The organism is Olivibacter sp. EAT-5, assembly GCF_044784325.1.
GTDB lineage: Bacteria > Bacteroidota > Bacteroidia > Sphingobacteriales > Sphingobacteriaceae > Olivibacter > Olivibacter oleidegradans.
This window is the reverse complement of record NZ_CP173028.1, coordinates 4,957,543-5,015,213: the sequence shown is the minus strand read 5'-3', so window position 1 is coordinate 5,015,213 and position 57,671 is coordinate 4,957,543. Positions and strand designations below refer to the sequence as shown.

General features: G+C 40.5%; 40 protein-coding genes (2 of these 40 only partly in view). 14 read left to right on the top strand and 26 right to left on the bottom strand.

The features are described 5' to 3' along the window. The 3 genes from ACH11B_RS20910 to ACH11B_RS20900 form a co-directional block, all read right to left on the bottom strand. A protein-coding gene (locus ACH11B_RS20910; protein WP_242627174.1) for a BamA/TamA family outer membrane protein crosses the window boundary here: on the bottom strand, nucleotides 1-571 show its 5' portion. It extends 1,730 nt beyond the left edge of the window; the window shows 571 of its 2,301 coding nt (coding positions 1-571); its start codon is at nucleotides 569-571; its stop codon lies off the left edge, out of view. Beyond that, nucleotides 561-5,840, bottom strand: coding sequence for a translocation/assembly module TamB domain-containing protein (locus tag ACH11B_RS20905; protein ID WP_377608747.1), 5,280 nt, complete (start codon nucleotides 5,838-5,840; stop codon nucleotides 561-563). The genes ACH11B_RS20910 and ACH11B_RS20905 overlap by 11 nt, the downstream gene beginning before the upstream one ends. Before the next feature lie 246 nt (nucleotides 5,841-6,086). Further along, the gene (locus ACH11B_RS20900) at nucleotides 6,087-6,287 is read right to left on the bottom strand and encodes a hypothetical protein (protein WP_013667181.1); all 201 of its coding nucleotides are present in this window, start codon (nucleotides 6,285-6,287) and stop codon (nucleotides 6,087-6,089) included. Nucleotides 6,288-6,438: 151 nt separating this feature from the next. Between ACH11B_RS20900 and ACH11B_RS20895 the strand changes: the two genes are divergently transcribed. Both ACH11B_RS20895 and ACH11B_RS20890 read left to right on the top strand, forming a co-directional pair. After that, nucleotides 6,439-6,660, top strand: coding sequence for a hypothetical protein (locus ACH11B_RS20895; RefSeq protein ID WP_130855813.1), 222 nt, complete (start codon nucleotides 6,439-6,441; stop codon nucleotides 6,658-6,660). A gap of 67 nt (nucleotides 6,661-6,727) precedes the next feature. Then, nucleotides 6,728-7,807: a Gfo/Idh/MocA family protein gene (locus tag ACH11B_RS20890; RefSeq protein WP_377608749.1), complete on the top strand. Its 1,080-nt coding sequence runs from the start codon at nucleotides 6,728-6,730 to the stop codon at nucleotides 7,805-7,807. Nucleotides 7,808-7,846: 39 nt separating this feature from the next. Here the strand turns inward: ACH11B_RS20890 and ACH11B_RS20885 are convergent, their stop codons facing one another. The 5 genes from ACH11B_RS20885 to ACH11B_RS20865 form a co-directional block, all read right to left on the bottom strand. After that, nucleotides 7,847-8,713: a hypothetical protein gene (locus ACH11B_RS20885; RefSeq protein ID WP_377608751.1), complete on the bottom strand. Its 867-nt coding sequence runs from the start codon at nucleotides 8,711-8,713 to the stop codon at nucleotides 7,847-7,849. Nucleotides 8,714-8,732: 19 nt separating this feature from the next. Next, nucleotides 8,733-10,322: a RagB/SusD family nutrient uptake outer membrane protein gene (locus ACH11B_RS20880; RefSeq protein WP_377608753.1), complete on the bottom strand. Its 1,590-nt coding sequence runs from the start codon at nucleotides 10,320-10,322 to the stop codon at nucleotides 8,733-8,735. 19 nt (nucleotides 10,323-10,341) lie between these two features. Beyond that, nucleotides 10,342-13,437: a SusC/RagA family TonB-linked outer membrane protein gene (locus ACH11B_RS20875; RefSeq protein WP_377608755.1), complete on the bottom strand. Its 3,096-nt coding sequence runs from the start codon at nucleotides 13,435-13,437 to the stop codon at nucleotides 10,342-10,344. Nucleotides 13,438-13,476: 39 nt separating this feature from the next. After that, complete coding sequence (locus tag ACH11B_RS20870; protein WP_377608757.1) at nucleotides 13,477-16,335, bottom strand: TIM-barrel domain-containing protein; 2,859 nt, start codon at nucleotides 16,333-16,335, stop codon at nucleotides 13,477-13,479. 202 nt (nucleotides 16,336-16,537) lie between these two features. After that, nucleotides 16,538-20,551, bottom strand: coding sequence for a two-component regulator propeller domain-containing protein (locus tag ACH11B_RS20865; protein WP_377608758.1), 4,014 nt, complete (start codon nucleotides 20,549-20,551; stop codon nucleotides 16,538-16,540). Between the two features lie 385 nt (nucleotides 20,552-20,936). On the opposite strand from ACH11B_RS20865, the gene dnaE reads away from it, so the two are divergent. Continuing rightward, nucleotides 20,937-25,418, top strand: a complete 4,482-nt coding sequence (dnaE, locus tag ACH11B_RS20860; protein WP_377608760.1) for a DNA polymerase III subunit alpha — start codon at nucleotides 20,937-20,939, stop codon at nucleotides 25,416-25,418. 118 nt (nucleotides 25,419-25,536) lie between these two features. Continuing rightward, entirely contained in the window at nucleotides 25,537-25,857 is a 321-nt protein-coding gene (gene trxA, locus ACH11B_RS20855; protein ID WP_013667172.1) for a thioredoxin, read from the top strand. Between the two features lie 57 nt (nucleotides 25,858-25,914). Here trxA and ACH11B_RS20850 read toward each other — a convergent pair whose 3' ends face one another. The 10 genes from ACH11B_RS20850 to ACH11B_RS20805 form a co-directional block, all read right to left on the bottom strand. Next, nucleotides 25,915-27,105, bottom strand: a complete 1,191-nt coding sequence (locus tag ACH11B_RS20850; protein ID WP_013667171.1) for an aspartate aminotransferase family protein — start codon at nucleotides 27,103-27,105, stop codon at nucleotides 25,915-25,917. 77 nt (nucleotides 27,106-27,182) lie between these two features. Further along, on the bottom strand, nucleotides 27,183-27,584 hold the full coding sequence (locus ACH11B_RS20845; protein WP_013667170.1) for a hypothetical protein: 402 nt from the start codon (nucleotides 27,582-27,584) through the stop codon (nucleotides 27,183-27,185). Between the two features lie 6 nt (nucleotides 27,585-27,590). Continuing rightward, nucleotides 27,591-28,286 carry a hypothetical protein gene (locus ACH11B_RS20840; protein ID WP_377608763.1) on the bottom strand — a complete coding sequence of 232 codons (696 nt, stop codon included), beginning with the start codon at nucleotides 28,284-28,286 and terminating at the stop codon, nucleotides 27,591-27,593. A gap of 42 nt (nucleotides 28,287-28,328) precedes the next feature. After that, a complete protein-coding gene (locus tag ACH11B_RS20835; RefSeq protein ID WP_013667168.1) occupies nucleotides 28,329-28,874 on the bottom strand; it encodes an RNA polymerase sigma factor in 546 nt (181 codons plus the stop codon). A 66-nt stretch (nucleotides 28,875-28,940) separates the two neighbouring features. Beyond that, nucleotides 28,941-29,894 carry a transketolase family protein gene (locus ACH11B_RS20830; RefSeq protein ID WP_377608765.1) on the bottom strand — a complete coding sequence of 318 codons (954 nt, stop codon included), beginning with the start codon at nucleotides 29,892-29,894 and terminating at the stop codon, nucleotides 28,941-28,943. Nucleotides 29,895-29,932: 38 nt separating this feature from the next. Then, entirely contained in the window at nucleotides 29,933-30,778 is an 846-nt protein-coding gene (locus tag ACH11B_RS20825; RefSeq protein ID WP_013667166.1) for a transketolase, read from the bottom strand. 114 nt (nucleotides 30,779-30,892) lie between these two features. Continuing rightward, a complete protein-coding gene (gene bcp / locus ACH11B_RS20820) occupies nucleotides 30,893-31,354 on the bottom strand; it encodes a thioredoxin-dependent thiol peroxidase (RefSeq protein WP_013667165.1) in 462 nt (153 codons plus the stop codon). Nucleotides 31,355-31,412: 58 nt separating this feature from the next. Then, nucleotides 31,413-33,128: a M23 family metallopeptidase gene (locus ACH11B_RS20815; protein WP_377608767.1), complete on the bottom strand. Its 1,716-nt coding sequence runs from the start codon at nucleotides 33,126-33,128 to the stop codon at nucleotides 31,413-31,415. Between the two features lie 7 nt (nucleotides 33,129-33,135). Continuing rightward, nucleotides 33,136-33,747, bottom strand: coding sequence for a fumarylacetoacetate hydrolase family protein (locus ACH11B_RS20810; protein WP_130855825.1), 612 nt, complete (start codon nucleotides 33,745-33,747; stop codon nucleotides 33,136-33,138). Between the two features lie 188 nt (nucleotides 33,748-33,935). Continuing rightward, entirely contained in the window at nucleotides 33,936-34,451 is a 516-nt protein-coding gene (locus ACH11B_RS20805) for a T9SS type A sorting domain-containing protein (protein WP_130855826.1), read from the bottom strand. 256 nt (nucleotides 34,452-34,707) lie between these two features. Between ACH11B_RS20805 and ACH11B_RS20800 the strand changes: the two genes are divergently transcribed. Beyond that, entirely contained in the window at nucleotides 34,708-36,654 is a 1,947-nt protein-coding gene (locus ACH11B_RS20800; RefSeq protein WP_130855827.1) for a KUP/HAK/KT family potassium transporter, read from the top strand. 308 nt (nucleotides 36,655-36,962) lie between these two features. On the opposite strand, the gene ACH11B_RS20795 is transcribed toward ACH11B_RS20800, so the two are convergent. Both ACH11B_RS20795 and ACH11B_RS20790 read right to left on the bottom strand, forming a co-directional pair. After that, entirely contained in the window at nucleotides 36,963-38,657 is a 1,695-nt protein-coding gene (locus ACH11B_RS20795; RefSeq protein WP_377608769.1) for an amino acid permease, read from the bottom strand. A 110-nt stretch (nucleotides 38,658-38,767) separates the two neighbouring features. Further along, entirely contained in the window at nucleotides 38,768-39,454 is a 687-nt protein-coding gene (locus ACH11B_RS20790; protein ID WP_377608771.1) for a hypothetical protein, read from the bottom strand. Nucleotides 39,455-39,663: 209 nt separating this feature from the next. Here ACH11B_RS20790 and tyrS point away from each other — a divergent pair, with 209 nt between their 5' ends. Then, the gene (tyrS, locus tag ACH11B_RS20785) at nucleotides 39,664-40,956 is read left to right on the top strand and encodes a tyrosine--tRNA ligase (RefSeq protein WP_377608774.1); all 1,293 of its coding nucleotides are present in this window, start codon (nucleotides 39,664-39,666) and stop codon (nucleotides 40,954-40,956) included. Between the two features lie 70 nt (nucleotides 40,957-41,026). Here the strand turns inward: tyrS and ACH11B_RS20780 are convergent, their stop codons facing one another. The 3 genes from ACH11B_RS20780 to ACH11B_RS20770 are packed head-to-tail and all read right to left on the bottom strand — an operon-like array spanning nucleotide 41,027 to nucleotide 44,932. Beyond that, the gene (locus tag ACH11B_RS20780; protein WP_377608776.1) at nucleotides 41,027-42,013 is read right to left on the bottom strand and encodes an acyl transferase; all 987 of its coding nucleotides are present in this window, start codon (nucleotides 42,011-42,013) and stop codon (nucleotides 41,027-41,029) included. 30 nt (nucleotides 42,014-42,043) lie between these two features. After that, nucleotides 42,044-42,388: a hypothetical protein gene (locus ACH11B_RS20775; RefSeq protein ID WP_377608778.1), complete on the bottom strand. Its 345-nt coding sequence runs from the start codon at nucleotides 42,386-42,388 to the stop codon at nucleotides 42,044-42,046. A gap of 60 nt (nucleotides 42,389-42,448) precedes the next feature. Continuing rightward, nucleotides 42,449-44,932, bottom strand: a complete 2,484-nt coding sequence (locus tag ACH11B_RS20770) for a penicillin acylase family protein (RefSeq protein WP_377608780.1) — start codon at nucleotides 44,930-44,932, stop codon at nucleotides 42,449-42,451. Between the two features lie 422 nt (nucleotides 44,933-45,354). Between ACH11B_RS20770 and ACH11B_RS20765 the strand changes: the two genes are divergently transcribed. Together ACH11B_RS20765 and ACH11B_RS20760 are read left to right on the top strand one after the other, a co-directional pair. Next, a complete protein-coding gene (locus tag ACH11B_RS20765) occupies nucleotides 45,355-48,357 on the top strand; it encodes a TonB-dependent receptor (protein ID WP_013667153.1) in 3,003 nt (1,000 codons plus the stop codon). A 17-nt stretch (nucleotides 48,358-48,374) separates the two neighbouring features. Continuing rightward, nucleotides 48,375-49,889: a RagB/SusD family nutrient uptake outer membrane protein gene (locus tag ACH11B_RS20760; protein ID WP_130855833.1), complete on the top strand. Its 1,515-nt coding sequence runs from the start codon at nucleotides 48,375-48,377 to the stop codon at nucleotides 49,887-49,889. Nucleotides 49,890-49,924: 35 nt separating this feature from the next. Here ACH11B_RS20760 and ACH11B_RS20755 read toward each other — a convergent pair whose 3' ends face one another. After that, on the bottom strand, nucleotides 49,925-50,218 hold the full coding sequence (locus ACH11B_RS20755) for a hypothetical protein (protein WP_013667151.1): 294 nt from the start codon (nucleotides 50,216-50,218) through the stop codon (nucleotides 49,925-49,927). 166 nt (nucleotides 50,219-50,384) lie between these two features. On the opposite strand from ACH11B_RS20755, the gene ACH11B_RS20750 reads away from it, so the two are divergent. Both ACH11B_RS20750 and ACH11B_RS20745 read left to right on the top strand, forming a co-directional pair. Next, nucleotides 50,385-51,422 carry a LacI family DNA-binding transcriptional regulator gene (locus tag ACH11B_RS20750; RefSeq protein WP_013667150.1) on the top strand — a complete coding sequence of 346 codons (1,038 nt, stop codon included), beginning with the start codon at nucleotides 50,385-50,387 and terminating at the stop codon, nucleotides 51,420-51,422. Between the two features lie 35 nt (nucleotides 51,423-51,457). Beyond that, complete coding sequence (locus ACH11B_RS20745) at nucleotides 51,458-52,807, top strand: MFS transporter (RefSeq protein ID WP_013667149.1); 1,350 nt, start codon at nucleotides 51,458-51,460, stop codon at nucleotides 52,805-52,807. A gap of 29 nt (nucleotides 52,808-52,836) precedes the next feature. On the opposite strand, the gene ACH11B_RS20740 is transcribed toward ACH11B_RS20745, so the two are convergent. Then, on the bottom strand, nucleotides 52,837-53,442 hold the full coding sequence (locus ACH11B_RS20740; RefSeq protein WP_013667148.1) for a riboflavin synthase: 606 nt from the start codon (nucleotides 53,440-53,442) through the stop codon (nucleotides 52,837-52,839). A 344-nt stretch (nucleotides 53,443-53,786) separates the two neighbouring features. On the opposite strand from ACH11B_RS20740, the gene ACH11B_RS20735 reads away from it, so the two are divergent. Then, nucleotides 53,787-54,641 carry an N-acetylglucosamine kinase gene (locus tag ACH11B_RS20735; protein ID WP_013667147.1) on the top strand — a complete coding sequence of 285 codons (855 nt, stop codon included), beginning with the start codon at nucleotides 53,787-53,789 and terminating at the stop codon, nucleotides 54,639-54,641. A 55-nt stretch (nucleotides 54,642-54,696) separates the two neighbouring features. Here ACH11B_RS20735 and ACH11B_RS20730 read toward each other — a convergent pair whose 3' ends face one another. Then, complete coding sequence (locus tag ACH11B_RS20730; RefSeq protein WP_013667146.1) at nucleotides 54,697-55,392, bottom strand: NrtR DNA-binding winged helix domain-containing protein; 696 nt, start codon at nucleotides 55,390-55,392, stop codon at nucleotides 54,697-54,699. Nucleotides 55,393-55,794: 402 nt separating this feature from the next. Between ACH11B_RS20730 and pfkA the strand changes: the two genes are divergently transcribed. The 3 genes in view from pfkA to gap are tightly spaced (at most 9 nt apart) and all read left to right on the top strand, a layout consistent with a single transcriptional unit that may run on beyond the window. Then, complete coding sequence (pfkA, locus tag ACH11B_RS20725) at nucleotides 55,795-56,781, top strand: 6-phosphofructokinase (protein WP_130855837.1); 987 nt, start codon at nucleotides 55,795-55,797, stop codon at nucleotides 56,779-56,781. Between the two features lie 9 nt (nucleotides 56,782-56,790). Next, nucleotides 56,791-57,639 carry a hypothetical protein gene (locus tag ACH11B_RS20720; protein ID WP_130855838.1) on the top strand — a complete coding sequence of 283 codons (849 nt, stop codon included), beginning with the start codon at nucleotides 56,791-56,793 and terminating at the stop codon, nucleotides 57,637-57,639. 5 nt (nucleotides 57,640-57,644) lie between these two features. Further along, nucleotides 57,645-57,671 carry the start of a type I glyceraldehyde-3-phosphate dehydrogenase gene (gene gap, locus ACH11B_RS20715; protein WP_013667143.1) on the top strand. Its footprint extends 969 nt past the window's final position, so the window shows 27 of its 996 coding nt (coding positions 1-27); it begins with the start codon at nucleotides 57,645-57,647; its stop codon lies beyond the right edge, outside the window.

Below are 57,671 nucleotides of genomic sequence, written 5' to 3'. Positions count from 1 at the left end.
TATCCAAGTTATAAGGTCTACCGGGCACCAAAAGCGATCCTTCCTGCGCTAATTTTAACTCCCTTCCAATCTGTGTAGTTGTGTCAGCTTCATACGTTACTTTATTGATACGGTAAATTTTATTGGTCGTAGCTACATAGTTCAGCGTCGCCTTTCTGTTTTCAATAGTCGTATCTGTCGTTACATAAGCATTAAAGAAGCCGATGTTTTCCAACCTATTCCTGACGAGATTTTCATTGTACGGAACATTTACATCTTGGAGCAATACCGGAGGTTCACCTACTTTATTTTTCAACCAGTGTTTAAAACCTTTGTTTTTCTTGGGCTGACCGGCAATGTTATAGAAATAGAGTTTGGTACGTAAGCCTAAAAACTTCTTATTCGGACGCGGCCGTAGCACCCCCTCCAGTCGTTCGGTTAGCGGTCCTCTATACTGGTCCGGAATCGAATCGTTATTCAATTCCACCTCACCTTTCACATACAAGTTTTCACCTTCCTTTAAATACTTGATATTACTACAGGAAGCAAAAAGTACTGAAATCGCTATATATGTGTATATTTTAATTCTCATCGTTGCTCTTCTCTGATGATTCTTGCTCTGTAAATTCATCCTCATTCCGGTAGGCTTTGTTTAACTTTTCGACGTGATCCGCAGGTATGTCTTCTTGCTTTTCTTCGGCCACCCCATCTTCTTTCTTCGTCTCCTTAGGTTGATGGTCATTGCGGCGCTCCACACTATCCTGGCCGTTTTCATCCTCCTCATCATTTTTTTCCAAATGCTCTTTCATTTCCTCTGCTCGTTCTTCATTAAGCTTTTGAATGCGCTTAGCGCTCATAAACAGCTCCCTGAATTCATCGTAATTCATATTGATAATGAAACCCAGCCCTGTCTCAATAAATTGGCCCTGTAGGGTTACCTGATATTGATTTTTTCGATATACACGGGCGATATAACGACCGTCTCTTGATAATTGGTATTCAACCGAGATATCACCCGCAATATTCGTAGCCTTTTGACCAGGTTGCGTAGCTCCTTCTAATTCAAAATTGGAGCCGACGGTCACTTTCAACCGATCATCTAACATTCGTTTTGAAACCCCGACGTTTAGATCTGTCCGATTTTGCGCTTGCCCGGTGCTATAGTCATCAGCAGTAGATTGTAGATCAAAATTCAATTCTACACCGGCAATTAGATCACCGGCCATTTTATTTAGCTGACTTGTTAACAAACTACTAACGCTGGATCGTACCATCGTTTCAGTGCTGGATCCGCCTGCACTGGAGAAAGGATTCTCAGCGATAAACCTACCTAATACAATCAGAGCAAAGGTCTGCTTGTTCATCTCCGAAGGGTTGTCTCGTAGTTGTGCCAGTTTTGCTTCTACATTTTGGGTCACATCCTGCGATACCGTATTGGCATTTCCGCCGGTTCCCAAATCAATGTCAAAAGAAATCTCGGGTTTTAACATTTTGCCCCCTATATGAAGATTGACATTGAAAGGAAGGCGTTGTCGATAATAATTTGCTTGCGTGCCGGTAACCTGTACCAAATCAATCGGTTGTGCTTGCAAGGTATAAACTGCCGTCATATTAAGATCAGCGTCCATAATGTCGCCACCCCAAGTGATTGTACTTCCTTTTTTAAAGTCAAATCTTCTTTTGATCATATTAAAGGATAGGGAATAGTTACCTTCTTCCACTTCGTAAGTTCCGGCAAGGGTCATTTCGCCGCCCGGATTGATACCGAAGTTAAGTAGAGCCTGGCCTTTGACAAATAATTTATCGCCGGTTCCGGGATCAACGATCACAGTAAAGGCCGCGTTTCTATCCACATCGATATTTAAGGATATGTTCATCCCGGTAATGGTATTGCCCGTCGTTTCGGTTGTATCGTAAACCGCTAAGATCTCCGTGCTATCTCGAGGACTCAAACTAGTAAATTCTACAATGCCCTCACGTTCCACTAAACCGGGATCCGTTTCCGGCATGGTCAGTGTCATGTCGGTATTTTCATTGACTCTTAAGGTACCATTCACAGACGGACTCATGGCTGCGCCACGGATACGCAGGTCGGTATCGATGTTCAGTTTTCCATAGAATAAGTTGTTATCGACCTCTGTAGAATTTAAAACCTGGAAATCATCAGCTTTTACGTCCATACCCAAAGCAAATTCGGTATACGTCTTTGTTCTGATATTGCCATTGATAATCGCTTTATTACCAACACTATCAGTCAAGGTAAATTGTTTAAAGCTGATGCCTCGATCATTGAAATTAATCCGCTGCTGATCCATGTTAAACGTAGCGTTTAGCATGGAAATATTCATTCTGGCTCGGTTAAAGATCAAATCGCCGTTGATGATCGGTGCATCTAAACTTCCCGTTAAATCAAGCTTTCCGGAAATGCTTCCGGATGAGCGCCTTAAATTGCCGAAACTAAAGGCTTCGATGGTACTCATATTAAGATTATTAACCAACAAATCAAAATCCATCGTAGATTCGGCGTCAAGCGGTGTAATATAGTCGCCACTTAATTGAATATCGTTTCCTTTTCCTTGAATAGTAATATTCGCATTGTAGGTGTTTTCCTTCGCATTATTTATTTGAAGGCCAATATCTCCAATAGTGTCTTTGCCAAAGTAGAAGTCGTTGATGGTTATATCGGATGTAAAAACGGGGTAGCCATCGAGTCGATCGACTAAGGCATTACCGTTTATTCCGCCACCTAAGTCTAAATTTGCACTTTCCACCATATTAGCAAACGTTTCAATACGAAAGTTTTTGAAATTAACGGCTAAAGGTGAATTGGGTACGGAGTCTTGCGATGCAATAGTCATTTCTTGCCCATTTTGGCTGAGATCGAAGTGAGAAGCCAATAAACCTTTTGCGCCAAAGCTAATAGTGTTTTGGGGATTAACGGACCATTTGTCATAATTTAACATAAGGCCGTTTTCCTTTAAGGAAAAGAGAAAGTCTTCGGCACGGGCCTGTAGATTAGCGCCCAAATGATATTGCTCTTTACCTTTCTTATCTTTGATCCACAAACCCGCATCAATAGAACTGTTCTTTACGGTACCGCTTAAAAGTGTATTCATGATTTCGATACCGGATACTTTAATGTTATTAATAAGTGCAGCGTAGTAGAGTGTACTATCTAAAGTGTTGACATCAAAGCTAACATTTTGTATATCGGTGCCTGCATATACCGCCTTCGGTGCAACACCCTTAATGTTGATCGATTTGGTTTCGCTATTGAAGTTGCCGTCTAAAGTAATAGGTTGCATTTCGGTTAGTTCCGGCATTACACGGATGATGAGTGGTGACCTTCTGAAAGTTGCACCAAATTCGATTTGTGCAGGACTATATGCAGGAATGGTGTCCGGTAGGCCTGTCTTTTTATTAATGGCCGGATTGGGATTATAATACGTGTTTAGTACATCCTGAAAAGCATAGGATAAAGAAGTTAGTTTATAAGATCCAATCATATGTGCATTGAGAAACTCAGAACGTAATTGTAAGAGATTTTGACTACTGTCAGTCTGCGCAATCAAACTGATCGTGTCTAATACGTATCGATCAGTATTATAAGCGATAATAGCATTTGTTAAATCCAGCTTTCCATTGAGATAATCTGGATCGGCTGAATCAAAATTAGCAAGCAATTTGCCATGAAACCGGATATTGTCGTTGGTCAGGTTTAAATTTTTGGTGTTGATACTATCCACTAGTAGATCCATGTTAAACGTTGGGTATCGCTCTTTCAAGTTTGCAAATGCCTGCATTTCCAGGCTTATGTTTGGATCTTTACTGCTAAGCGATGCTTTTACATCGCCACTATTGGCTGTGGCCGCTAAGTTTATATTGGTATAGGTATAACCCATAGCCTCCGCACGTATCAGCTTGGCTTTGGCATCTGCTACTAGTTTAGATGGATCAAGACCTTTCCCTTTGATTTGTGCAGCAAATGATATCTTTCCAAGTGTTGAATCCATCTTCATCAGATGACCTACATTCACATCTTGGATTGTAATATCTGCATCATAACTCGTATCCCTTTGGGCGGCATAGTTTGCTCGGAGATTTGCATTTCCCATAGATGATCGAAGATGCATGTTGGTAGTAAATTGATTAAGCCCTCCTTTGAACGTACCGTTCAAGTTCAGCTGTTTTGGCAATTCGATGCTATCAGGCAGCATGCTCTTCGCTACCAAGCGATCCAGGTCTCGCTTTCCGGTCTGTAGATCTTTTAATTGTAAATCGATATAGAATTTGTCGATGTCAGGTAATCCTTTTATATGTGCGCTAGCTTGCAAGCGGGTTTGATCTAAGGTTGTAAATGTCAAATTAGCTATGCGAAGATCATCAACACGCCCCTTTACGTTTCCGTCCACAAAAAAGGTATGGCCGAGTAGCGGCTTCATTACTTCCATCGTGTCTAAATCCGGAACTAACAAGAGTACATCCTTCATTCCAATTTTACTCTTTTGGATATTAGCATTCAATTGAATTTCGCCAATGCGCTCCGTAATTTGTTCCAGCGAGGGATAGTTTACCCGGGCATAGTTTCGAATAAGGGTGTTAGGGGTTTCAATGTATAAGTCTTTTGCCTCCGCGCCTTTTTCTGTATAGACGAAATCAGCTTCCGCTTTCGTGATGGTAAAGCCACTTCTATCCTTGAAATTCAATTGGTTTAGCTTCCCACTTATCGAATCAATCGAAAAGAAAAAGTCAGACATTTTCAGGTCTACGCCCGTCATATCAAGATTTCCATAATCCATGCCCTTGGACACTTTTGGCTGATTTGCGTCAAAATAAGCAAGTTTATTCTTTCCAATAATTAAGTCGGAGATATTTACTTGCCATTTTATAGGTGCGGTTTCGCCGGTATCAAGCGTAGAGGTGCTAGGGGTTGGTTTTTGTATCCTTCCAAAGGATACCTTTGCCGTATTGTTTTCTAATACGGCCTGTTTTATATCTATTCGCTCGCCACTCAAATCGATGTCTTTAAAATCAACCAAAAGTCGATCAAACAGAACTTGCGCATTTAAAGCACTTGCTTCGTCCACGTATTGTGCTTTGATATCTTCTAAGCTGACACTGCCAAGTTGAATGTCGGGGAGGGGAGCCTCTTCTCCAACGGCTGCTTCCACTCCTAAGTTTTTGCTAGATGGGATCGCTGTGGAGTCTGCTACCGTCCATTGTCTGATAGCTGTATTGACTCCTTGGATGTTGATCTTTGGAATCTCGAAACGCATTTTGTTCAGGTCGAAAGTCTTAATCCGTGTATCTAAATGGCCTAAATTGAAATCGGCATTGGTACCAATAACTTCGTCTTCATAAACGAGTCGAATACGGTTGAGATTAATCTTATCAATCGAAAACTCCATGCTGGAGGTTGTATCTTCCGGCTTAGGCTGCGTTTGCTCTTCACTAACAAATGCTCGCATAATGTAATCGAAGTTGAAGCTACTGTCAGGTAAAGTGCGGTCAATCTTGACGGTAATGCCTCTTAAATCGATTTCGTTTATTTCCACTTTGTTTTTTAGGAGCTTAAGTAGACTTATATCGACTTTTAATTGCTCTCCTGCGAGCAATGTATCTTTCTTTTGGTCTTCGAAATAAACACCTTCCAATACCAATAATTTAGGTAAATCGAGCGATACCCTTTCAATTTTAACCGGCGTTTCGATTTTTTTCTCCAGATAGGATACTACTTGTTGGACCAAAATATTTTGAACGGCTGGAATACGAATTAAAATAAAAATCAGGAGTACTAAACCAATGATACTACCAACGACCCATAAAATGGTCTTGAGTGCAATTCTTCCAACTTTATTCAAAATAATATATTCTTAAAAGTGTTCCCAAATTCATGTGTTTTCGAAGCCCTAACGAATGCTGTCTCTCTTTTGCTTTTCACCTGTTTGTGTTAATGACCATCTTCCCCGGTAAACCTTCAGCACTCAAATAGTTGTGCAGAATAGAAAAAACAAAGGTATCAAACTTTGATAAAAGACAGGGCCGATCTTGTTTTAAATAACGTTTTTTTTGTTTTTTATACTTGATATTATTGGCAACTTTACTGCTTAGGTAAGCATCCACACAATGATCAGAATAACGACAATCAGCGCCAGTATCAAAAATAAAAATCTTCCTGAACCTCTGTCTGTTTTTTCGAATGCTTCCGGTGCGGGTCCTGGATTTTCTTTATGTGCCACATAATCCTCTTCAGCCTTCGTTTTACTGCTGTTTTTATCATTATCTACCATTTTCTCTCTTCCTGTCATTTTATTAATGCGTCCATCTGAGCTGTTTTTACATTCTTAACTCTAAACACGCTTTTGGACAAAAGGTTTAGCCTAATTCATCCTTTATCTCAGATAAAATCAACAACAAAGCGCTTGTTAAATTGTATTAATAGGGAAGAAGCTTTTTGATATGCATACAGATAAAGAGATTAAGGACTGGGTTTGCAGTCACATTCACCAACTTATTCAGGAAAATGAGGCCTCAAGTGAAACTGAATTCAAAACGAGTGTCGATATAGAAGGGGAGGATGGCCGTGTACATACTTATACTGTTTTTCTGGAAAGAAGCAATATAAATGACAGGGAAGAATGGATTGTCCGTAACATTGTTAGACCGGAGCAATTGCAATAATTAGGATACAATGGCTTTTTGTTTGCCTGAATCACTACCTTTAGCCTGACAGAATAGCCATACACTCATGAATCTATTATTTAAAGTAACGCTTGCTATTGTTTTGCTTATGCCTAACCATCTATTCAGTAGGGAGGTATTAAAAGTTGCCGTGGCTGGCCTAAACCATGATCATGTACATCTTTTGCTGAATTTGTATGAGCAACGGAAAGTTGATATAGTAGGAATAGCTGAATCAGATGAACAGTTAGTGCGAAGAATGCAAACAAGGTATAAAATTCCGGGCAATCTGTTTTACAAAGATCTTGCTACCTTATTACAACATGTAAAGCCAACCGTTGTACTCGCGTACAATCCCACGAATGAGCATGTACAGGTTGCTGAATTATGCATGCCGCTCAAAATACCCGTCATGGTAGAAAAGCCTTTAGCGACCAATACGGGGGAAGCTGCACGGATTGCTCAATTAGCAGAAGAGAATGCCACGCTATTTTTAACTAATTACGAAACTACCTGGTATAGAAGTAACCAACGTCTCAAAGCTTTGCTTCGTGAACAAGCAGCTGGAACTATTAGGAAAATGATGGTGAAAGATGGTCATGAAGGCCCTAAAGAAATAGGATGTAGCGAAGATTTCCTTAATTGGTTAACTGATCCGGTAAAGAATGGGGGCGGTGCTTTAATGGATTTCGGGTGTTATGGAGCTAATTTGATGACTTGGCTTAAAAACGGAGAAAGACCGAAGGCCGTTATGGCTATCACCAAACAGCTCAAACCCATGATTTATCCGAAAGTAGAGGATGATGCTACCCTTGTTCTTGAATATGCGGATGGCAGCACGGGGATTATCCAAGCTTCCTGGTGCTGGCCTTATAGCGTTAAGGATTTACAGGTGTTTACTACGAAAGAGCAGTGGCACGCAGTAAATGGGACCACGCTCCTGAAGTATACTTCGCATCAGAAACCAGAATCGATTTCGCTTACAAACGAGTATTACGAAAATCATGTAGCCTATCTAGAAGCCCTTTTAAAAGGTGAGGTGCGAGCAGACGACGATTTGTCTTCTTTAAACAATAATGTGATTGTTGTAGAAATTTTAGAAGCTGCAAAAAAATCAGCTATGGAAGGTAAGCGTGTTGAGTTGTAAAATAGAAAGCAGGCTTCATACGAAGCCTGCTTTCTATTTTTACTTATTTTGACTTTCAGCAAAGTCTTTAGCTATAAAATTGTATACCAATAGCGCTAAGCCTTCACCGTCGACATCCTTATCACGGTAAACCCCTAATCGCAGCGTGTTTTCATCAAGGGCTAAAATTTCGTAGGTAGTCCAATTAGATACACCGGTAATACCGTTTTTAGCCGGCTTATATCCTCTGAGTATCGTTCCTCCGTTTATCGTTAAGGTTTTGTCGGCTATATTTAGCATATAGGTGCCTTTTTCTTGAACGTTATTTTCCATCCTCTTGATGTTCCGGAAATCGGGACTTGTTAAGAGCGAGAAGGTCATTTCACCATAATCTCCTCGTGCCATATTGTCGGGATAAATTCCTTGCCCGGCATCCCACCAAATAGTCGAGAAATTATTGGGATCAACAAAAGTCATCGGACCCTCAAAAAAAAGGCCGTCGGTGTCGAGCACCCAAGTTTTTTCATGACCGGCGCCACCGGATATATAGGTCCACATAGGATCGCTAACATAATTGAGATTATTCTCAGTAACTGTGATTTTCACAGAATCAACCTCAACAATACCACCACCTGTCATAGCCGAAAACTTAATCGTGTAATCGCCTTTAAATGCATAATGAATGGTATCTTGTTGTCGGGTTGATTTTCCGGTTTGATAATCCCATATGGATACTGTACTAGCTGTGTTATTTTTCAATATAACCGTATTACCACCTGCATCGGCATTGAAATCTTGCACAACTTCGAACTGGATTTGGGACTTATCCAAAGGTTCATCCAATTGATAGTCTTTTTTCTGACAGGAGCTTATCAGTATAGTGATACAAGTCACGATCAGTGCTATATTTATTTTCTTTGCTTTCATTTTTAATAGCTTTAGTATGTTACCACCCTGCATTTTGAACCAGTACACCATTAGACAGGGTTATTTGATTGTTCGGAATTTGTTGTAATCCGTTTGTTTCATTGATTTTCCCGGCACTGATCGTTTTACGCACTTCTTGGCCCCCGTTTAATACGGTGGTGCTTTCAGCGATTGTTGAAGCAGCTACGTCTACGCCTTGGCGTAGTAAATCCCAGTAACGAATTCCTTCTAACGCAAATTCAAGCTTGCGCTCATTCATAATGGCCGACTGACTAACCGGTTGAGCGGAAAAATTAGTGCCAAAAGCACGCCTGCGTACGGCATCAAAATAAGTTTGGGCGTTAGGGCTTCCAAGTTCTGCTGCCATTAAAAGCACATCCGCATAACGAATGGATACATAATCTTGGAATTGGCCAATTTGAAAGTTGACCCCTCCTTTGTTTACGGCAATGCTGTTTCCGTTTTCATCTACCAATGGGCTGTACTTTTTGTTGTAATAGCCGGTATACTCTCTTTGCTTACTTTGATTGGTGAAGTTGATGCCCTCTTCTGCGATGGCGATGATGGAAGCTGTTCTGCGACTATCATTTCTATTATAAGCATTCCATAACTTTGGATTGACAGTTGCGCCACCCCATCCGTTGCCATAAGGAAAACTCCATTGCTCGCGCATGCCAAACATAACCATCCAATGATTACCATCCGTATTTCCATCATAGTCGCTTGTAAAGGTATACTTGATAGCAAAAACGGTTTCTTTATTATCCTCTCCCACATAGTTTTCTAAGGAGGCTGGCCATAGATGAGCAAAATTCTCTACCAACGAAAAGCCTCCGTTATTGATAACGTCTTCCAAGTAGTTGAGTGCAGCATTACGGTCAACCACGCCTACCAAGTCGGTTTGCTTGTAGTAACCTGTATAATAAAGGAACACCCGGCCCATTAAACTTTCAGCTGCCCATTTTGTAACCCGCCCGTAAGTGGCGGTTGGCTGGCTTGCGTAAGATGTTGCCGGCAAATTTTCTATAGCGAACTTAAGATCATTGGCTATAACCGTATAAACTTCATTAGGATCGGCTTGCGGTATATTTTCATTGCTCGGCTCCGTTAATAAAGGAACGTGCCCCCATAACCGGATCATATCAAAATACAAATAGGCACGGATAAAACGTGTTTCTGCTTCGTATACAGGACGCAGATCGGCTTTGTTTCCCCATTCTATACCGTCCAATTTTCCTAAGAGCATATTGCACCGATAGATTGCCTTATAATAGGCGATCCAATTATCAACAAATAAATTTTGGTCAGCGGGTGAACGTAGCCGATCAAATTCGTCCAACATTTGATAACCAAAGCCGTCCGAATTACCCGTACCCCCAAAGCAGTTATCAGATAGGATCTCAGTGGCAACTGGTAAGCTAACGCCACCGGCCCAAACGATCTGTAAACCATCGTAACAGCCGACAAGAGCTTTATATGCATCGTCCGTGGTACGATAAAAGTTTTCATCCGTCAATTCGGTTATTGGCTCTGTATCTAAAAATCCTTTCGTGCACGATCCTAATGTTAACGTGCTCGCTAAAAGCGTATAGAGAATGAAATTTTTCATTTTTTCAATAGATAATTGGTTAAAAAGTAATGTTGGTTCCAATCATAAAAGTTCTTGGGCGTGGATAATAACCTAGGTCGACACCACTGGCAAATCCTTCGGCATATCCTATTTCCGGATCCATACCGTCATATTTCGTAAAAGTGAAGGCGTTCAATACAGAAGCAAATAGGCGAACTTTTCTTAAATAATTCCTTTTAATGATTTTTCCGAAATCATAACCCAATGTAATGGTACTTATACGAAGGAAATCACCGTCATGAATGTATAGGTCAGAAAAGTTAGTCCAGTTACGTGCATCTTCGGTAATGCGAGGAGTGGTATTCGATGATCCCGGCCCGTGCCAACGGTCAAGTATGGCGGTTGTGTAATTGGAATATGGATCCGTATGATTGCGGTACGATTGCACTAATTGATTACCTGCCACGCCCGAAGCCTGAATTGCTAAATCGAAACCTTTATAATTAGCTGTAATACTGAAACCATAGGTAAAGTCGGGGTTTGGGTTGCCAATCATGGTTTTATCCGTTTCGCCGATCTGTCCGTCACCGTTTACATCAACATAACGAACATCACCCGGTTGTGCACTGGGTTGTATAAGTGTACCATTGGCATTGCGGTAGCTGTTAACCTCGTCTTCAGTCTGGAAAATCCCATTTGTTTTATATCCCCAGAAATAGCCAATGGGAAAGCCGTTTTGTGCACGATAAAACTCACCGGAGTTAGCAAACAGTAAATTGTTGGCACCATGGATAATTCCGTCTGCAGTGGGTATACTGCCTACTTTATTTTTATTGTAAGTACCATTAAGGCCTACACTGTAGTTAAACTCACCAATATGATCATGATAATTCAATGCAAGTTCTACACCGGTGTTTTTCACATCACCGCCATTTATAAATGGTCCGTCTGCTCCCGCTGTTGCCAACACGGGAACCTGGATTAACCAATCTTTTGTGATTTTATCATACCAATCAAAGGTAATGTCCAGCCGATTTTGTAACAATCGGGCATCGAAGCCGATGTTTGTCTGTTGCGAAGTTTCCCATTTCAGGTTAACATTGCTTAAGCGACTTGGATAGGCGCCCGGTGTAAGCACACCTTCTTGATTTCCAAAGATGTAATTGGTATTCAGGAATGTTACCGGCGACATAAATTGAAAGGCATCTATTCTTTGATTGCCAACCTGTCCCCAGCTCGCCCTTAGTTTAAAGAAATCCAACCAGTTTTTGGTGCTTTCTGCAAAAGCCTCGTTGGAGATAACCCAACCGGCAGAAATGGACGGAAAATATCCCCAACGATTACCGCGCGCAAATCGCGATGAACCATCCGCTCTAAAGGTCGCATTTAATAAATACGTGCCTTTATAGTTATAGTTAAGCCGTCCAAAATAGGACATGCGCTTATCCGCATCATCGGGTGCACCCCTTAAGGTCATCTGTGCTGCATCATTAGCGTTGGTGGCATTAGATAACCAGGCGTGCTCTAGATCGTTGAAGACCGCATTTATATTGGCTCCCCAGATACTCGATCCATCGTATTGAAAGGCCGAAGATCCAACCATGGCCTCAAAGTGGTGATCGTCTTTTATATCGAACGTATAACTAAGTAAATTATCCCATAGGAGGGATTTATTCTTTCCCATATTTTGATTAATTCTGGAAAAATCATTGAAAGAATAAGCAGAAAGCCTATATATGGGGGTAAAAGATCTACTTTCATTAACATTATAGTCCAGCCCTAAGCTGGTTCTAAAACGTAGGCCTTTAATAGGTTCTACTATTAAATAAACATCGCCAAATAAACGCTGACTATTGCGATCATTTTGATTGCTATAATACATGGTTGCATAAGGGTTTGCCTCACCTGTGTTCCAAGAGGAATTGGTGTTGTCATAGAAATTCCCCTCTTCATCGTACATTGGCACCAAAGGACTGGTATTGAAAGCCCCCCTTAACGAGTTGTTGTATTGATTACCTACCCCAATCCCGTTACTGTTCAAATAGGTAAATGTGAGATGTTCTCCTAACCGTATAATGTCATTGTATAAGTTGTGTTCTGAATTGATGCGATAATTGAAACGCTCATAGTTGGATAAACTTTTACCTCCTACAATTCCCTCCTGCGACGTATACGCAAAGGAAGTCGAATAGGTTGATTTTGTACTGCCCCCTTGTGCACTTAGCGAATAATTTTGCGTTAATGCATTATCCTTGAACATTTCGTCCATCCACATGGTCCCTTCTCCGAGATTGGTTATCTCTTCATTCGTAAAATAAGGCACTTTTCCGGCGTTAATAGCTCCTTCGTTCATAATAATGGCGTATTGTTTGGCATTGAGCATATCGATTTTCCTTGCCAATTTTTGTAAGCCGGTATAAGTGTCCACGGAAATTTGTGCGGGCTGATCCGATTTACCTGTTTTAGTAGTAACGAGTATCACGCCATTGGCGGCCTGTGAGCCATAAATAGCCGCAGAAGCAGCATCCTTTAGCACATCTATGGAGGCGATGTCGTTGGGATTCAGGTAACTGATGTCGTTTGTTAAAACACCGTCTACTACGTAAAGTGGACTGGCATTGGCGATTGTTCCGACACCCCGGATGATGACACGCATGCTTTCTCCCGGCTGTCCGGAGGTTGAACTAATCTGAACCCCCGGTGTTTGTCCTTGTAAAGCTTGCAGTGCATTGGTTGTGCTTTGCTTTTGAATGTCATCGCCTTTTACTTGAACAGAGGCACCGGTTATCAACTTTTTCTGCTGCACGCCATAGCCTACCACTACTACCTCGTCTAGATTTCCTGTTGTTGGCTCGAGCGCGACGTTAATAGGTGCAGCGGATGTCAATTTTACTTCCTTTTCTTGCATACCGATATAGGAAAATATCAATGACTGGCCAACGTTGGCATTAATGGAGAAATTACCGTTTTCGTCGGTTGATATACCCTGAGCGGTCCCTTTGATTTTTACACTTACTCCTGGAATAGGAAGTCGGTCTTCCGTAGAGACCACCTTCCCTCTAATTGCTTGTTGGGCGAATGTCAATTGTACTGAAAATAGCAGTAAAAGAGCCCATAATTCAAGCTGTTTAATGGTTTTTTTGAATGTTAGCATATTCATGTTTTTAGGTCTTACCGTTGCTGGCTTGTTTATTTAATTGTTTGTTAGTTTTACCTTGATACTATTGCCCTTATAGCTCACGCTTGTGTTGGGTTTAGCTTGGCTATCTATACCGCTAGGTCGTTGCTTGCTGACAAAAACGATGTTAAACATCCGACTTTTAGGCGCGGCCGTGTAGTTTCCTGTTCTTTTTGAAAAGGTGACTGTTTTTGTTTGATCGTCGTATTCAATTTGAATGTAGTTAAAACCTCCTTTTTCATAGTTATAGGTGAGTCCATCGTCTTCATACAAGGTGAAATCGCCATTTCCGCCTTCGAAAACATACAACGTAGTGGCTTGATCATTTTTTTCGTCAGTATACTGTAAGGAGGGGCCCAACGGTAGAATGGAGCCCGCTTTAACAAAAACAGGTATACGCTCGAAGGGAGCAGGTGCATCGATTTGTTGGCCTCCTTGGACCTGTTCACCGGTGTAAAAGTTATACCAGGAAGTTCCGGTCGGTAAATAGAGGGTGCGACTGTTGGCTCCTTTACGGGTGACCGGGTTGACAAGCAAGGACGGACCCAACATAAACTGGTCGTTGATATTGTAAGTTTTAGTATCGCCGGTGAAGTCCATAGCCAATCCCCGTAGTATACTATAGTCATCGTGATAGGTTTTACAGGCTAAGCTATACAGATAGGGAAGCAACCGATAACGTAGGCGTATATAGTATACCATGCTATTGTAGGCCGGATGTCCTTCAGGAGCGATGTTAAAGGGCTCTCGGAACGGGAACTGCCCGTGTGCCCTAAAAATAGGCGTAAAAGCGCCAAACTGGTGCCATCTGCTATTTAGTTCGCGCCATTCTTCCTGATCGGCAGCTTGAGGTTGGTAATATCTTTTTTCAACTAAAAAGCCGCCAACATCCATTGTCCAATAGGGAAGTCCGGACATTGAGAAATTCACACCAGCTGCTATCTGGTCTTTCATATCATTCCAGGTAGAAGCAATATCTCCACTCCATGTGGCAGCGGCGTAGCGCTGCTGCCCGGAAAACCCTGAACGTGTAAGCATAAAAATTCGTTTATTAGGATCTTCCGCTCGCTGACCTTCATAAATTCCTTTGGCATTTTGCAATGGGAAGGCATTATAATAACGTGTCGAAGATCCGATAGACGGTTGAAACACGTCTTTCCTTTCCTGAACACTTATATTCGAATGAATATCCGGTTCGCTAGCATCCATCCAGAAAGCATCAACACCTTTTTGATAGAGCTTTTTATTGAGCAAGTCCCAGAATCCGCGTCTTGCCTCGGCATTGAAAGGATCGTAAAACGTAGAAGTGTATCCTTTTCCTATCCAATCTTTCCTGCCATCCGCAATGTTTCGTCTATATAGCCAACCATTTTCCATGAATTGAGAATAGGTGGTAGCTTCTTGGTTAAATTTAGGCCATACGGAAATCATGAGTTTGAAATGGTCTTTATGCAGTTGAGAGATCATTCCTGTTGCATCAGGGAAGCGTGCAGCATCAAAATTTTGGCCTCCCCAATCTTTTTCGGGCCAATATGACCAATCGAGTACAAGATTATCAATTGGAATGCGGCGCCGCCTAAATTCTTTGGCTACTTCTAGGATTTCAGCTTGCGTTTTATAGCGCTCGCGACTTTGCCAATAACCAAACACCCATTTGGGCATTACGGGTGCCTTTCCGGTAAGCGTACGATACCCACTGATTACGTGGTCCATATTACTTCCTTTAATAAAGTAGTAGTCAATGCCATCACCCGCTTCTGAATCGAAGCCAAAGATTCGTCGCCCTGCTTGTGGAATGGGGCGTTGCCAATTTATTCCTAAATACGACTGGGCGCCTTCCGGTTTCCAATCGATTTGTATGGCGTGTTTCTCATTGGCCTCCGTGGCGAATTCCAATTCGAAGCTTCCGGCATTCCATGATTCCCTCCACCGGTCCTGTAAAAGTTTGCCGTCGATCCAAACCTTGATATAGCCTGCATACTTAAAGTGTAGACGTTGTTTGCCGGTTAAAGGAGAGCTAAAGTGACCCTCGTAACGAACTAAACACTTGGAGAGGTCAATTCCTTGAGGAAATTTATATAAATCACTCAGATCATTGTAATCGATATCCGATTCGGCGCGCGTTGTAAAAACCTCTTTTTCGTTTTCTTTATTTACATAGCTCGCTGTTAACCAGCCTTGTTGACCATCTTTTGCATACAATGCTAAACTGGATAAAGGCAATAGTTCGCGCGTGTCTCCGACTTTAGTAATAGCGTAATTATTCCATAAGAGCCCATAGTTTTTTGTAGACAATAACATTGGTACGGCAACATCGGTGTTGTATTGCAAAAGGGTGACTTGCTTGCCCTGGTAATTCATAATACCGTTTTGATGTTGGCCAAGTCCGTATAAGCCTTCGTCTTCACTTATTTTAAAATCTTGCTTTATTTTGTAAAACACATCACCGTTGGCAACGCCTGGAGTAAATGCTTGGGCATTTCTTGGCATTTCGTATAAGATGGTATCACCATTAGGATTTAAGAAGGCTATCTGGCCTGTCAGCAGGGAAATACTAAGTTGAAGCACTTTGTTTTTGAGGTGAATGGTATTCCCGGTTTCCTCAATAGCGTGTGGCGTCGACTTACTTTGAAGTGTATCGGTGATGGAAAGTTGGGCCGACTGCTTTACCGAGTTGTTTAAGGGGGTTGACCTGATATGTACAATGCTGTCACGAATGAATTCAATTGCTAGATTTTGATCAATCGTTCCGGGAGCATTTCTAAATGTCAACGAAATTCCGTTTTCAGTTTTTCGATAATCAGCTTTCTGTGCATTTACCAGTAGTGGTAAACTGCAACAAAGTAGGGCAAAAAGAGTAGGTAATTTTGGCATGTTTTGTTACAAAAAAAATTCTTGTTTTACAAGTTTTGGTTAGTTTGTTTTGGTTAGTCCTGTAAAACTTGTGAGACAAAACTACGCGTACACCCAATATGGGAGGGGACGGAAATGTTTATAAATAGGGGTATTTTGGTTAACAATATAGATGTGGATGCTTGCTTTATCGCGTTTTTTCGTCGCAAAAGGTATAGAAAATCTACTGATTCTGTTTATACACAGAAGGCAATACCGCATACATTGCCTTAAAATATTTGCTGAATTGTTTAGGATTATTGAAACCGACTTGATAAGCTACCTCTGCAACACTTAGATTGGATTTTACCAGGAGTTGAGCGGCTTTGCGCAATCGAATATTACGAATAAACTCGGAGGGCGTATGGCCATTTAATGCTAAAAGGCGTTTGTATAAACCTACGCGACTAATGTTTAGGGCTGCCGCTAAATCTTCTACTGAAAATGTCGTGTTGGCTATATTATCTTCCACGATTTTGGCTGCACGCCGTAGAAATTTTTCGTCCTCAGATTCAATGGCGGTGATAGAAGGAATAACTTCAAGTTGTTTTTTATAAGTTCTTTCCAATAATGTCTTTTGCTTTAATAGGTTGTCGATTTTTGCTATTAGCAACTGGAAATGAAAAGGTTTGATGATATAATCTGACGCGCCGGAATCAGTAGCTTTTAGCTGTATCGCTTCATCGCTATAGGCTGTCAATAACATAACGGGTATATGACGGGTTCGGGAATCGTCTTTTATCTTTTTGCATAAGTCAATACCCGAATCGCCGGGCATCTGTATATCCGAAATGATTAAGTCGGGATGTTGCCCAAGTGCTTTTACCCACGCTGATTGTGCATCAAAAGCATAATCCAGTTGAAACTTATACTTTAAGTTTTCATATAGGTAAAAAATCAAATCTTCATCATTATCAACCAAAAGTATTGATGGAAGCTTTTTCCCTTGCTCCCTTTTGTGTTTTTGTGGATGGAGATCGGGTCCAACTTCAGCTAGTGCAGATAGGGCATCGCTGTTTTTTTCAACATTAACAGGTAATGGTAGATCAATTGTAAAGGTGCTACCCACGTTCTCTTGGCTATTGAGTGTAATTGTTCCACCTAGCAGTTGCACGTAATCATGTGTAATTGATAATCCAATACCGTATCCTTGATTGTAAAGGTTCTTGGTGTCAACATGTTGAAAATAACGTTCAAAGATTTTTTCTTGCTGATCTGCGGGTATACCTATTCCTGTATCTTTCACTTTTATTTCTAAGTAATGTGAATTTGCAGCATCTTTTACTGTAAGTATTACCTCCACTTTACCATTTTTGTCGGTGAATTTCAACGCATTACTTAATAAATTAAATGTAATACGTTCGATTTTTTCTTGATCGAAATAGGCGTAAAAGCTGCCTTTATTTGAGATGAATGAGAGTGTTATATGTTTTACGGCCGCCAGATCCATAAAAGAATCAACATGTTCTCTGATGTGCGAGATGATATCACCTAAAGTTAAGTCTATCTTTAGCTTGTTGCTGTCAACCTTTTTTAAATCAAGAAGTTGATTGACTAAATTCAATAACCTTTTGGCATTGCGCTTCATGGTTTGCAACTGAGTCTTTTGTCCCTCATTTAGCTTTTCATCCAGTAATCGATCAATTGGTGCTAGGATGAGACTTAATGGTGTGCGAAATTCATGACTTATGTTAGTGAAAAATTGTGTTTTAGTTCTGTCTAGCTCAACTGCCTGTTTAAAAGCTTCGCGCTCCTGTTGCAGTCGAAATCGGCTTTTTTGTCGTTTCCTTTCAATATGTCGGATCAGTAAAAGCGAGGCACCAAGCAACAGAATGTAAGAGACATAGGCCAGAGGTGTTTTCCAAATGGGGGGAGCAATTTCAATGCGGAGCAAGGTATAGGGATCGCTCCATTGTCCATTATCGAGCGACGCTTTTACCTTGAATTCGTAAACACCCGGATCCAAATTCGTAAAGGTTATTTTGTGATCGCCCTGGTCAGGTAACCAATTGTCATTAAAACCTTCAAGCTGATAGAGAAACCGTCGATGCTCCTTCGTTATATATTCAAGCGGCGAGAAGGTAATTGTAAAAATATTCTGATCATAATTTAGGGATATGTTTTTGGTATAGGTAGGGGAATTGATTAAAATGGAACGACCATGATATTCTTTATCGATTTCCAATGTCTCGTTGAATAATGAGAAGGCTGTTATTACCGGTTTAAATGGCGCTTTTAATTTAGGAATATCCTTTGGGACGATGATGTTAAAACCAGCTGGCCCACCGAAAATAAGCTCTCCCGCTTTTGTTTTGTATACTGCATTTTCATTAAAAGAAAGGCCCTGAAGACCATCTTGGGTATGGTAATTTTTGATATCCGGTAATTCGTTATCGCTTTCCCGATAGTGTATGCATGATAGGCCTTTTAAGGTGCTTACCCAAAGTCTGCCCTGTGCGTCTTCTAATAAATTCAGCGCAAAATTATCAGGTAGGCCATTTGTATTCCGAAAAACTTGAAAGCTATTTGATCCAGGTTTATACAAGTTTAGACCATCTTGTGTAGCAATCCAAATACGGCCATGTTTATCTTGCAATAAATCCGAGATATAGTTATTGCTCAAGCTGTCTTTCCCGGTTCCGGCCGTAAACTTGTAAATGATTTCGTTAGATCGATTCAATATCACAATTCCCTGCGCACCTCCGACCCATAGATGTCCGTTTTTATCTTCCATTATGGCTGATATGTATTTCGGTATGCCTGCATTGTTCACACTGACAAACCGATCGTATTCCGCTTCATAGTAATAAAGCCCGTTTGATAGCGTTCCTACCCATATCCGGCCTCTGCTATCCTGATAGATTTCCCATATATTATTATCATGAGGGTATCCATCTCGATCTGATTCAAGCGGGTATTGCTTAAACGTCTTGCCGTCGAACATATTTAGGCCGCCGTGGTAAGTGCCAACCCAAAGTCTATCTTTTGTATCGAGCAGCATGCTGACAATGATATTGCTACTTAGGTCGTTGGGTAAGTCGGTTTGCTTATAAGTTTTGAACTGATTCTTGGCGCGGTCGAAATACAAAAGACCACCGCCATTTGTACCTATCCATAAATTGCCCTGACGATCTTCTGCAAATCGATTTACATCTTCAAAGGGTAACCCTGTTTGCTTGTTTACCAGCGGGAACATAAAAAGTTGCTTATGATAATAGCTTAGCCCTTGTTTATATGTTCCAACCCATATGATTTGCTGGTCATCCTTATAGAGTGAAATGGTGCTGTTCTGTGCTATCGTGGAAGCATTGGCATCATGATGAAGAATATAGGACACGGAGAAATCCTTTTTGTGTAATAGATTAATTCCACCATGATCAGTTGCTAACCAGATATTGTTGTTTTCATCCTCGGTAATATGGGTAACTACATCCGTATTCAGCGCAGCAGGTTTGCTGTTTTTATGCAGGTGTCTGGCGTCTGTTTTTCCCTTTTGGAGGTAGTAAACACCAAGCGGAACATCTGTTGAGTAAACCCAAAGGTTGTCATGCCGATCACAAAATAGTTTAAAGATTGCACTAGACAAACCATCAACCGCTTTTGTGATCGCTTGAAGACGTTTTCTGCACACGAGGGTTTGAATATCTATAGTCTCTATCAATCCATTTGCGTAAATTGTATGCAATGTTCCATTGCTTTGCGAAAGTGCTATACCGGTTATGTTTTGTCCATTGAGGCTTTGAAGGCGGACGCTCGTTTTTTTTACAGGATTATATCGATATAAGCCATTTCCAACAGTTAGAAACCAAAAATTCCCCTGACTATCTCGCTCTATTTGAATAATGTCTGTAGGTGGTAGTCCATAGGTTTTTAATACGCTATCTACATTCCTGACGAAATTTTCGTGTTTGTCCTGATAGATGTTTAAGCCTTTTTTACTTTTTATCCACAGTTTGTTTTCAGGGCCGATAAACAGATCGATGATATTATTGTCCTTTATGCTGGTAATATTTGCGTTAGAGTGGCGGTAAACCTTGATTTGACGGCCATCGTACCGGTTTAAGCCCGCTGAAGTACCGAACCAAAGAAAACCGGTTGAATCTTTAATAATGGCGCTTATGTGGTTATTGGATAAGCCATGCTGCTCGTTCAACTGGTAGAATCGAATATTACCTATACGTTGTGCTAACGTTGTCATTATGCTAAACAGCATCAAAATCAGGGTATATAGGGTAACTCGTCGCACGGTTAAGCAATTTATTTCAGTGGATCGACAATAGATGATTAGATCAAAACTGTTGGTTATTGTTAGTTTTTGTTCCACCAAACCTATAGAAAATTGGCGTGATTTCCAATTTGCTAAATAACCTTAACTGAAATAAGCGTTCTTTTAACACTATAATATACCGTTAAAAAGCGCAATCTCTGATAGTTTGAACAGAATAGCGGTAGCGGAAAAAAACTTGCTTTCTCTACGGTATAATTTCTGACATATGTGGATACTTTTGTGATCAGGTGGCAAGCGGATACGTTTAATTTTCTGTAGTTTTGTGTCATCTTATTGCTCAATCCATTTAATAGCTATGTACTTAATTTTTGATACTGAAACGACAGGATTACCGAAACGTTGGGATGCACCCATTACCGATACAGATAATTGGCCGCGCTGTGTGCAGATAGCTTGGCAATTACATGACGATATGGGCCGTTTGATTGAGCATCAGGACTATCTGGTTAAGCCGGACGGTTTCAATATTCCTTATGATGCTGAACGGGTCCATGGTATCTCTACCGAGCTAGCTTTAGAACAGGGAATTGATCTGGTCGAAGTGTTGGAAAAGTTCAATATTGCTTTGGATAAAGCCAAGTTTATTGTCGGACAGAATATCGGTTTTGACATCAATATTATGGGTTGTGAGTTTCATCGGATGGGAATTGCCACAACCATGGGCGAGAAGGCGGTATTGGATACCTGTACAGAGGTCACGGCAAATTTGTTACAGCTACCGGGAGGTAGGGGTGGTAAATTTAAACTTCCCAATCTGACAGAGCTGCATGCATATTTATTTGGAGTACCCTTCGCTGAAGCACATAATGCAACCGCCGATGTTGAAGCTACGACACGCTGTTTTCTAGAGCTGATCAAGAAGAATATTTTCACTGCGGCTGAGTTACAAGTTCAGGAAGATTATTTTGAGGTTTTTCGAACGAATAATCCAGATCCTATCGCGGCAGTTGGTTTACAGCATGTTAATCTGAAAGCAGCCTCTGATTCAATTAGGCGACGTTTAAAGGCTGATCAAGATAGCATTTCACAAAAAGAGCTTGACGCCAACAGAGAGGAGCTTAAAGAAGTCGATTACGTACACCTTCATAACCATACGCAATTTTCCATTTTGCAATCGACCATTTCTGTTTCCGATTTAGTGAAGGCCGCCGCTAAGCATAGAATGCCTGCTGTAGCAATTACTGATCATGCAAATATGATGGGCGCTTTTCACTTTGTCAGCAACGTGCTGAATCATAACAAGGCGGCAGAAGCCAAAAATAAAACAGCCGTGGAGAATGGAGAGGAGCCGAGCGAAGTGATCATTAAGCCTATCGTGGGCTGCGAATTTTTTGTTTGTGATAATCATGCGGATAAGACGAGAAAGGACAATGGTTACCAGATTGTAATGTTAGCAAAGAACAAGACAGGCTACCATAACTTGGCCAAGATGTCTTCGTTAGCTTATACTGATGGATTTTATTATGTACCTCGTATCGATAGGAAGATAATTGAGCAATATAAAGAAAACATTATCGTCCTTTCAGGAAACTTATATGGTGAAATACCGAATAAGTTACTCAATATGGGAGAAAACCAGGCGGAGGAAGCTTTGATATGGTGGAAGGAGACTTTCGGTGAGGACTTCTATATCGAATTGATGCGACATGGCCAGGAAGATGAAAATCGTATCAATGCCAGTTTAGTTGAACTGGCAAGGAAACACGGGGTAAAACTTATTGCAACTAACAATACGTACTATATAAACAAGGAAGATGCGCATTCACATGACATTCTTTTATGTGTTCGGGATGCGGAGAAACTAGCGACACCTAAAGGGCGCGGTCGAGGCTTCCGTTACGGACTGCCCAATGAGGAGTACTACTTCAAATCGGGCGAAGAGATGAAGAAACTCTTTACCGACATCCCTGAAGCGATTGCAAACATCCAGGAGATTGTAGACAAGGTAGAGGTTTACTCACTTTATCGTAATGTACTTTTGCCAAAGTTTGATATTCCTGAAGAATTCCAGGTAGCAGAAGATCAGCTGGACGGCGGTAAAAGAGGAGAGAATAAATACCTTCGACATTTAACTTATGTAGGTGCTGCTAAGCGTTATAGCGAGATTACACCGGAGATAAGAGAGCGGCTTGATTTTGAGTTACAAACAATCGAAAAAACCGGTTACCCAGGCTACTTCCTGATTGTACAAGACTTTATTGCGGCGGCTAGAGAAATCGGCGTGTCCGTTGGGCCGGGTCGTGGCTCGGCTGCAGGCTCCGCGGTCGCTTATTGCTTGGGAATTACAAACATCGATCCAATTGCATATGATTTACTTTTTGAGCGTTTCCTAAATCCCGATCGTGTCTCCATGCCGGATATTGACATCGATTTTGATGATGAAGGCCGGGGACGGGTAATGGACTACGTTATAAATAAATATGGCGCCAATCAGGTAGCACAGATTATTACCTATGGTACAATGGCCGCCAAATCTTCTATTCGAGATACGGCAAGGGTGTTGGACTTACCATTATTTGAAGCGGACAAAATTGCGAAACTCGTACCAAACTTAAAGCTCAACAAGCTATTTAATATGGATGCACAGGCCTTGAAGAGCGCTTTAAGAACAGAAGAGCTTGAGAGTGTCCGCGAATTAATCAATTTGGCAAATGGTAATGATCTCGGAGCTGAAACAATCAGGCAGGCGAAAGCATTAGAAGGGTCTGTGAGAAATACAGGAATACATGCCTGTGGCGTAATCATTACGCCGGATGATATTACCAATTTCGTTCCTGTATCCACGGCGAAAGATTCCGAGCTTTACGTAACGCAGTTTGATAACTCGGTGGTTGAAAGCGCAGGTTTATTAAAAATGGACTTTCTGGGTTTGAAAACCTTAACCTTGATTAAGGACACGGTCAGCTTGGTGAAACATACGAAGGGGGTTGAACTAAATCCTGACTTTTTTCCGATTGACGATGTGAAGACCTACGAGCTTTTCCAGCGCGGTGAAACGGTAGGTATTTTCCAATACGAATCGCCCGGCATGCAGAAGTATATGAAGGAGCTAAAGCCGACCGTTTTTGGTGACCTGATTGCTATGAACGCTCTTTATAGACCCGGGCCATTGGAATATATCCCCAGTTTTATCCGACGAAAAAATGGAGAGGAACCCATTACCTACGATTTGGAAGCTTGTGAAGAGTACTTAAAAGAGACCTACGGTATCACCGTTTATCAAGAGCAGGTGATGCTTCTCTCCCAGAAGCTAGCCGGTTTTACCAAAGGTGAAGCGGACGTTTTGCGTAAGGCTATGGGTAAAAAGCAGCGCGATGTACTGGATAAAATGAAACCGAAGTTTGTGCAACAAGCAGCGGAAAAAGGACATGATGAAAAGGTTTTGGAGAAGATATGGAAAGATTGGGAGGCCTTTGCAAGTTATGCCTTTAATAAATCGCACTCCACTTGTTATGCGTGGGTGGCCTACCAAACAGCCTACTTGAAGGCTCATTATCCTGCCGAATATATGGCCGCTGTATTATCCAATAATATGAACGATATCAAGCAAATATCGTTCTTTATGGAAGAGTGTAAACGAATGGGATTAACGGTTTTGGGTCCGGATGTAAATGAATCATTCTACAAGTTTACGGTGAACGACCAGGGAGCTATACGCTTTGGTATTGGTGCAGTAAAAGGAGTTGGAGCCGGCGCTGTAGACACCATTGTGAGCAATAGGGATGAAGGTAAGTATCTATCCATTGCCGACTTTGCCCGGCGCAGTAATCCACGTACAATCAATAAGAAGGTATACGAAAGTTTGGTGTATAGTGGGGCTTTTGACTGTTTTGGTATAAACAGGGCGCAATTCTTCCATGTGCCTGAGGGGCTAAGCCAAAATGGGATAGAGCGTCTAATAAAATATACGAATGATTACCAGTACAACAAAAATAATGCAGCTATGTCATTGTTCGGAGGAACCAGTGATGCGGATATTCCCGAACCATCCTTACCGCCATGCCCTGAATGGGGATTGATGGAGAAGCTGCGTTACGAAAAAAACGTTGTTAGTATGTATATAACCGGGCATCCAATGGATGACTATCGTTTGGAATTGGAGTATTTTTGTCAACACAAGGTGAGTCAACTCCACTTGATTGACAAAATGAAAGCCGGTGCAGGGAAAGATGCTGATAACGGACAGGACGCAGGACTAGAATCTCCAGAGGAAGGAGTAGAAGATGTCAAAACGGAATTTGCTAAGATAAAAAATAAGGATTTAGTAGTAGGAGGGATGGTCACCGCAGTTTACCATGGCATGACCAAAACGGGCAAACCCTATGGACGTATGACCTTTGAGGATTACAGCGATTCGTATGAAATGGCACTTTTTGGTGAAGATTATGTTAAATTTAAAGGGTTTATGAACGAAAACTACTTTTTGCAGATTAGGGGCACAGTTAGTGAACGTTTTCGACAACAAGATAATTGGGAGTTTAAAATCACTTCGATTCAACTATTGTCTGAGCTTCGGGATAAAATGGCGAAATCGATCAGTATTCAGGTACCGCTGCATGAACTGAACAATAAGTTTGTAGATAATCTGCAACAAATTATTCATAAGAATCAGCAGGAACAGGAAATTAGAAATTGTCAATTGAAGTTTGTATTGTTAGACTATGAAAATAAGGTAAGCTTAGAGATGCCTGCAAAGGGCATGAAAGTACATCTAAGTAATGAGTTTTTACAAGATTTGCGAGCTTTAACGGGCGATAGGGGCTATAAGTTAAATTAGTGTCAGATTGTCAGATACTATACTTTGGCAAAGCTTTTGAAAGTTATCTTTGTAATATCAATTCTAGGATGTAGGAAAATCTTGGATATAAATAATAAGCATATAAAATAAAAAGATAATGGCATTAGAAATCACAGATAGCAACTTTGATGAAGTTGTTTTGAAATCAGACAAACCCGTGTTGGTGGATTTTTGGGCAGAGTGGTGCGGACCATGCCGTATGGTAGGACCTGTTGTTGAAGAATTAGCAAAAGATTACGACGGTAAAGTTGTTGTAGGAAAAGTGAACGTGGATCACAACGCCGAAATTTCTACTAAATACGGAATTAGAAATATCCCGGCTTTATTGTTCTTTAAAAACGGTGAGATTGTGGACAAACAAATCGGTGCCGTGCCTAAGTCGGTTTTGGCTAGTAAGTTAGAAGCACAGTTAGCTTAGGTTTTCGCTGTTAGGTATTAGCTGTTAGCAAATTAGCTAATGGCTAAAGCCTAATAGCTATGCTGATAAACGATCCAAACCCTGTTTAATAACCGTACAAGCTGCTATTATTTCTTCCTCTTTAATAATTAATGGCGGAGAAACGCGCAAAGCCGTTTCGTGATGTAAAAACCAATCGATCATGACGCCATTTTCTGCACAGTATTTACTAACAGCTTCGACTTGCTGAAAAGACGTTAGCTGAATGCACATCATGAGGCCAATGCCTCTTACTTCTTTTATGAGTGGGTGCTTCAAATGAGCTTTGAATATTTCATGTTTCTGTGGAACAGTATCCATTAATTTCTCTTCCAAAATAACCGTTAAGGACGCCAGCGCTGCAGCACACGATACAGGATGTCCGCCGAAGGTGGTAATATGACCTAAGATCGGATTTTCTTTAATAACATCCATTATTTCTCTTCTAGCAATAAATGCCCCTATAGGCATACCTCCACCTAAGCCTTTTGCAGTTAATAATATATCCGGGACAATACCATAATGCTCAAAAGCGAAAAGTTTTCCAGTTCGTCCCAGCCCTGTCTGTATTTCATCTAGTATAAGAAGAGCTCCCGTCTCATTGCAACGTTTACGTAGCTGTTGCATATAATTTATATCCGGCACACGGATGCCAGCCTCTCCCTGTACGGCCTCAAGCACTACGCCAGCGGTATCTGTGGTGATTTTTGAGAGATCGTTGAGTTCGTTATAGTTGATATAAGTTATATTAGGAAGCAAAGGCTCATATGGTATTTTATATTTTTCATCTCCCATTAAACTGAGAGCACCTTGCGTACTTCCATGATAGGCCTTCTTCGCAGCAATAAACGCGGAGCGTCCGGTGTATTTTTTAGCTATTTTCATCGCTCCTTCAGTTGCTTCGGCGCCCGAATTTACGAAATAGATGTTGTTCAGGGTAGAAGGGAGTTGCTCTAACAACTTAGTAGCCAAGGCCACCTGAGGTGCTTGAATAAATTCGCCATATACGGTAACGTGGAGATATTTTTCCAGTTGATCGCGAATAGCCGTTAAAACTCGAGGATGCCGATGTCCGATATTACTAACAGCGAAGCCTGATACTAGATCCATATACTTTTGGCCGTCGGGCCCATAAAGGTAAAGCCCTTCTGCTTTTTCAATTTCTATTAATCGTGGGCTTGTAGACGTTTGTGCGGTATTCAATAAAAAAAGTTGGCGATTACTTAACATAGAAATCCTTTCAATTCACTCTGTGCGTCGAAGGTACAGATTTAAAATAGTATAGAGGTACGGGCGATAAAGATCTTTTACTCGTTTCGCCGGTCTTTCAACTCCTGCAATAGTTGCTCCCTAAATTCTCGCTCCGCTTCAAAGAATTTAGCGGTTCGTTGTGCATTTATTATAGGAATAAAAGCGTCACGATAACGCATCTTCAAAGCTAAGACCTCCGAGTCATAGTCTAATTCACTTCTCTTTTTTCCAGTTTTAGTTCGCCGTTGATGAATCAGTGCCCGCATTTCCCGCTGGTATTGATTATATAAGGGGAAAAAACGTTCAGCATCAGCCGGACTTAAGGAAAGTTCTTTGGTTATGTAAGCTATCTTGGCAGCTTCAATCTGCTTAAATCGATTCTGCTGATCTCTATCTTGAGCCTTCAGCGTGAAGATAGAAGCAACCAACAGTATATATGTAAAAAGTAATTTCTTCATTTCAAGTTAGATACTGTAATCCAAATAGGCTTCTATATCTTCTTCTGAAAATTTGGGTTTATCCATTTGAATGACACCATCAAATTGAGCTTCAAGAAAAGCAGCGTCTCCCGGTTCACTATAATACTCCAGATAGTTCACAATTTCATTATCGGGAATGCTTTTCAAAGTACGTTCAAAATTGTTGGATTGATACTGAAAGAAACCGTAAACACCTAAGCCGATTGCTATGCAAGCCGCTGCCGCATAGCCGATCCAGGTTAGATTCCGATTTTTCCTTCTTATTGGAAATGCAATCTCCCTTGTCTTTTCGTTTTTAGCTGTGGAAACTATCGCTTGATTGATTTTTTTATCTAATTGATCAAAATAATTTTGCGGTGTGACAAAACCCGAGGTCGTAACTTTTTCCCTTAGTTTTTCGATGAAAGGGTGATATTCAGTATCTTCAAACGTAGAATTTGCCAGTGTCAGGTTGTCTTCCTTTTCTATTTTGGCAATGATATGGTCACTAAGTGATTCAAAATACCCCTTTGGTAAAGTGAAGCTTTTCTCCATATCGGAAATGATGGAGACACGTTGCATGATGTTAGCTTCCAATCGATCAAAGTAATCCGTAGGCACAATAAATGGCGTATCCTTTGGATTAGGCGGCACCCCTTGTATGCCAGCTAAATCATCTTGATAATTACGTTCATTGTCCATAGTGCTCATAGTAACTCTTAGATATAGATTACGCTAAAAGGTTTAATCGTTATCACTAAAAAATTGTTCAATTTTTTTTACGGCTAAATGATAGGATGCTTTTAGCGCACCAACACTTGTTCCCAGGATTTCAGAAATTTCGTCATATTTTAGATCATCGAAATATTTCATATTAAAAACCAGTCGCTGTTTCTCCGGTAAGGTTAATAAAGCTTGCTGTAATTTTAGTTGAGCTTGGTTTCCGTTGAAGTAACTTGAGGTAGTGAGGGTGTCCGACAAATAGGAAGCAGAATCATCATCTAAGGATATACTTTGATACTGCTTCTTTTTATTTAAAAATGTAATACACTCATTGGTTGCGATACGATAAAGCCATGTGTATAGCTGCGCATCGGCTCTAAAGTTCTCCAGATTTTTCCAAACTTTTACAAAAATATCCTGCACCAAATCATCCGCGTCATCGTGATCTACTACCAGTCTACGGACATGCCAGTAAATCCGCTGCTGGTATTTTTTTAGCAATAAATTAAAAGCCTCATTTCGAGTTCTTTCGTTAGAGAATTTTTCAATTATTATTGAATCTTCCATTAGAGAGCTTGATGGTTGATAACAACGGAAGGAAACCTGTTACCTTCCGTTGCTAACCTAAACCATTTATTTTCTTTTGATAACTTTCTGAGCGGCGCTAACAATACTCGCAGCATTTAGTCCGTATTTCTCCATTAATTGTGCAGGTGTGCCACTTTCTCCGAAGCTGTCGTTAACAGCAACATATTCTTGGGGAGCTGGATGGTTTTTAACCAACACTTGGGATACGCTATCACCTAAGCCGCCAAGACGGTTGTGCTCTTCTGCTGTCACCACACAGCCGGTTTTAGCCACAGACTTTAAGATTGCTTCTTCGTCCAAAGGTTTAATGGTATGAATATTTATAATTTCAGCGTCTATTCCCAATGCAGCAAGCTGTTCTCCTGCTTGAATAGCTTCCCAAACTAAGTGACCGGTTGCAATAATCGTAACATCGGAACCCTCGTTTACCATCCAAGCTTTGCCGATTTCAAATTTTTGATCCGGGTCGGTAAAGATTGGTACGACAGGGCGGCCGAAACGAAGATAAACAGGACCATCGTAGTCGGCGATCGCGATCGCTGCGGCTTTTGTCTGGTTATAATCGCAAGGATTAATCACCGTCATACCGGGCAACATTTTCATTAAACCGATATCTTCCAATATCTGATGGGTAGCGCCATCTTCGCCTAATGTTAGACCGGCATGTGAGGCACATATTTTAACATTTTTTCCGGAGTAAGCGATAGACTGGCGGATTTGATCATAAACTCTTCCCGTGGAGAAGTTTGCGAAGGTTCCGGTGTAGGGGATTTTTCCGCCAATGGTTAAACCGGAAGCAATTCCCATCATATTAGCTTCAGCAATTCCTATCTGGAAGAATCTTTCCGGAAAATCTTTGATGAATGCATCCATTTTTAATGATCCAACTAAATCGGCACACAGTGCAACGACATTACTGTTTTTTTTGCCTACTTCATGTAAACCAGCTCCAAAGCCCGAACGCGTGTCTTTCTTGTCCGTATATGTATATTTCTTCATTTCGTAATATTGAATAGTGTATGACCAAGTCAGGTCAATTAATAATCTCCTAAAGTTTCTTCAAGCTGTGCTAGTGCTGTAGCTAGCTGTTCATCATTGGGTGCTACACCATGCCATTTATGAGATCCCATCATAAAATCAACGCCATATCCCATTTCGGTATGCATAAGAATCATAACCGGTTTTCCTTTTCCGGTACGGCTTTTCGCTTCCGTTAAGGTTTCGATGAGCTGCGCCATATCGTTACCTTTTGCCTCCAAAACATCCCATCCGAAAGCCTCCCATTTGGCTTTTAAATTACCTAAAGAAAGTACACGTTCGGTTGGGCCATCGATTTGTTGACCGTTTAAATCAATCGTTGCGATAAGGTTATCCACTTTATTATGTGGTGCATACATGGCAGCTTCCCATACTTGGCCTTCTTGCAATTCACCATCGCCCATTAAAACATAAACCAATTTATCATCCGCATTTAATTTTTTCGCACGGGAAGCTCCGATTGCCACGGAAAGTCCTTGACCAAGAGAGCCAGAAGCAACACGCACACCCGGCAAATGTTCATGTGTTGTTGGATGCCCTTGCAGCCTGGAATCAATCTTTCTAAAAGTTGCTAGTTCACTTTTGTCGAAGTATCCGGCACGTGCCAAGGTGCTGTAAAATACGGGAGATATATGTCCATTGGACAAAAAGAAAATGTCTTCTCCAATACCATCCAAGTTGAACGTGGGATTGTGTTCCATTTGATGGAAATAGAGAGCTACGAAAAAGTCTGCACATCCCAGTGATCCTCCCGGATGGCCGGACTGGCAACCATGTACCATGCGTACGATATCTCGACGTACTTGCTTTGCTATGTTTTCAAGTTTTGCTATGTCTGCACTCATTATAATTTGTGTTAAACGATATTAAGATGCTAAGATAAATATTTTTAGTTATTAGCCGTTAATTAATAGTTGTTAATTTGACACTTATATTGGTTGGTCTTTTAAATAAATGGTCTATTTTACCAAATCCCGTATCTGGCGGGAAGCATTTTTATTATCGACCTTTCTGATGATATGTTCAATGATTCCCTTTTCATTGATCACAAAGGTAGTTCTGGCTGTTCCCATGTATTTTCTACCATACATATTTTTCTCCACCCAAACACCGTAGTCCTCAACTATCTTTTTATCCTCATCAGCCAATAAGTTGAAAGGGAGTTCATACTTGCTGATAAACTTTTGATGCGATTGTTCACTGTCAATACTCACTCCTAATACCTCATATCCATCTTGAAGGAGAGACTGATAATTATCTCTAAAGTTACAGGCTTCGGTGGTGCAGCCCGGTGTATTATCTTTCGGGTAAAAGTATAAAATCACTTTTTTACCTAAATAGTCTTTCAGTTCTACGGTTTCACCTTTTTGATTTTTGGCCTTAATCGCCGGTGCTTTATCACCTTCTTTTAGTTCTTTCATTTTTTTAGTTATTAGATTTTAGCCGTTAGCTAATGACTAATAGCCAATGGCTGACAGCTTATTTCACAAAATCCGCCTCAAATACTTTTTCGTTGTCTTTCCAGTCTTTTACACGCAATTTGAACCGATGCCTTCCTTTAGGGAGGTTGTCGTCAAAGGTATGTCGGAGAGATGCACTTTTGGGATCATATTCCATTAATATCCATTGATCATCTATGTAGCCCTCAAATGACTGAATTCCTGACAAATTATCGGATATTTTGAAGTTAATCCGACTGTAGGCACTCATATTTTTGTTTGCAGAGAGATTAAGCGAACGGATAATGGGAGCGACGGTATCAACGGTGATATAAAAACTTCCCAGGGTTCTTGCAGTCGTCATAACAAAACCATCTTTATAAATGCCTCCTTGCGAATCGCCTTGCGCATTTACAATAAGAGCTTTGGATTGCAAGTTGCGGGGCACGTCCTGCGCATTAATTGCCAAGCTATATCCCTGATGCACCGGAACCATGCGGTTATGGATGTGCTGTAGATGCGAATAAGCACCTTTTGGACGCGTGCCTTGATCGTATCTAAAATATAAATCGCTGTATAGGCTGCCTTTAGGCAAGCTAATCTTTATCGCGTCATTTTCAAATTGGTTATCTTGCCCATAATAAAAGAAAGTCGTTCCTTCGTGATTCTTTTTTGCTATCGTATACTGAGGATCGTTTCTGACTTCGAATGATAAAGTACTCACATTGCCCATTATATCTTTTACTTTATAAAGAAGCCGATGACTCTGTTGATCTTTAATATGGATGATACCCCGATTATGAAGATTGTGGTAAATTTCTAGTTTGTTCCCTTGTTCCACGAAGCTCTTTTGTATTCTTCTTTTATGTAATATATAAGACGCATAATCAATATGTGCATTAATGGCTCGACTATTGTCAAAAGAAAAGCTTTCCCAGGCCGCTGTATAAATGTTCTTTCCATCCAAGAAAAGTTCAATGGAGTATACGCCGTTTCGATTGGCCGATGCAGAATTGAGGTCGGAAGCTACAATTCCAAAAGCGGTTGGTCCGTTGATGATGATCGTTTTTGTCGGGGTGATTTTATATTCACCACCGGTCCCCGAAACCTGAAAGTGTTCTCTTTCTGTGTTTTCGTCGTATGTATCGCTTCCGAATCGATATACCGTTAAAGCGCTAATAGTAGGGGGGACCCTGTCGGGAATTGTCAGTCCAAAAAGTTGAGCGTTAATGGTATGCTCGGTCTTAGTATCTCTAAGTTCAAAATGCAAATGGGGTCCTGCGGACCCACCGGTATTCCCCGAGAATGCGATGATGTCTCCCTTCTTCACCGGAATCATCGTGGCAGTCAACGGAAAATCTACATCAAATCTTTTTTCATTGTATTGCTTATCTTTTACAAGTGTGGCGATTTTTGCATTGAATTGTTGTAGATGCATATAAACGCTGGTATAACCATTTGGATGATCTATATAAAGCGCATTTCCGCCACCGCCTATTTGGACGCGGGCACGAGAAATAAAGCCATCAGCTACGGCGTAAATCGGATAACCCTCTCGCTGATTCGTCCTATAGTCTGTTCCAGAATGAAAATGGTTTGACCTCAATTCACCAAAGCTTCCGGCTGCCTGCGGCGCTAGGTCTAGCGGAGGACGAAAATAGTTCTGCGGGTATTGTTTTTGCTGAACGCGCGAATCTTGAGCTTCTACTGGAAGCATGAAATGGAGAAATAGCGCGGTAATATAGAGAAGTTTCATCCGCAATTTACTTTATATTGAAATCAAGTAGCTTTTGGTCTTCAATATAACCTTCCAAATGATCGCCGATAGCCACAGGGCCTACGCCGGCAGGTGTTCCTGTAAAGATTAGATCGCCCTTACGGAGTGTAATGTATTCGCTTACAAAGGATATAATGCTCTCAAAAGAAAAGATCAAATTGTTTGTATTCCCTATCTGAACTTCTTCTCCGTTTTTCTTTAAACAAAAATTAATGTTATAGATATCTGCAAAAGTGTTTTTTGGAATCAAAGTACTAACGGGCGCCGATTGATCAAAGGCTTTTGCCAGTTCCCAGGGTAGACCTTTTTGTTTATGTTCTGCTTGAAGATCGCGTGCTGTAAAATCGATTCCCAAACCGATGGAATCATAATAGGTATCAGCAAATTTTCGCTGAACATGCTTTCCCTCTTTGCAAATTCGGATCACTATCTCAATTTCGTGATGGACTTCCTTTGAAAAATCAGGTAGATAAAAATCTTTATTGTCTTTAAGTATTGCTGTATCCGGTTTCAAAAAAATTACAGGCTTTTCCGGTACAGGATTGTTTAATTCGTGGGCATGGGCTACATAGTTTCTACCGATTGCTATAATTTTCATTTAATAATTTGTTTTAAAGTGGCAATGAAGCTTGCCTGCTTACCGCAGGCAGGTTTCTGTAAATATACCCCCAAACCTACTACAAAAAAAAATTGCAACGAATTTTTTGATTGTTAATTTAAATAAAAAAACCATCCGTTTCCAATTGGAGCGGATGGTTTCGAATCAGAAAAGTAATTAGTTTTTATCTAGAGCACTTCAATTCGCTTAACAATAGTTTCTGTACCGGCAACAACACGGATAAAGTAAAATCCCTGGTTAAGCTTACTACCCAAGTTAAAAGTGTTGCTTTGTTCTCCCGCAGACAGACGTTGTGAAAGCAAAGTAGTTACTTCATTTCCCAACGCATCCATCACTTTGATGGACACATTACTATCTTTGTTTAGTTTAAAGGACAAACTCAGTTGATCTGAAATTTGGTTTGGAAAAACCTTCACATTACTGAGCAGCTTTTCATTTTCGGTCCCCTCCATCTTTTGTGCCCCCATTAAGGGAGAAAAGGGTTTGAATCCAAAGTGCAGATCGCTGACCTTATAGGCTTTGTGATCGGAAATTCGACTCTTCTGCATGGGTGTTTGCTGCTTTCTCGATGCGGAATCCATTTCTAGACTGAGAGAAGCCGCTGCATGCGTGTCTATTTTTGCTAGCGTAAAGACTACACTTAAAATAAAAAGATATAGAATAGAAAAGTATTTATATGCCATAGGTGTCGCTTCAAATAGTTATTGCAAAAAAAGAGAAGTGGATCGTCACAAAGGGAAACACTTCACCAGTTAGCTTGACTACAAAAATACAATAAATATATTTCAATTTTTAGAACAAAGCAAAAAAAAGATAGTTTTTAACAATTTTTAACAACTTTTTTCGTTTGCTCTGTTTTTGAATTGATTGGAAATGAGACATGCTTTCAAATATCAATATATTAGCTACATTTGCCTCGTAAATTAGAAAAATTAATCAGTGGAAAAATCAAAAGATTTACACAAGTTAAGCGCTGCGGGTTTATTGGTTAGTTTGGGGGTGATATACGGCGACATAGGAACCTCTCCTTTATATGTATTCAAAGCCATTATAGGTGACGATGTTATCACATCTGAGTTGATTTATGGGGGATTATCCTGTATTTTTTGGACTTTGACTTTACAAACTACCATAAAATACGTTATCATCACGTTAAAGGCCGATAATAAGGGAGAGGGTGGGATTCTGTCTCTATTCTCGCTAGTCAAACGGAGAGCTAAGTGGTTAATATTTCCGGCCATGGTTGGAGCTGCCGCTATGCTTGCTGACGGGATGATTACGCCACCAATCACCGTATCTTCCGCAATTGAAGGGTTGAAAATCTATAACAAAGATTTGCCCACTGTTCCCATTGTGATCGGCATCATTTCTGTTTTATTTGTTATTCAACGATTTGGAACATCGGTGGTGGGAAGAGTGTTTGGTCCGCTGATGTTTGTTTGGTTTACGATGATGGGGGTTTTAGGCTTACGTTACTTGGTTGATATGCCCGAAATTATTGCAGCTATCAACCCGTATTATGCCATTAAACTTCTAATTAATTATCCGAATGCATGGTTGATTTTAGGAGCGGTATTCTTGTGTACTACAGGTGCTGAAGCACTTTATTCAGATTTGGGCCATTGTGGGCGCGCGAATGTTAGAATAAGCTGGATTTACGTAAAAACCTGCCTGTTAATGAATTATTTTGGTCAAGGCATTTGGTTAGCACAGCATCAAGGTGCCTATCTAAACGATCAGAATCCTTTCTACCTCTTGATGCCGGAGTGGTTTTTGACGATTGGCATTACCATTGCAACGATAGCAGCTATTATCGCATCGCAAGCTATGATATCGGGATCGTTTACCCTGATTGCTGAGGCGGTGCGACTTAATATCTGGCCGAAAGTGAAAATTAACTATCCAAGTAATCAAAAAGGCCAGTTGTACGTGCCATCTGTAAATTTACTTTTATGGATCGGCTGTATGGTCGTAATTTTAATATTCAAAGAGTCGCGCAATATGGAAGCGGCCTACGGATTAGCCATCAATACCACCTTTCTAGCAACAACTGTCTTAATGGTAGCGTATCTTTTCAAAAAGCATACACCACGGTATTTGATTGCGCTTTTTTTCATCATTTACATGGGGATAGAACTGGCTTTTTTAGCGGCAAACGGCGCCAAAATTGCTCATGGTGGATGGCTGACGCTGCTTTTGGCGAGTGTGCTTTTTGCTGTTATGCTTTGTTGGTGGTGGGCTCGAAAGATAAAGAATAATTTTGTACGCTATGTTGATATAGAGGATTATTATCCTATATTAAGTGAATTGACAGAAGATGAAACAGTGCCTCGCTATGCTTCTCAACTTGTATACCTGACCAGCGCCAATTTTAGATCGGAAATAGAGTCGAAAATTGTTTATTCTATTCTTCAGAAGAAACCAAAACGCGCTGATGTATACTGGCTGGTTCATGTTGATGTGACCGATGAACCCTATACAAATGAATATAAAGTGGATCACCTAGTTAAGGGCAAGTTGATACGAATTGATTTTCGTTTAGGATTTAGAGTCGAACAACGTATTAGCCTGTTATTCCGAAAGGTAGTAGAAGAGTTAGTGAAAAACCAGGAGGTAGAGATTACAAGTAGGTATAAAACCTTGAAGAAATATAATATGGTGGGTGACTTTCGATTTGTGGTACTCGAAAAAGTGGTTTCAAGGTCTAATAATCTAGGGTTCATGGAACGTATCGTAATGGATGCCTATAATCTGCTGAGGCATTTCAGTTTATCAGAAGAAAGAGGTTTCGGCTTAGATTCCAGCTTCGTGACCATTGAACGTGTACCACTTGTCATTTCGGGTACAAAAGAAATTAACATCAAACGAAGTTATTGGAAGCAGTAGGTTCGGTTAATTAGCCAATTAGTTAATTAGCCAATTAGCCAATTATTCGTAAGTGTTTGCTTTTTCGGCACTCATGAGCTCCCTACGGTCGGTTAGACAATGTGATAATAGCGGGGTTAGGTGATAGTTGAGTTGTTAAATTGTTAAGTAGTTTACTTAGTCGATGAGCCAATTATTCGTAAATGTTTGTTTTTTCGGCACTCATGGGCTCCCAACGGTCGGTTAGCCAATGTAATGGTGGTGGGTTAGGTGGTTGTGGCAGTTGTACTTACATACCGACAGGGTAACTAAAGCTTAAAGCTTATCGCCTAAAGCCTATGGTTAACATTCAATTTTGACTTTCTATAGCCGTAAATGAAGTAGATGATAAGACCTATAACGAGCCAACCAATAAATATAATCCAGTTGCTTGCGCCAAGTTCAGTCATGAGGTAAAGATTTACCAAAATACCGGCTACCGGGAGTGTCGAGAAGTTGTATTTGTAGCTGAGAACAGTGAGTATGACCCAAGTAAGCCAGAAGATTATTGTGAGCGATTTATGTTCGATTAATTCCACGGCAGAGAGATCAACCCATTCTTTTATCGTTGCTTTACCATAAATGAACAGACCTAGCACTGTTATTAAGAGGGCTAAACCGACTATATATTTGCCGTTGACGTAAGGAACCCGGAACTTTGATTGTTTTGAGATCCCTTGATGATCTAAATATAAAACACCACCACAAACCAATATAAAGGCAAAGAAGGTACCTACACTGGTTAAGTCTACAAAGAAATCCATTCTAAAGAATAGCGCAGGAATCGTAACCACGATACCGGCAATAATGGTGGCAAAGCCAGGTGTTTTATACTTGGGATGAATACTGGCAAATTTTTTCCATAATAGACCATCTCGGCTCATCGTCATCCAAATGCGTGGTTGACCCAATTGAAAAACCAATAAGGCACTGGTAATAGCTATAACAGAGCTAATGGAGATGACTCCTGCCATAAAATCTAATCCTGTTGATTGAAATACAAAGGCTAAGGGATCATTCACGTTCAATTCTTTATAGTTCACCATTCCTGTTAGCACAAGCGTTATTAATACATATAAAACGGTACAGATTAAAAGGCAGTAGATCATAGCACGTGGGAGGTCACGTTGTGGATTCTTACATTCCTCCGCTGTAGTTGAAATGGAGTCAAAACCGATGAACGCAAAGAACACAGCTGCAACACCACTTAAAATTCCTTGAATTCCATTAGGTGCGAAAGGACTCCAGTTTGCCGGTTTAACATAAAAAGCACCCCCGATAATAACAAAAAGCACCACGCTGACTTTAAGAATGACCATGATGTTGCTTGCAGTTCTTGATTCTTTAATGCCAATATAGACCAGCCACGTCACCAAAATCGTAATAAGGCCAGCCGGAAGGTTGCAAACAAGGGCAATATTACCTAAGTGGGGAGCTTGTTCATAGGCCGCTGCTGCAATTTTTTCAGAAGAACTGAGAGCTTCGGAACCCGCTTGTTGTAGTTTGTGGAAAGCTTCATAGGCGCCTTCGGAAGAAGTTGTAAGCCACAGTGGAAGTCGGATGCCGAAGCCCTTTAGCATGCTTACAAAGTATTCAGACCACGAGATGGCAACCACCATGTTGGACACTGCATATTCCAAAATAAGTGCCCATCCGATTATCCATGCGAATATTTCACCGAATGCAACATAGGCATAAGTATAGGCACTTCCGGAAACCGGGACGGTGCTTGCAAATTGCGCATAAGAAAGCGCAGTAAATACACATGCTATCGCTGTAAAAACGAATAAAAGCGAAACTGCCGGACCACCGTTATAGCTTGCTAATCCTATTGTACTAAAGATACCCGCCCCAACAATAGCCGCTATACCGAGCGAAACTAGATCTTTTACGCCTAGGACTTTTGCTAATCCTCCGCTTCCTTGATGATACGTGTCTTTTTGGATTTGCTCAACGGTTTTTTTGCGGAAGAGTTTATGAGCCATACGATGTTTGGTTGTTAAACAGCAATTAAAATTAAGGCCCAAACATAAAAAAAATATTTTATTCCGTTGTTATGGACACCAAATAAAGCTGCATCCATTCTTTGGTGAGCCTAATTGTAGTATTTGCTTAAATAATCGGCAATTTCGTTAAAGATCACTTTATAATTGTATGCTAATTCTCTTTCATATACATTTAAGGCATCAGTCAGCTGAAGTTTTTTATCTTCATTTAAGCCTTGCGGCCAAAATTTTTTACAAACTTGGTCTAGAGCGTAGGTAACTTTGGCCATCTCACGATAGGTTCCTAAATATCGATCATTGATAAAAGCATTAAAAAATGTAAGGAATAGTGTGGTATCTTGTAAGCCGGAAAGTTCCAAAAAACGGGATAAGCTTTGACGATCTACATCTTGGAGTTGCCCGTAGAAGTCGTTTTCATGTAGCCAACTATCCTTGAGAAGTAAGCGATCAAGGAGGAGCTCGAGGGCAATGTGAGAAAGAAATGAAGCGCGGATGGGTGTATTTGCAACAACAGGTGACAAATGCGCTTTCAATTGTCTCGTTTTTTCCAAAAAAAACACATTGTTGTGGAAGAACCGGTCTGTAGCCAAGTGGCGGCACCAGCCTTTCAATATCCGAGAAATACGCTGATCATCGATAAACAATGCAACATTCTTCTCGGGAAAAACACGGATATCTCTATCCATATTTCGTAAAAGATCAGGCAGCACAGATCCAAGTGCGCGATGAGGGTCATTTACTTTTCGTTCAAAATAAAAATGAGATAGGAAATTCATGGTACTCAGTTTAAAGTCCTCATCTTTGTCCAATTCTGTTATGTGCAAACTTCCTGTGAATATACATTTTTTATGCCAGTTTTCAAATAGGAGCTTTCGAGGTAAGAACTCCAGGTATTAAATGGAGAAAAAATTACATCGATGAAAAAATAATGCTAAGTTTGCACATTTCATGGGAAAAATAGATAGTTAAATAAATAGATACAGAGATGAATTTTGTTGACGAGCTGCGTTGGAGGGGCATGCTACAGGACATTATGCCCGGAACAGAAGAACAATTAGAAAAAGGAGTAACTTCCGGTTATATCGGCTTTGATCCAACAGGCGATTCGTTGCATGTAGGTCACTTAACGCAAATAATGACACTCATTCATTTTCAGCGAGCGGGACATAGACCGATCGCTTTGGTGGGCGGAGCCACCGGGATGATCGGAGATCCATCATTCAAATCGGCGGAAAGGAACTTGTTGGACGAGGAAACGCTTCGCCATAATGTTTCATGCTTGGAAAAGCAGTTGAGAAAATTCTTAGATTTTGACAACCGAAGTGGAAAAGGCAATGGAGCCATAATGGTCAATAACTATGATTGGTTCAAAGATTTTAAGTTTTTAGATTTCATACGTGATGTCGGAAAGCTTATCACTGTCAATTATATGATGGCAAAAGATTCAGTAAAAAAGCGATTAGAAGGTGAAAATGGCTTATCATTTACGGAGTTTTCTTACCAGCTTATCCAAGGCTATGATTTTTACTATCTATGGAAACATAAAGGTTGTATGATCCAAATGGGCGGATCGGATCAATGGGGTAATATCGTAACCGGTTCGGAGTTTATTAGAAGGCAGGAAGGAGGAAGTGCCTTTGGTTTAACAACTCAGTTAATAAAGAAGACAGACGGCACAAAATTTGGAAAAACTGAAAGTGGTGCCGTGTGGTTGGATCCTAAAAAAACGTCGCCCTATAAATATTATCAATTCTGGCTTAATGCAAGTGACGAAGACGCAAAAAATTGGATCAAAATTTTTACCCTTAAAGATAAGGCCGAAATCGATTCGATTATCGCTGAACATGATGCTGCTCCACATTTACGAATTGTTCAAAAGGCGCTAGCCGAGGATATTACGATAAGAACACATTCGGTATCTGCTTACCAAATGGCCGTAAAGACTTCTGAGTTTTTATTTGGAAGCGGTTCTTTGGACTTTCTAAGTGGCATGGACGATGCAGATGTATTGGACGTCTTCGATGGTGTGCCACAGTCTGTAATTAGAAAAGAGGAGTTGAAAAACGGAATCAATGTTGTCGATCTCCTCTCTACCTACGCATCTGTTTTCCCTTCAAAAGGTGAAGCTCGGAAAATGATACAAGGTGGGGGCGTATCCATTAATAGGGAAAAAGTTGGATCGGTTGATCAAACGATTGACCTTTCAAACTTGATTAATAACAAATATATAATTGCACAAAAAGGTAAAAAGAACTATTTTTTACTCATTGCACAGTAAGCCCCTATTTGAATGTCGGTTACCGGTTGTAGCTCAGCAGCCGGTAACAATAATAGCTATGAGCGAGTGATTACTGGACCAATAGATTACAACCTCGGATATCACTTTGATCGAAGCGGCCCAATATTTCAAAATGATTATTACTTGAAACGCGACCGAGATCTTGTGTGGCAATAAAAGAGCAACTATTAAGATTAGCCAAGTCAATTATATTGACGCCTCCCGTTAATCCCTTCGGCAATTTGGTAAGTGGATCATTTACATCTCTTATTAATACTTTCATCCAAGGAGGACAGGCGAAAACGCCCTTTGCCTCAGAATAGGCTTGAGACAAAAGCTCAGTCATTCCATATTCGGAATGTATGGCGGTGACGCCGAAACCGGTGCACAATATATTATGCAATTCATCTCGGATCATTTCCTTCCGCTTACCTTTCATTCCACCGGTTTCCATAACGATCAACTCTTTAAAAGAAATGTTATAGTTTTCGACAAAATCAAGCAAAGCATAGGTGACGCCGATTAGCATGGTTGGAATTTTCAGGTTTTGAAGCTCCTTCAACCGTTCATATAAGGCCCGATGGTCATAAAGGAAATAACCGCTATATTGTGGATTGGAATCCTTAATCAGATCATCTACCATATAAATTAGTGAAGATCCTTCGCGTTCCAAATAAGAAGGAAGAAGGGCCAATAGGGCCATGTTTTTTATATCGCCATAAAAAAGCCTGAAAGCTCTTCTGAAACTCTCTTCGTACAAGTTCAAGTCGCTAACCAAATGCCTGCTTGGTTGCATACCGGTAGTTCCCGAGCTTGAAAAAATAACTTGACTGATTTGATTATCCAGTATGACTTCTTTTGTTTTAAAAAATTCAATAGGCAGAAATGGAATTTCTTCTGTATGAGAAATATTGTTAGGATTACAGTTGAGATAGTGCAGGTATTCCTTATACACCGCATTCTCCAATGCTTGCTTCTTAAAAATTTGCAATGCAACTTGCTCAAATTGTTCCGATGAGCGTATTTGAAAAATTGCCCTTTTATCGATGTTTACCATATTTACTGAAAACAAAGATACGTGAAAATATTAAAATGCTTTTCTAATGTATTGTCCCGACAAGCCGGCAAAACCCGCTACTAGGCCACCTAGTATACCACTGATCAGCGTCATCCAGATCCAATTGAAAGAGCTTTCAGGTAAGCCCAGTAATAGGCCGATACGGTTAGCTAGTATGTGCCCGTTTAAATAACTTAGATAAAGGCTGTACAAAGCCCAAACACAATAGATTGCAGCAAAGCAAATGATGAAAGCTTTCCATGGCTTTTCGTTGAAAAGATAGGATACAATGACAGAGATTGGTATAATGATCCACCAAGGCAATACTAATTGAGCCGTGAAGATGGTTACACAAAGTACGATAAACATTTTCATTATAATAGTATTTTAAAAAACACGAAGTTTGCCATTCACTCGCGAAAGACAGAAGCTGATTTAGTTGGTAAGCGTAATTTTACTTACAATTCTGTTTTGCAGCTCATTTTTTTCACCTGTCAGGAATAGTAGTTCTTTGAGCTCTCCCTGAAGCCAGGCTTTCAACTGATTGTCATAATAAATGCTACCCGGATTTCCTGACGAGCCACCCGGTAATATGCCATAAGCCTTCGGCCTATGACCAAGTTCGACCACCATTCTCCAGGAAGGGCCGCTCTTTTCCTTGATTGCATTTATTGTACGCCCCGAACCATTGACGGGAAACTTAAAAGATGCCAATCCTTTTATACTCGCCAAGTGAAGAACACGTCGTTCATTGACCGTTCCCCACGCCCAAGTTTCATCGAGCGCACCATATTTTTCTTCCAGGTTCTGTAGGGCGTCGTGAAGTGATTTGGCGAACAGGGTAGCTCGAGGGCTTAGGGTGCCCGTCTTTTCCTTTCCATACCATATTGAATTAGGTTCATTGAGTAGGAGCTCGACGGTACGATCGCGATTGGGATAACGCATTTTCGCCGATTTTTTATCAAACCATTTGCTCCATAATGCATTTTCAATTTCTTTATACCATTGTTCAAAAATGGTTGCAGCAATAGAAGTTGCTTCATAACAATGATTCCAATTTCGCAATAAGGCAAGTGCTTTTCGATCAATGTCATTTAATTCCTGCACCCCTTCAGTAACAGACACCAAGGTATCCAGGATATCGTCCGCCAATATGCTTCTGTTATCGAGCTGAAGTAATCGAAGTGAATCTGCCGTTGCGTGTTCCAGTTTTGCTAGTCGTTCATTTATTCGATGCCCGCGATCATAGGGCGCATACTCCCAATTCAAATAATAAGGATAACTTTGATCAACCGGGGATTGATTTGCCGAACTGACAAAACCGCGTGATGGATTTTTAACGCTTGGGTTCTGCTCTGCAGGAATTCTGTCCGACCAATCGTTCTTGCTGTATTTTCCATCGAGTATAAATTTTCCATGTTCAAATGATTTTAATGGAAAATAGCCGTTTGGTGTAATAGCAATGTTATCCTGATTGTCAGCGAAAATAAAGTTCTGAGCCGGGGCAGTAAAAAATACCAGTGCTTTTCTGTAGTCATCATAGTTCTTGGCTCGATTCAACTCATAAAAGGTTCGCAAATCATTAGAGGGCAAATGGGCAACCCATTTCAAAGCTGCACCCGTTGGTATGTTGTTTGCTAGGTTGCTATCGCTATTCAGCGGTTCTTCGGTGACGCTAATAGGACCGTGATGGGTGTAGTATACCGTATCGAATACAGTAGCACCTGATCTTACGTTGATTTTTTCTATTCTTTTCGTAGTTTTCTTCCATTCATCATCAACTAAATAGAAGTCTCTTTTTTTATCTTTAAAGGTAATTTGGTACCAGTCTAGTACATCCGATCCGACATTAGTTACGCCCCAGGCGATATGCTGATTGAAGCCAATAATTACGCAAGGAGCACCTGGGATAGAAACACCGCAAGTGTTGCTGGTGGAACTTTGAAGCTGTACCTGATACCAAATGCTCGGAAGTGTAAGGCTAAGATGTGGATCATTTGCCAGTATTGGATAGCCCGTGCTGCTTTTTTGCGAAGATATTGCCCAATTATTGCTGCCTAAACCCTCTTCCTTGTTTCCTGCCAGTAAATTATTTTGATCAATAAACTTCATTGAAGAGAGTGACTCTTTGGGTTGTTCTACAGGTGTCTGAATTTTATTTGCAATGTTTGTTCCGTGTACCACCTTAAATGGCCAAGGCGTTCCCTGTGGGATAATCGGATCTTCTCTAAAAGGATAGTTTGGAAATAAGTTGTCTGTTATTTCTTTTCCATGTGTCTTCAGGATGTTCGTCATATGAAGTTCATCGGTACTACCGGCGAGTGTAGCAGACATTAATTTCAGCAATAAGGCTGAATTTATAGGTTGCCAAGGTTCAGGTGCATAATCTAACAGTTTGAATTCCAAAGGGTAATCAGCAGGAGAGAGATCGGCGATATAAGCGTTTACACCATCGGCATAGGCTTCAAGGATAAGTTTACTAATAGGATCTTTCATACTTTCAGCTAGCATTCGCTCAGCACCCAACATCATACCCATTCTTCGTTGATACCGATCTAACGGAACTGCTTTTGCACCTACTACTTCCGCAAGTCTACCACTTGCATATCGCGTTTGAAAGTCCATTTGCCAAAGTCGGTCTTTCGCAGTAATGTAGCCCTGCGCAAAATAGAGATCATAATCGTTTCTGGCAGAAATGTGGGGGATGCGTTGGTCGTCATAAAAAATTTCGATGGTGTCTTTTATCCCTTTTACAAAAAAGCTTTGATTTTCTGTTTGCGAAAGGGGCTCTGCATTTTTCCAAAAGCCATCAAATGGACTTAAAAACTTTCCTAGAGGAGGGATATCCCCGATTTTTTTATTTAATACGAACGCTAAACCGATACATAGAAAAATAGCTAAGGCTGCTTTTAACTTCATAAGTCTATAGAATATAATGAACGGTTGTAATAGGTCACGACATAAAAGTAACTAAAAACGTCATTTCCTGCAACGTTTTTTAAAAGAAAAGGAGGTGATCTGGAGTGTGCGATACCCAAACTAACGTGTATATTTTGCAAATTACTTTTGTAATTCTTAAGAATAACTTTAATTTTACCGCACTCATCGGGAACGTTTTCATTACGTGTAGTGTTTCCTGAGGCCAATATAAACAGATTGTGTGTTGTCATGAAAGACGTTGACAATTGCCAATCTTAACAAAAGGTATCACCAATAAAATTAAAGTAAATTATGAATTTTTATCCAACGCCCGTTCCTTAAGCTTATCTAGCGATGTATGTATGTAAATGGCCAAATAAATTGGCCCAACAAGCTTCATTATAACCATTAAAACCAATCGAATGAAAAAGAATCATGTTGTCAGTTTTCTGGCGTATTTCATTTTTATGCTAAGCTCTCTCGTTTCTATGGCACAAAGTGGCAGTATAGCGGGAAAAGTTTTAGACGAAAACAACCAACCTTTACCAAGTGCTTCTATACAACTAAAAGAATTAAACAAATCCGTAGGAACGAATGTCGACGGGAATTTTAACATGGCTAATATTCCGAATGGAAGGTACACATTAGTTGCCTCGTTTGTCGGCTATATGCCGCAAGAAAAATCTGTCACGGTTTCAGGCCAGGCAGTTACGGTGACCTTTACCATGCAACCCGATGCGCAGGGTTTGGATGAAGTGGTGGTGGTAGGGTATGGTACCCAACGCAGAAGTGATTTAACGGGAGCTGTTGCTTCCGTTGGCGCCAAGGATTTCAACAAAGGCCCATTAGTTGCAGCCGATCAATTAATTCAGGGTAAGGTGTCCGGTGTGCAGATGATCAATAATAGCGGACAACCAGGGGGCGCTACTACCGTACGTATTCGTGGTAATTCGGCTGTTACAGGTACCGGGCAACCACTGTACGTAGTGGATGGCGTTGCTTTGGACGGGCGTTCAGCCAGACCGAGTCAAAGTGGCGGGATAGGTACGAGCCCGGCAGGAAATCCCTTGAGTTTTATTAATCCGGCGGACATTGCCTCGATGGAAATCTTAAAAGACGCGTCCGCAACGGCAATCTATGGTTCAAGAGCTGCTTACGGTGTCGTTTTAATCACAACAAAACGTGGTCAGGAGGGCGGCCTGAAGGTAGATGTCAACTCTTCCGGTGGGATAAGTAATATTATGAGAAGAATCGACATTCTTGACGGCAACCAATATCGAGACGCTTTAAACAAATATGGACTAACAACGGGTGATTTTGGCGATAATGTCGATGCTTTGGATGCGATATTGCGAACCGCTTACAATCAAAATCACAGCCTTTCATTAAGCGGAGGGAACGCTGATAATAAGTACAGAGCATCTTTTGGATATCAGGATCAGCAGGGTATTATCGAAAAAACCGGATTTAAAAGATACAGCGGTTCGTTTAATGGAAATTTCAAAATGCTTAAAAGTAAAAAATTGGGATTGGATGTGAGTTTAATAGCCAGCCAGACCAACGAAAATATAGCACCCCTGGCAACAGACGCAGGAGCGTCAGGTAGTTTACTAACACACGCTTTAGCCTGGAACCCAACTCGGCCATTGCGGAACCCGGATGGCAGTTTGCTGGTAGAACGTGGTAATATTGTTAATCCGCTAGCCATGTCTGAAGCTTATAACGATCGTTCTAATGTATCTACCATATTGGCAAGCTTGTCACCTTATTATAAGTTTAACGATTGGTTGGAGTATCGGATGTTGTTGAGTATTAACTATAACCGGGGAGAACGTCGATCATCCACGCGGAGTTTTATTAATCTTCCAAGTATTCAGGCGGAGCCCGCCAATAATTTCCCTGGGGGATATGCTAGTGTTGCTAATAATGAGCTCATAACTAAACAATTGACTCATACACTCTCATTTAATAGAGAAATTGCCTCCGACCTTAATCTAAACGCGGTGATAGGTTATGAATACATGGATTTCATCAATCGGGGCACCGACATGAATGCACGTGGTTTCGGCGATATTCCTGTAGATTATACCGATGTTATGCAAGCCACTGCACCTGGAAATAGAAATTTGAACTCTTTTAACGATCCTACTACGCAACTACAATCTTATTTCGGAAGGGCTACCTTTAATTTTAAAGATCGTTATCTATTGACTGCTACGGTTCGTATTGACGGTTCTACTCGATTTGGAGAAAATAACCGTTATGGAACCTTTCCTTCATTCGCGGGTGCTTGGAACCTGAAAAATGAAGACTTTATGGCGGATGTTGCTTGGTTGAATCAATTGAAGTTACGTGCCGGTTGGGGTAAAACAGGTAATCAAGAGTTTCCGTCGGGTTCATCACAACGTAGATATTCAATCGGATATGGAGGTGGTGGCCAAACCAGACCTATAAATAATAACGAGAATCCAGACTTACGTTGGCAATCGGATGAACAGATGAATGTGGGGCTGGATTTTGGTTTATTTAACGGCCGCTTGAGTGGTACGGTGGATTATTTTAATAAGAAAACAACGGATTTACTTTTTCCGCAAACACCACAATATCCTGCATCACCGGATGCATCTATTACTTGGATAAATTTGCCGGGAGAAGTAATTAACAAAGGGATCGAACTGAACCTAAATGGTGTAATCGTTGAAAATGATAATTTTCGATGGGATTTAGGGGCGAATGCAACGTTTGTAAGCAATAAGGTACGCAATTTAGGAGAAAATGAAATCATTAGAACCGGTAGCTTAAGCGGACAAGGGCTCAGTGATGTAACGGTGCAAGTAATTCAAAATAATTATCCGCTTTTTGCCTTCGTGACAAGGGAATATTTAGGATTGGATCAAGAAGGGTTTTCACAATATACAGACGACGGTTTTGTGTTTTATCGTGTGGGAAATCCAAATCCAAAAGTGTTATTAGGTATTAGTACAGCGTTAGATTATAAAAAATTCTCTTTCTCTGCAAACTTTAATGGAGCCCTCGGACAAGATATTTATAATAATACCGCTAATGCTGTATTACCTATATCTAATTTAGGGTCTAGAAACATTGCTTCGGAACTAGTAAATTCAAGCATATTAGAGTCGCCAGCCAATCCAATTGCAGCCTCATCACGTTATATTGAAAATGGAAGCTATTTAAAACTTGCCAACGCTACATTAAGTTACCGGGTAGGAGATGTTGGTAACTCCATTAAAAATTTAGGCATTTTTGTTAACGGGCAAAATTTATTTGTGATCACTAAATATAAAGGATTTGATCCTGAGGTGAATGTCAATAAATCGGTAAACAGCGTGCCTTCGGCGGGCATAGATAATGTGACCTATCCAACAGCCAGAACATTTAATTTAGGCGTCAACTTTTCATTATAAATTTTAGCGGAAGAATCATGAGAAATAAATATATAAAGGTCCTTTTACTTGCATTAGTTGCATTTACAGGATGTACAAAACTGGAAGAAGATCTTCATGGGCAAGTAGGTTCCGGTGGCGTTGGCAGCGATGATGTACCAGCGTTGTTAAATGCGGCCTATATTGCTATGCGCAATCCGTACTATGGTCCGTATGGTTGGTGGGCGCTACAGGAATTTCCTACCGATGAAGCTATAGTTCCTACGAGAGGCGGCGACTGGGACGATAACGGTGCTTGGCGAGCGCTTCATTTGCATCGATGGCAATCAGATCATACACGCGTTCACAGTGTGTTTAAAGATGTACTAGGAGTTAGCTATGCGGCAACGGATATTTTGCAGTATAATCCTACTCCCTCGCAAGAAGCCCAAGCTCGATTTCTCCGGGCTTTTGCCGAATTTTCCATTTTAGATGGTTGGGGACAGGTACCTTACCGTGACCCCGGAGAAAATGTTACGCAAAATCCGAGGGTCAGAACTGCGCAAGAAGAAATTGACTACCTGATTTCTGAAGTGACAGAAGTGTTAGACGATTTACCTACGGACAGAATTGATCGTGCTTCACAAGATGCAGCTAAAATTCTGTTGATGAAAATTTATTTAAATAAGGGAGCCTTTTTGAACCGCCAAGCGCCGACTTTTGCCAATGAAGATATGCAGGAAGTCGTTCGGTTGGCGGATGAGATTATCAATAGTGGAGAATACGCCTTAATTGATAATTATTATTTAAATTTCGCGCCAAATAATGGGCAATCGACAACCGAAAATATCTTTACAGGTGAAAATATCGGTGGAGAAAGTTCTGCTACCGGTATGACGAATATGTGGGTAGCTACATTACACTATAATCAAAATCCCCCGGGAAATAATGGTTTCTCTACTTTATCGGACTTCTATAATAAATTTGAAGAAAGTGACGTCCGGAGAGGCGGTGAATATCCCGGTGTAACTAATGTGAGTGGTGTAAGAGTTGGCTTTTTGGTGGGACAGCAAGTAAATCAAAATGGTGAAAACTTAACCGATAGACGAGGAAACCCTTTAGCCTTTACTCCAGAAGTTAGCATTATAGAAAGAGATCAGAATCATTTGGAAGTAGCTGGTATACGTGTTATTAAGTATCCAATTGACTATGCGAACGGTTCTACGAGCTTGTTAAATAATGATTGGGTATTCTACCGTTATTCGGATGTTTTATTAATGAAGGCCGAGGCGTTATTACGGTTGGGACAAACCGGCGAAGCCCTTAACTTAGTCAATCAAGTACGGACAAAGCGCGGTGCCAGCAGTTTTACCGAATTGAACGAACAGCTATTATTGGATGAATTAGGCCGGGAATTCTTTTGGGAAGGACATCGGAGAACTGATCTCATCCGTTTTGGCAGATTTCTGGAAGCCTGGCAAGAAAAACCGGCATCAGACGCGAAAAATCTGTTGTTCCCGATTCCTTTGAACCAATTGGGAAACCCAAATTATACACAAAATCCAGGATATTAGTATTCAAGCCGGGCAGTAGCTGCCCGGCTTGAATATTATTTAGTATTGTTGATTTCTTGCTGTTCCCTTAGTCGAGCCACATTGTTTTTTTCACCAAAATCACTGGTTTTTGAAGTGAAGTCTTCCATTAAACTTGTGACTGCATCCAGGTTATCTGCTGTGCGCTGATGGATTTCGGGAAGAATCTGTTCAAGACTTTTATCATCTACTTCAATGTTCTCTACTTCAATGTTACTTATTTTTTCAAGAATAGCCTGTTGGCTATTTCGCAAATCTTCTAATTGACGGACAATCTTTTCCATCAATTCAAACTTTTTTAGTTTATCCATATCTCAAGCTCTTGTTTTCCTAATCACTAACAAGAAATAAAATTAATTTGTTTGTCCAAGTAACATATTATAAGAAGATAGATTAGCAAAGCAGTTGGTTTACAATGCTTTGTAAGCTTGGAATAACGATCAGCTTTATCTAAGTTTGTTAATAGAATTATAAATAATGAGCCAAATAAACATCAAAAAATTAGCAGCCGCTTTGGGTTTATCTACCTCGACTGTTTCCCGAGCCTTTCGAAATAATAGCGATATCAATCCGCTTACTAAAGAGCGTATTTTACGCATGGCCGATGAATTAGGTTATTCACCTAACCTTTATGCTAGTAATCTGCGCGAATCAAAGAGTAAAACAATCGCCATCATCATTCCGGAATTTGATAATAACTTTTTCTCGCAAGCGATCAAAGGTATTGAGCAACAAGCGAGACGTAATGGCTACCATACATTGATTTATGTTACAGAAGATGATGTAAAACAGGAGGCCACATTTATCCGATCGTTATGCAATGGAAGGGTAGAGGGGGTGGTTATGTCAGCGTCAGGAGAGGGGTTAAAACATGTTCACTTAAATATGTTGAAAGAAAGGGGGATTCCATTAGTTTTTTTTGACCGCTGCTATGAAGACGTAGAAGCTACTTGTGTAACGGGAAACGACTATGAGAGCAGCTATGAAGCAACACTCCATTTAATCATGAACGGATGTAAGCGGATTGCTTACCTAGTGGTAAATAAGAATGTATCTATCGGGAAGATCAGGATGCAGGGTTATTTAGACGCGCTAAAGAGTGCCGGTTTACCATGTGAGGACGAGTTGATTATTGAATGCACAAACGATAAGGAAGAAATATATAAATCTATTAAACGATCTTTTGAGAAAATGAAACCCGATGGTGCTTTCGCCTCTGTTGAGCGGTTAGCAATGACTACTTTGCGATATTGCGCAGATGTAAAATTGGAGATTCCTTCAGATTTTAAACTGGTTTGCTTTTCTTGCTTGGAAATTGCCGATATGCTGAACCCTCCTTTAAGTACTATTAAGCAACCAGCTTTCGAGATGGGCAAACGCGCCGCAGAAATTTTATTTGAGGCTTTATGCAATAAGGAGTCCGTAACGGAAAAGCAGGTTATTCTTCTTCCTTCGACTATTATTCCCCGAAAATCAACTGCCGTTGTTAATAATACTAAAGCAATCGGTCTTTAAAAAGAGCCAAACTGCCTAGTTTGCGTTACCCTAGCATGAATCAACTAACTAAACCACGTCTCAGCACTTTGCAAGTATTTAATATGAGCTTAGGCTTCTTAGGAATCCAAATAGGTTTTGCGCTTCAGAACGGAAACGCTTCCAGAATATTGCAAACCTTTGGTGCTGATGTCGAACATTTGTCTTTATTCTGGTTAGCCGCACCTTTAACCGGCATGATTGTGCAACCACTCGTAGGGCATTACAGCGATCGGACGTGGGGCAGGCTCGGCAGAAGGCGTCCTTACTTTCTAACCGGGGCGTTATTAACGGCTATTGCCCTATTATTGATGCCAAACGCCGCGGTTTTAACAACAATTCTACCTCCATTGATAATAGGAGCGGGTATGTTAATGGTCATGGATGCTTCCATCAATGTGACGATGGAACCGTTCAGGGCGTTGGTTGCCGATAATTTGCCCAATGAGCAAAGGAGTAAAGGCTTTTCTGTGCAAAGTTTTCTTATTGGAGTCGGCGCAGTTGTTGGTTCCTGGTTACCCTATGTGTTAGCAGAGTTCTTGGGTGTTTCTAAATTAGCAGCGGAAGGGCATCTTCCCGACAATGTAGTCTTTTCGTTCTATATAGGTGCTTTCATCCTGATGATGAGCGTAATGTGGACGGTGGTGACGACAAAGGAGTATACGCCGGCAGAACTGAATGCCTTCGAAAAATCCGAGAATAGAACTACTATCAATCAGAAAAACATAAGAGGTTTAACGGCTATTCTGAACGATTTAAAACAGATGCCAAAAGCAATGAAACAATTGGGCCTTGTACAATTTTTCTCTTGGTTTGCATTATTCTCTATGTGGGTTTTTAGTACACCTGCAATAGCAGAACATGTTTATAGTGTTAAAGTAGGAGATTCGTCCTCAATCGATTTTGCAAATGCCAGCAATTGGGTTGGTGTGTTATTCGGTATTTACAATGCAGTTTCAGCCCTTTATGCTTTAGTTTTACCAAGAATAGCTAAATATTTCGGACAGAGCGCTACCCATGCCATATCACTTTCGTTGGGAGGATTCGCTTTGTTGTCTATTTTTTTTATCCGCGATCCGTACCTTTTGACCCTGCCCATGCTGGGTATCGGTATTGCGTGGGCGAGCATTTTGGCTATGCCTTATGCCATTCTTTCTGCAAATTTACCAGCTAATAAAATGGGTGTATATATGGGTATTTTTAACATCTTTATCACTTTTCCACAGATTATAAACGGCCTTTGTATCGGTTATATCATAAAGTATGTGTTTAATGGAAAGGCCGTTTATGCACTTATATTGGCAGGTTTTTTTATGTTGTTTGCCGCTATTTCGGTATTAAAGATTAAAGGTAATGCACAAGATTAAGTACCTAAAAGGCACCTATCATAGGCTATTCATTCAGACGCGGTTATTCTCCCTAATGACACTAAACGCGTTACGTATTTTCCAATAATATCAAATTCCAGGTTAACCCGATCACCGACTTTTACCATATGCATAGATGTATGCTCAAACGTATAGGGTATGATTGCTACCGAAAACCTATCTTCTTTTGAATCCACTACGGTTAAGCTTATTCCATTTACCGCTATGGAGCCCTTTTCTACTGTGATATTTCCGACAGAAGGATCATATTGAAAGGTATATATCCAGCTCCCAAGCTCATCCTTAATTTGGATACAAGTGGCGGTTTGGTCTACATGCCCTTGAACGATATGTCCGTCTAAACGACTTCCAACTAATGTACACCGCTCCAAATTTAATTTGTCACCTTCTTTTACTTCATCAAAATTGCTTTTTGTTAACGTTTCCTGAATAGCAGTTACGGTGTGACGGCCAGGACTAAGAGCCACCACCGTAAGGCACACCCCGTTATGAGATACACTTTGATCTATCTTTAAATCATCTGAAATATCGGAAGCTATCGTTAGATGCAAGTTTGTGTCCTCTCGTTTTATATTTTTTACAATTCCTAATGTTTCGATAATGCCTGTAAACATGTTTCCGGTTTTTTTAACAAAGGTACATTTCCATTTGATATCCTAAAACAATTCGGTGTCATGAAGTAGCTAATTGTAAAAAGTACACTATATATTAGCATAAATATTGGGATACAAAAACAAGTTTTTAAGTACTATTAAAGCTGTTTTTATACCAATTGTATAAACGGTATAATAAAATTGTGTATTAATTTTTCTGTATTTACTTGTAATAATATCCTGAAAGGTGTATTTTGTGCCACGATTTTCAGGTTTTGCAGCGTATTTTGTTTTTGAACGCTTGCTTGAGAGAAATTTTTTAAATTAGAAAATGATATAAATCAATATTAACTAAAACCAATAACATGATCATTATTGCAGATGGCGGTTCAACCAAAACGAATTGGTGCCTGATCAATGACTCCGGTAAAAAAATCTATTTTAACACTGAAGGGTATAATCCTTATTTTGTATCGAGCGATTACATTGTAAGTTCTTTGAAAAAGGGGCTTCCAAAAGATTTGCCGTTCAGTGAAGTAAGAGAGGTCAACTATTACGGTGCGGGGGTTCACAACGAAGAAAAAGCGGCTATTGTTGCAATGGCTATCAAACAAGTATTTAGTCGATCGGAAGTATTTGTAGGACACGATTTGTTAGCAGCTGCCAGGGCTTTGTTAAAAGACAAAGCTGGATTTGCTGCCATTTTAGGAACAGGAACCAATACCTGTATTTATGATGGAAAAGACATCGTTCAGAATATTGATTCTGCAGCCTATATATTGGGTGATGAGGGCAGCGGATGCTATATTGGAAAAAAACTTTTAACAGATTATGTACGTGGCTACATGCCAAGTGATGTAAGAGAAGTTTTTTGGGAAACATTTAAGCTTACGCCGGATGATGTAATGGACGCTGTTTACACCAAGCCACTGGCGAATCGATTCTGCGCGAGCTTTAGTAAGTTCGTTTACGATATCATGATCAATATCGAATATTCACGAGGATTGGTAAAGAGCTCTTTTGAAGATTTCTTTAAGAATTTAGTTGTTCATTATCCTGACTATCAAAAATATTCATTTAACTGTATCGGCTCCGTAGCTTATAACTTCCGGAATGTCTTGGAGGAGACGGCACATGAGTTTGGTATGGAGTTTGGCAGAATTGTTCGGTCACCGATCGATGACCTGGTGAAGTTTCATCAAGAGAAAATTAATGCTTAGTTAAACTTGGCATAGTCTATAAAAAGTAAAGGGTTTCTAAAGACCCTTTACTTTTTTAAGAAAAGTTCAACTCATTTTTAAAGATCTTATTGTATTTTCGCTTATCAAATTTGTACAGTTTGGCGGCACGATAGGAAACCCCTTTTTGCTTTTCATCCAATTCTTTTAAGACATTGTATTTAAGCATCTTCTTTCTGAAATTTCTTTTATCTAGTTTTTTGTCCCAAATAGCTTCATACAGTTGTTGCAATTGGGTAAGCGTGAATTTTTCAGGAAGCAGTTCAAAAGCTATCGGACTGTGACTGACTTTACGCCGTATTTTTTCTATGCTTTTTTCTATTATATTTCGGTGGTCGAAAGCAAGTTCAGGCAGGTTGTTAAGGGGGTGCCACTGCGCTTTTCTCACGTAGTTGGTGGACGGCTTCAGATTGAGGTTGACAGCTTCCAATCGCAACATAGCATAGTATGCCACCGTTATGATTCTTCCTTGAGGGTGTCTTTTTAGGTCACCGAAGGTATAGAGCTGTTCCATATATATTCCCTTTAACCCCGTGTGTTCCAGTAAAATACGTTTAACTGCATCATCGATCGTTTCATTGTGTTCAACAAAAAAACCCGGAAGTCCCCACCAATCTTTGAAAGGATATTCATTTCTTTCAATTAAAAGGACTTTCAGCTCACCTTCGTTAAAACCAAAAATAACACAGTCAGCCGTAAATATAGATTGTAGATGTGGTAAGTTTGATTGCAAAATTCTGTTTTTTAAGGTTCAATTAAATATCCAATTCTCAGTTCCATAGACGCCCATAAAATTGAGCAATTGATTGCTAATTTCAAAACGTTAGGTACTTTAGGCAAATAAACTCAAAATTATGGAAGAAAACTATAAAAGCAAAAAACTTATCCACTTCCGCTACGTTTTTAGTATTTTTAGAATGTTCGTAACGAAAGAATAAAAGCTGATGCGAAAAAGTAAAAAAAAATACAAATAAATAGCAATAGTGTAAGAAATACACCTTATATTCGTGCTTTGATGTGAAGTGAAGCAACCTAATACGCACGCTAACGCTATATTTTAATGAGCAATGCGGATGTGTTTCTTCAATTCATAATGAAAGTTAAATTCAAGTGAAACCTATATAGATTATTTACAGTGGACAATTCAATCAAACGTATAGGCGTATTTACTTCAGGGGGAGATGCTCCAGGGATGAACGCATGTATTCGGGCGGTAGTTCGTACCGCCATTTATGAAGGCAAAAAAGTAAGTGGTATATTGCATGGATATCAAGGAATGATCGATGGGAATATCATCGATATGAATAGTCGTTCGGTCAGTAATATTCTTCAACTGGGAGGTACTATTTTAAAAACAGCACGTTGCTTGGACTTTAGAACACCTGAAGGACGTAAAAAGGCCTATGATAATATAAGAGCACAGGGAATTGATGCTTTGGTAGCTATTGGAGGAGATGGAACTTTTACCGGGGCCGAAGTGTTCTCCAGGGAGTATGATATTCCGGTTGTTGGCGTACCAGGTACTATAGACAATGATTTATACGGATCCGACTTTACCTTGGGATATGATACAGCTAACAACACGGTGATTGATGCAATAGATAAGATCCGTGATACAGCGGCTTCTCATGATCGTTTGTTTTTTATTGAGGTAATGGGACGCGATTCGGGCTGCATTGCCTTAAACTGCGGTATTGCAGGAGGTGCTGAGGCCATTTTGTTACCTGAGAAGGAAACAGGTATTGACGAGCTTATTCAAAAATTGGAAAATGCTGCGAAAGACAAGAAAACTTCTACCATTGTAATTGTTGCTGAAGGTGATAAAAATGGAGGGGCATATAATGTAGCTAAAAGGGTTCAGGAAAAGTTCGATTTTTATGATACCAAAGTTACCATATTAGGCCATTTGCAAAGGGGCGGCTCTCCGAGCAGCTTTGACCGTGTATTGGCCAGCCGGCTGGGCTTTGCAGCCGTTAAAAGGCTATTAAGAGGTGAGACAAGGATAATGGTTGGTTTGCGGGGAAATGATATTGTGACAACCCCTTTGGAGGTTGCGCTCCGAAGCAAGGAATTTAAATTAGCCGATGATATGATCGAAATGATGAATGTTTTAGCGATTTAGTCAATTAAGATGATTGCCGTAGTGTACAGTGGTTCGAGATTTGCTGATTGGCGATTAGCCGATAAGGGTAAGGTTGTTGCCGGGTTTAAAACTATGGGTATTAATCCTTATCATAATGATGAGCGGTACATAAGCCAGGTTTTGAACAAGAACAACAGTCTGATAAACTACGCTGAAAAAATAAAGAAGATTTATTTCTTCGGTGCAGGTGCCTCTTCTGATGAGCGTAAGGAGACGGTTTACAATGCCTTTAAGGAATTTTTCCGCTATAGCAAAGTGCTTGTTGAGCACGATATGCTGGCAGCTGCCCTCGCTACGGGAGGCAATGAGCAGGCGCTTGTAGGGATATTAGGCAGTGGCTCCAATGCTGCCTATTATGATGGCAAAAGAATTTACGAGACTAACTACGGGCTAGGCTATATTTTGGCAGACGAGGGTTCGGCAAATTGGATGGGCAGATATCTTCTGCGAAATTATTTATCCGAAACTTTACCCATTGATCTCGAGAATAAGTTCACCAGCTATTATCCTCTTGATCGGAAGCAAATTATGGATAAAGTTTACAGGAATCCAAATGCTGCATTATTTCTAAGCTCCTTTGCCGACTTTGTTGCAGAACAAAAAAGTCATGAATTCGTTCATAATATGGTGATGGAGGGTTTCAATTTATTGTTTGAAACGTATTTTGTTCCGTTGAAAGAGCGGTATCATTATCCGAAAATAAATTTTACCGGAAGTGTGGCTGCCGGTTATGAGCCCTGGTTAAGGCAAGTAGCTAATAATCATGGCATGGAAGTGGGAGTGGTTATCAAAGAGCCGATTCAGAATCTTTTAAATTATTATTTAAATAAAAATTAGTTAAAATGAAAATTGGAATTAATGGATTTGGA

Excerpts from the sequence above, each read along its gene's own strand:
- ACH11B_RS20900 (WP_013667181.1), bottom strand. The coding sequence starts at position 6,287 with ATGACAGGAAGAGAGAAAATGGTAGATAATGATAAAAACAGCAGTAAA.
- ACH11B_RS20720 (WP_130855838.1), top strand. The coding sequence starts at position 56,791 with ATGATTGCCGTAGTGTACAGTGGTTCGAGATTTGCTGATTGGCGATTA.
- ACH11B_RS20810 (WP_130855825.1), bottom strand. The coding sequence starts at position 33,747 with ATGAAAATTATAGCAATCGGTAGAAACTATGTAGCCCATGCCCACGAA.
- ACH11B_RS20830 (WP_377608765.1), bottom strand. The coding sequence starts at position 29,894 with ATGAAGAAATATACATATACGGACAAGAAAGACACGCGTTCGGGCTTT.
- ACH11B_RS20770 (WP_377608780.1), bottom strand. The coding sequence starts at position 44,932 with ATGAAGTTAAAAGCAGCCTTAGCTATTTTTCTATGTATCGGTTTAGCG.
- ACH11B_RS20865 (WP_377608758.1), bottom strand. The coding sequence starts at position 20,551 with ATGACAACGTTAGCACAACGTATAGGTAATATTCGATTCTACCAGTTG.
- bcp (WP_013667165.1), bottom strand. The coding sequence starts at position 31,354 with ATGAAAGAACTAAAAGAAGGTGATAAAGCACCGGCGATTAAGGCCAAA.
- ACH11B_RS20845 (WP_013667170.1), bottom strand. The coding sequence starts at position 27,584 with ATGAAGAAATTACTTTTTACATATATACTGTTGGTTGCTTCTATCTTC.
- ACH11B_RS20805 (WP_130855826.1), bottom strand. The coding sequence starts at position 34,451 with ATGGCATATAAATACTTTTCTATTCTATATCTTTTTATTTTAAGTGTA.
- ACH11B_RS20740 (WP_013667148.1), bottom strand. The coding sequence starts at position 53,442 with ATGTTTACAGGCATTATCGAAACATTAGGAATTGTAAAAAATATAAAA.
- ACH11B_RS20765 (WP_013667153.1), top strand. The coding sequence starts at position 45,355 with ATGAAAAAGAATCATGTTGTCAGTTTTCTGGCGTATTTCATTTTTATG.
- ACH11B_RS20780 (WP_377608776.1), bottom strand. The coding sequence starts at position 42,013 with ATGGTAAACATCGATAAAAGGGCAATTTTTCAAATACGCTCATCGGAA.
- ACH11B_RS20735 (WP_013667147.1), top strand. The coding sequence starts at position 53,787 with ATGATCATTATTGCAGATGGCGGTTCAACCAAAACGAATTGGTGCCTG.
- ACH11B_RS20835 (WP_013667168.1), bottom strand. The coding sequence starts at position 28,874 with ATGGAAGATTCAATAATAATTGAAAAATTCTCTAACGAAAGAACTCGA.
- ACH11B_RS20890 (WP_377608749.1), top strand. The coding sequence starts at position 6,728 with ATGAATCTATTATTTAAAGTAACGCTTGCTATTGTTTTGCTTATGCCT.
- ACH11B_RS20755 (WP_013667151.1), bottom strand. The coding sequence starts at position 50,218 with ATGGATAAACTAAAAAAGTTTGAATTGATGGAAAAGATTGTCCGTCAA.
- ACH11B_RS20815 (WP_377608767.1), bottom strand. The coding sequence starts at position 33,128 with ATGAAACTTCTCTATATTACCGCGCTATTTCTCCATTTCATGCTTCCA.
- ACH11B_RS20880 (WP_377608753.1), bottom strand. The coding sequence starts at position 10,322 with ATGAAAAATTTCATTCTCTATACGCTTTTAGCGAGCACGTTAACATTA.
- ACH11B_RS20885 (WP_377608751.1), bottom strand. The coding sequence starts at position 8,713 with ATGAAAGCAAAGAAAATAAATATAGCACTGATCGTGACTTGTATCACT.
- ACH11B_RS20790 (WP_377608771.1), bottom strand. The coding sequence starts at position 39,454 with ATGAATTTCCTATCTCATTTTTATTTTGAACGAAAAGTAAATGACCCT.
- ACH11B_RS20850 (WP_013667171.1), bottom strand. The coding sequence starts at position 27,105 with ATGTTAAGTAATCGCCAACTTTTTTTATTGAATACCGCACAAACGTCT.
- ACH11B_RS20760 (WP_130855833.1), top strand. The coding sequence starts at position 48,375 with ATGAGAAATAAATATATAAAGGTCCTTTTACTTGCATTAGTTGCATTT.
- ACH11B_RS20795 (WP_377608769.1), bottom strand. The coding sequence starts at position 38,657 with ATGGCTCATAAACTCTTCCGCAAAAAAACCGTTGAGCAAATCCAAAAA.
- ACH11B_RS20840 (WP_377608763.1), bottom strand. The coding sequence starts at position 28,286 with ATGGACAATGAACGTAATTATCAAGATGATTTAGCTGGCATACAAGGG.
- dnaE (WP_377608760.1), top strand. The coding sequence starts at position 20,937 with ATGTACTTAATTTTTGATACTGAAACGACAGGATTACCGAAACGTTGG.
- ACH11B_RS20750 (WP_013667150.1), top strand. The coding sequence starts at position 50,385 with ATGAGCCAAATAAACATCAAAAAATTAGCAGCCGCTTTGGGTTTATCT.
- ACH11B_RS20775 (WP_377608778.1), bottom strand. The coding sequence starts at position 42,388 with ATGAAAATGTTTATCGTACTTTGTGTAACCATCTTCACGGCTCAATTA.
- ACH11B_RS20870 (WP_377608757.1), bottom strand. The coding sequence starts at position 16,335 with ATGCCAAAATTACCTACTCTTTTTGCCCTACTTTGTTGCAGTTTACCA.
- tyrS (WP_377608774.1), top strand. The coding sequence starts at position 39,664 with ATGAATTTTGTTGACGAGCTGCGTTGGAGGGGCATGCTACAGGACATT.
- trxA (WP_013667172.1), top strand. The coding sequence starts at position 25,537 with ATGGCATTAGAAATCACAGATAGCAACTTTGATGAAGTTGTTTTGAAA.
- ACH11B_RS20825 (WP_013667166.1), bottom strand. The coding sequence starts at position 30,778 with ATGAGTGCAGACATAGCAAAACTTGAAAACATAGCAAAGCAAGTACGT.
- ACH11B_RS20745 (WP_013667149.1), top strand. The coding sequence starts at position 51,458 with ATGAATCAACTAACTAAACCACGTCTCAGCACTTTGCAAGTATTTAAT.
- ACH11B_RS20875 (WP_377608755.1), bottom strand. The coding sequence starts at position 13,437 with ATGCTAACATTCAAAAAAACCATTAAACAGCTTGAATTATGGGCTCTT.
- ACH11B_RS20895 (WP_130855813.1), top strand. The coding sequence starts at position 6,439 with ATGCATACAGATAAAGAGATTAAGGACTGGGTTTGCAGTCACATTCAC.